44 protein-coding genes and 1 tRNA gene (2 of these 45 cut by a window edge) are annotated in these 57,671 nt (G+C 72.1%); 21 read left to right on the top strand and 24 right to left on the bottom strand.

What is annotated here, in order from left to right; all coding sequences use genetic code 11:
• From qcrB to ACZ6B8_RS11345, 3 genes are all read right to left on the bottom strand, one after another.
• Positions 1-411 carry the 5' end (the start) of a cytochrome bc1 complex cytochrome b subunit gene (gene qcrB / locus ACZ6B8_RS11355; RefSeq protein ID WP_471072782.1) on the bottom strand. Its footprint begins 1,245 nt before the window's first position, so 411 of the gene's 1,656 nt are visible here — the first part of the coding sequence; it begins with the start codon at positions 409-411; its stop codon lies beyond the left edge, outside the window.
• Positions 412-487: 76 nt separating this feature from the next.
• Positions 488-2,392: a helix-turn-helix domain-containing protein gene (locus ACZ6B8_RS11350; RefSeq protein ID WP_471607053.1), complete on the bottom strand. Its 1,905-nt coding sequence runs from the start codon at positions 2,390-2,392 to the stop codon at positions 488-490.
• 86 nt (positions 2,393-2,478) lie between these two features.
• On the bottom strand, positions 2,479-3,882 hold the full coding sequence (locus tag ACZ6B8_RS11345; RefSeq protein WP_471072788.1) for an MFS transporter: 1,404 nt from the start codon (positions 3,880-3,882) through the stop codon (positions 2,479-2,481).
• 262 nt (positions 3,883-4,144) lie between these two features.
• Here ACZ6B8_RS11345 and ACZ6B8_RS11340 point away from each other — a divergent pair, with 262 nt between their 5' ends.
• Positions 4,145-5,785: a GMC oxidoreductase gene (locus tag ACZ6B8_RS11340; RefSeq protein WP_471072791.1), complete on the top strand. Its 1,641-nt coding sequence runs from the start codon at positions 4,145-4,147 to the stop codon at positions 5,783-5,785.
• An 18-nt stretch (positions 5,786-5,803) separates the two neighbouring features.
• Here the strand turns inward: ACZ6B8_RS11340 and ACZ6B8_RS11335 are convergent, their stop codons facing one another.
• Positions 5,804-6,295 carry a carboxymuconolactone decarboxylase family protein gene (locus tag ACZ6B8_RS11335; protein ID WP_471072793.1) on the bottom strand — a complete coding sequence of 164 codons (492 nt, stop codon included), beginning with the start codon at positions 6,293-6,295 and terminating at the stop codon, positions 5,804-5,806.
• Between the two features lie 3 nt (positions 6,296-6,298).
• Positions 6,299-7,375: an NAD(P)H-dependent amine dehydrogenase family protein gene (locus ACZ6B8_RS11330; protein WP_471607052.1), complete on the bottom strand. Its 1,077-nt coding sequence runs from the start codon at positions 7,373-7,375 to the stop codon at positions 6,299-6,301.
• Between the two features lie 111 nt (positions 7,376-7,486).
• Between ACZ6B8_RS11330 and ACZ6B8_RS11325 the strand changes: the two genes are divergently transcribed.
• A complete protein-coding gene (locus ACZ6B8_RS11325; RefSeq protein ID WP_471607051.1) occupies positions 7,487-10,273 on the top strand; it encodes a helix-turn-helix transcriptional regulator in 2,787 nt (928 codons plus the stop codon).
• A gap of 570 nt (positions 10,274-10,843) precedes the next feature.
• Here ACZ6B8_RS11325 and ACZ6B8_RS11320 read toward each other — a convergent pair.
• Positions 10,844-11,611 (bottom strand): SDR family oxidoreductase, encoded by a 768-nt coding sequence (locus ACZ6B8_RS11320; protein ID WP_471607050.1) that lies wholly within the window; start codon positions 11,609-11,611, stop codon positions 10,844-10,846.
• A gap of 425 nt (positions 11,612-12,036) precedes the next feature.
• On the opposite strand from ACZ6B8_RS11320, the gene ACZ6B8_RS11315 reads away from it, so the two are divergent.
• From ACZ6B8_RS11315 to ACZ6B8_RS11290, 6 genes are all read left to right on the top strand, one after another.
• Complete coding sequence (locus tag ACZ6B8_RS11315; protein ID WP_471607049.1) at positions 12,037-12,777, top strand: Clp protease N-terminal domain-containing protein; 741 nt, start codon at positions 12,037-12,039, stop codon at positions 12,775-12,777.
• Positions 12,778-13,004: 227 nt separating this feature from the next.
• Positions 13,005-14,210 (top strand): radical SAM protein, encoded by a 1,206-nt coding sequence (locus ACZ6B8_RS11310; protein WP_471607048.1) that lies wholly within the window; start codon positions 13,005-13,007, stop codon positions 14,208-14,210.
• Positions 14,211-14,217: 7 nt separating this feature from the next.
• Complete coding sequence (locus ACZ6B8_RS11305) at positions 14,218-16,365, top strand: DegT/DnrJ/EryC1/StrS family aminotransferase (RefSeq protein ID WP_471607047.1); 2,148 nt, start codon at positions 14,218-14,220, stop codon at positions 16,363-16,365.
• The gene (locus ACZ6B8_RS11300; protein WP_471607046.1) at positions 16,362-17,534 is read left to right on the top strand and encodes a hypothetical protein; all 1,173 of its coding nucleotides are present in this window, start codon (positions 16,362-16,364) and stop codon (positions 17,532-17,534) included. The genes ACZ6B8_RS11305 and ACZ6B8_RS11300 overlap by 4 nt, the downstream gene beginning before the upstream one ends.
• A 7-nt stretch (positions 17,535-17,541) precedes the next feature.
• Positions 17,542-18,660 carry an acyl-CoA synthetase family protein gene (locus ACZ6B8_RS11295; RefSeq protein ID WP_471607045.1) on the top strand — a complete coding sequence of 373 codons (1,119 nt, stop codon included), beginning with the start codon at positions 17,542-17,544 and terminating at the stop codon, positions 18,658-18,660.
• Between the two features lie 110 nt (positions 18,661-18,770).
• Positions 18,771-19,631 carry a phytanoyl-CoA dioxygenase family protein gene (locus ACZ6B8_RS11290; RefSeq protein WP_471607044.1) on the top strand — a complete coding sequence of 287 codons (861 nt, stop codon included), beginning with the start codon at positions 18,771-18,773 and terminating at the stop codon, positions 19,629-19,631.
• 82 nt (positions 19,632-19,713) lie between these two features.
• Here the strand turns inward: ACZ6B8_RS11290 and ACZ6B8_RS11285 are convergent, their stop codons facing one another.
• A complete protein-coding gene (locus ACZ6B8_RS11285) occupies positions 19,714-20,706 on the bottom strand; it encodes a Gfo/Idh/MocA family protein (protein WP_471607043.1) in 993 nt (330 codons plus the stop codon).
• A gap of 46 nt (positions 20,707-20,752) precedes the next feature.
• Positions 20,753-21,754 (bottom strand): zinc-dependent alcohol dehydrogenase, encoded by a 1,002-nt coding sequence (locus tag ACZ6B8_RS11280; protein WP_471607042.1) that lies wholly within the window; start codon positions 21,752-21,754, stop codon positions 20,753-20,755.
• A 223-nt stretch (positions 21,755-21,977) separates the two neighbouring features.
• Here ACZ6B8_RS11280 and ACZ6B8_RS11275 point away from each other — a divergent pair, with 223 nt between their 5' ends.
• Positions 21,978-23,498, top strand: coding sequence for a glycoside hydrolase family 3 protein (locus ACZ6B8_RS11275; RefSeq protein WP_471072831.1), 1,521 nt, complete (start codon positions 21,978-21,980; stop codon positions 23,496-23,498).
• Between the two features lie 45 nt (positions 23,499-23,543).
• Here ACZ6B8_RS11275 and ACZ6B8_RS11270 read toward each other — a convergent pair whose 3' ends face one another.
• Complete coding sequence (locus ACZ6B8_RS11270) at positions 23,544-25,889, bottom strand: collagenase (RefSeq protein WP_471607041.1); 2,346 nt, start codon at positions 25,887-25,889, stop codon at positions 23,544-23,546.
• A gap of 259 nt (positions 25,890-26,148) precedes the next feature.
• On the bottom strand, positions 26,149-26,313 hold the full coding sequence (locus ACZ6B8_RS11265) for a hypothetical protein (protein ID WP_471607040.1): 165 nt from the start codon (positions 26,311-26,313) through the stop codon (positions 26,149-26,151).
• Positions 26,314-26,387: 74 nt separating this feature from the next.
• On the opposite strand from ACZ6B8_RS11265, the gene ACZ6B8_RS11260 reads away from it, so the two are divergent.
• The 6 genes from ACZ6B8_RS11260 to ACZ6B8_RS11235 all read left to right on the top strand — a co-directional run bounded on the left by ACZ6B8_RS11260 (position 26,388) and on the right by ACZ6B8_RS11235 (position 32,644).
• Entirely contained in the window at positions 26,388-27,605 is a 1,218-nt protein-coding gene (locus ACZ6B8_RS11260) for an NAD(P)/FAD-dependent oxidoreductase (RefSeq protein ID WP_471607039.1), read from the top strand.
• A gap of 61 nt (positions 27,606-27,666) precedes the next feature.
• Positions 27,667-27,981, top strand: a complete 315-nt coding sequence (locus tag ACZ6B8_RS11255) for a (2Fe-2S)-binding protein (RefSeq protein ID WP_471607192.1) — start codon at positions 27,667-27,669, stop codon at positions 27,979-27,981.
• The gene (locus tag ACZ6B8_RS11250; protein ID WP_471607038.1) at positions 27,962-29,806 is read left to right on the top strand and encodes an FAD/NAD(P)-dependent oxidoreductase; all 1,845 of its coding nucleotides are present in this window, start codon (positions 27,962-27,964) and stop codon (positions 29,804-29,806) included. The genes ACZ6B8_RS11255 and ACZ6B8_RS11250 overlap by 20 nt, the downstream gene beginning before the upstream one ends.
• Positions 29,803-30,711, top strand: a complete 909-nt coding sequence (locus ACZ6B8_RS11245; RefSeq protein WP_471607037.1) for a dihydrodipicolinate synthase family protein — start codon at positions 29,803-29,805, stop codon at positions 30,709-30,711. Before ACZ6B8_RS11250 ends, ACZ6B8_RS11245 begins: the two co-directional genes overlap by 4 nt.
• 75 nt (positions 30,712-30,786) lie before the next feature.
• Positions 30,787-31,791, top strand: coding sequence for a proline racemase family protein (locus tag ACZ6B8_RS11240; RefSeq protein WP_471607036.1), 1,005 nt, complete (start codon positions 30,787-30,789; stop codon positions 31,789-31,791).
• Positions 31,792-31,939: 148 nt separating this feature from the next.
• On the top strand, positions 31,940-32,644 hold the full coding sequence (locus ACZ6B8_RS11235) for a GntR family transcriptional regulator (protein ID WP_471072856.1): 705 nt from the start codon (positions 31,940-31,942) through the stop codon (positions 32,642-32,644).
• Positions 32,645-32,658: 14 nt separating this feature from the next.
• Here ACZ6B8_RS11235 and ACZ6B8_RS11230 read toward each other — a convergent pair.
• Positions 32,659-32,746 (bottom strand) — tRNA-Leu (locus ACZ6B8_RS11230).
• Positions 32,747-32,884: 138 nt separating this feature from the next.
• Between ACZ6B8_RS11230 and ACZ6B8_RS11225 the strand changes: the two genes are divergently transcribed.
• Positions 32,885-34,228, top strand: a complete 1,344-nt coding sequence (locus ACZ6B8_RS11225) for a DUF2254 domain-containing protein (RefSeq protein WP_471072859.1) — start codon at positions 32,885-32,887, stop codon at positions 34,226-34,228.
• Between the two features lie 67 nt (positions 34,229-34,295).
• Here ACZ6B8_RS11225 and ACZ6B8_RS11220 read toward each other — a convergent pair whose 3' ends face one another.
• The 3 genes from ACZ6B8_RS11220 to sucC form a co-directional block, all read right to left on the bottom strand.
• Positions 34,296-35,900 carry an aldehyde dehydrogenase family protein gene (locus ACZ6B8_RS11220; RefSeq protein ID WP_471607035.1) on the bottom strand — a complete coding sequence of 535 codons (1,605 nt, stop codon included), beginning with the start codon at positions 35,898-35,900 and terminating at the stop codon, positions 34,296-34,298.
• 68 nt (positions 35,901-35,968) lie between these two features.
• Positions 35,969-36,841: a succinate--CoA ligase subunit alpha gene (sucD, locus tag ACZ6B8_RS11215; RefSeq protein ID WP_471607034.1), complete on the bottom strand. Its 873-nt coding sequence runs from the start codon at positions 36,839-36,841 to the stop codon at positions 35,969-35,971.
• 11 nt (positions 36,842-36,852) lie between these two features.
• On the bottom strand, positions 36,853-37,983 hold the full coding sequence (gene sucC / locus ACZ6B8_RS11210) for an ADP-forming succinate--CoA ligase subunit beta (protein WP_471607033.1): 1,131 nt from the start codon (positions 37,981-37,983) through the stop codon (positions 36,853-36,855).
• Between the two features lie 214 nt (positions 37,984-38,197).
• Here sucC and ACZ6B8_RS11205 point away from each other — a divergent pair, with 214 nt between their 5' ends.
• From ACZ6B8_RS11205 to ACZ6B8_RS11185, 5 genes are all read left to right on the top strand, one after another.
• Positions 38,198-39,883: a thiamine pyrophosphate-binding protein gene (locus ACZ6B8_RS11205; RefSeq protein WP_471607032.1), complete on the top strand. Its 1,686-nt coding sequence runs from the start codon at positions 38,198-38,200 to the stop codon at positions 39,881-39,883.
• A gap of 14 nt (positions 39,884-39,897) precedes the next feature.
• Positions 39,898-41,127 (top strand): formyl-CoA transferase, encoded by a 1,230-nt coding sequence (frc, locus tag ACZ6B8_RS11200; protein WP_471607031.1) that lies wholly within the window; start codon positions 39,898-39,900, stop codon positions 41,125-41,127.
• Positions 41,128-43,284 (top strand): acetate--CoA ligase family protein, encoded by a 2,157-nt coding sequence (locus ACZ6B8_RS11195; RefSeq protein ID WP_471607030.1) that lies wholly within the window; start codon positions 41,128-41,130, stop codon positions 43,282-43,284.
• A 122-nt stretch (positions 43,285-43,406) separates the two neighbouring features.
• Positions 43,407-44,792, top strand: a complete 1,386-nt coding sequence (locus ACZ6B8_RS11190; RefSeq protein ID WP_471607029.1) for an OFA family MFS transporter — start codon at positions 43,407-43,409, stop codon at positions 44,790-44,792.
• Between the two features lies 1 nt (position 44,793).
• Entirely contained in the window at positions 44,794-46,188 is a 1,395-nt protein-coding gene (locus ACZ6B8_RS11185) for an OFA family MFS transporter (protein WP_471607028.1), read from the top strand.
• 74 nt (positions 46,189-46,262) lie between these two features.
• On the opposite strand, the gene ACZ6B8_RS11180 is transcribed toward ACZ6B8_RS11185, so the two are convergent.
• From ACZ6B8_RS11180 to ACZ6B8_RS11135, 10 genes are all read right to left on the bottom strand, one after another.
• The gene (locus ACZ6B8_RS11180; protein WP_471607027.1) at positions 46,263-47,318 is read right to left on the bottom strand and encodes a sugar phosphate isomerase/epimerase family protein; all 1,056 of its coding nucleotides are present in this window, start codon (positions 47,316-47,318) and stop codon (positions 46,263-46,265) included.
• A 166-nt stretch (positions 47,319-47,484) separates the two neighbouring features.
• Positions 47,485-48,861: a nucleotide pyrophosphatase/phosphodiesterase family protein gene (locus tag ACZ6B8_RS11175; protein ID WP_471607026.1), complete on the bottom strand. Its 1,377-nt coding sequence runs from the start codon at positions 48,859-48,861 to the stop codon at positions 47,485-47,487.
• Positions 48,858-50,030 (bottom strand): metabolite traffic protein EboE, encoded by a 1,173-nt coding sequence (gene eboE / locus ACZ6B8_RS11170; RefSeq protein ID WP_471607025.1) that lies wholly within the window; start codon positions 50,028-50,030, stop codon positions 48,858-48,860. Before eboE ends, ACZ6B8_RS11175 begins: the two co-directional genes overlap by 4 nt.
• Positions 50,031-50,033: 3 nt before the next feature.
• Complete coding sequence (locus ACZ6B8_RS11165; protein ID WP_471607024.1) at positions 50,034-50,885, bottom strand: TatD family hydrolase; 852 nt, start codon at positions 50,883-50,885, stop codon at positions 50,034-50,036.
• Positions 50,885-51,604 carry an EboA domain-containing protein gene (locus tag ACZ6B8_RS11160; RefSeq protein ID WP_471607023.1) on the bottom strand — a complete coding sequence of 240 codons (720 nt, stop codon included), beginning with the start codon at positions 51,602-51,604 and terminating at the stop codon, positions 50,885-50,887. The genes ACZ6B8_RS11165 and ACZ6B8_RS11160 overlap by 1 nt, the downstream gene beginning before the upstream one ends.
• Entirely contained in the window at positions 51,601-52,605 is a 1,005-nt protein-coding gene (locus tag ACZ6B8_RS11155; protein WP_471607022.1) for a sugar phosphate isomerase/epimerase family protein, read from the bottom strand. Before ACZ6B8_RS11155 ends, ACZ6B8_RS11160 begins: the two co-directional genes overlap by 4 nt.
• Positions 52,602-53,639 (bottom strand): SCO3242 family prenyltransferase, encoded by a 1,038-nt coding sequence (locus ACZ6B8_RS11150; RefSeq protein ID WP_471607021.1) that lies wholly within the window; start codon positions 53,637-53,639, stop codon positions 52,602-52,604. Before ACZ6B8_RS11150 ends, ACZ6B8_RS11155 begins: the two co-directional genes overlap by 4 nt.
• 349 nt (positions 53,640-53,988) lie before the next feature.
• Positions 53,989-55,149, bottom strand: coding sequence for an inositol-3-phosphate synthase (locus ACZ6B8_RS11145; protein WP_471607020.1), 1,161 nt, complete (start codon positions 55,147-55,149; stop codon positions 53,989-53,991).
• 112 nt (positions 55,150-55,261) lie between these two features.
• A complete protein-coding gene (locus tag ACZ6B8_RS11140; RefSeq protein WP_471607019.1) occupies positions 55,262-56,683 on the bottom strand; it encodes a ThuA domain-containing protein in 1,422 nt (473 codons plus the stop codon).
• Between the two features lie 5 nt (positions 56,684-56,688).
• Positions 56,689-57,671 carry the end of a PQQ-dependent sugar dehydrogenase gene (locus ACZ6B8_RS11135; RefSeq protein ID WP_471607018.1) on the bottom strand. It continues 1,501 nt past the right edge of the window, so only the last 983 of its 2,484 coding nucleotides appear in the window; its start codon lies beyond the right edge, outside the window — the gene reads right to left on this strand; the stop codon is at positions 56,689-56,691.

Raw genomic sequence — 57,671 nt, 5'->3', positions numbered from 1 at the left:
GTGCACGAGCATCCCGGCGACGAAGACGAGCGCGGCCCAGTGGTGGATCTGCCGGATCAGCAGTCCGCCGCGGACCTCCATGCTGATGTGCACCGTGGACTCGTAGGCCCGGGAGACCAGGAGGCCCTTGAGCGGTGTGTACGGCCCGTCGTAGGCGACCTCGGACATGCTCGGGTCGAAGAACAGGGTGAGATAGGTGCCGGTCAGGATCAGGATGATGAAGCTGTAGAGGCAGATCTCCCCGAACATGAACGACCAGTGGTCGGGGAAGATCTTCCGCATCTGGCTCTTGGCCAGGGAGTTGATGCCGAGGCGTCCGTCCGCCCAGTCGGCTATCCGCTCCCCCTTGCCGGGCCGTGCGCGACGTGCGGGTGGTGCGTCCGGTCCGGTGCGCTCGATGCTTCCGCTCATGCGACTCCCTTTCAGGCGGTTCCAGGGTAGGTCGCATGGGTGACGGATCCAACAGGGCCGCGTGTGACAACTTCACTCAGTCGGGCGGCGCCAACCGGTGGAGTCTCAGGGCGAGTTGGATCTCCAGGGTGCGGGCCGGCGTGTTCCAGTCGTCGCCGAGCAGCCGCGCCACCCGCTCGAGGCGCTGCACCACGGTGTTCACGTGGACGTGCAGCGCGGTCTTGGCCTTGGTGAGGCTGCGGTCCTGGCCGAAGTAGGCCTCCAGGGTGCGCAGCAGCTCCGTGCCGCGTTCCGCGTCGTAGTCCAGGAGGGGGCCGAGGGTGGCCTTGACGTAACCGCCCAGGTCGGCCTGCTCGCCGATGAGGAGCCCGACGAAACCGAGGTCCTGGAGGGCGGCGCCGTGCCCGGTGTGGCCGAGCGCGCGCAGCGCGGAGAGGCAGCGCAGCGCCTCGGCGTGCGCGGCGGGAAGACCGGCGGGCCCCGTGGCCGGGCCCGCGGCGCCGACGGTGACGGGGGCGCCGACGGCCTGGCCGAGCGCGGCGGCGAGGGTCCTGGCGGCCTCGCCCGGGGTGAGGGCGGGGGTCACGAGCACCACGTCGTCGTGGTGCAGTCCGGCCAGGCCGCTGTGGGTACGGGCGGCGCGGTGGGCCGCGGCGAGCAGCCGGGGGCGGGGCACGCTCTCTCCGTGCGCGACGAACACGGCGTGCGGGCGGTCCAGGCGGACGCCGAGGCGGCGGGCGCGGCCCGTGAGGCCGGCCGGGTCGCCGGAGGGCGCGAGCAGGTCGCCGAGGAGTTCGCCGCGTACCCGGTCCTCGGTCTCGGCCACGGAGCGGCGCAGCAGCAGCAGGAGTGCGGTGACGACGCTCGCCCGCTCGAACAACCGCCGGTCGGCGTCGGCGAGTTCGGCCCGGCCGGTCAGGGCGATGCTGCCGAGGAGTTCGGGTCCGGCGAGCACCGCGCAGACCCAGGTGCCGTCCTGCGGCACGGCGTGGCCGCTGGCCCGGGAGGCGGCGACTGCGGGGGCGGGCGGTGGCAGCGGGCCGGTGCCGGTGCGGGCGAGCTCGACGCCGTCCGCGTCGTGGATGAGGACGCCGCCGTCGAGGAGCGCGGCGATGCCGTCGGCCACGTCGCCCGCGCCGCCGCCGCGCAGCACGAGGTCGGTGAGCTGGTCGTGGGCCTGCTCGGCGCGGCGCATCGCCCGGCTGTGCGCGCGGATGGTCTCGTTGGCGGCGTTGAGGTCGACGAGCGCGGCGCGGGTCTCCTCCAGGAGGCGGGCGCCGTCGATGGCGATGGCGGCGTGGTCGGCGAGGGAGGAGAGCAGCACGATCTCCTCGGTCGCGAAGGCGCGGGCGGCGCGGTCGGCCGCGTACAGCACGCCGATGACGCGCGGACCGAGCCGCAGCGGTACGCCGAGGATCGCTCGCAGCCCTTCCTGGCGGACGGCGCTGTCGATGGTGTCGGTGTGGTGGAAGCGGGGGTCCTGCTGGTAGTCACCGGTGGCGTAGGGGCGGGCGGTCTGGGCGACGAGACCGCCGAGCCCCTCGCCCATGCCGAGCCGCAGTTGCTGGAAGGCGGCGGCCACGCTGCCGTCGGTCACCCGCATGTAGGTGTCGCCGGCCGCCTCGTCGTTGAGGGAGAGGTAGGTGACGTCCGTGCCGAGGAGCAGTTTGGCGCGGCGCACGATGGCGCGCAGCACGGCGTCCGCGTCGCGCAGTGCCGCGAGGTCGCCGGCGGTGTCGAACAGCGCGGTGAGTTCGGCCTCGCGGCGGCGGTGGGTGCCGAGGGTGCGGTGGATGCGCAGGGCGACGTCGGTGGCCTCGTCGAGGGCGGTGAGGTCGGCGGGGGCGGCGCCGGCCTCACGGGCCCGGGCTGCGGGGCGCGTGAACTCCTCGGCGGGCGCGCCCCCGTCGAGCAGGTCGAGCAGACCGCGCAGGGCCGCCCGGGTGTCGGCGGGGCCCGCGCCCTGGGTGGTGGGGGGCATGGTGCGATGGTCTCCCGGCGGGGTGGGTGCGGTCGATGGGCTGTCCGGGATCGGCCGCCCGGCCCCTCGGGTCCCGGGCCGCCCGATCACCCCTGCGGTCGGCCGCCGAGCCGCACAGGGCCCTTGGCGCCGGGGTCCGCCGCGGTGCGCGGCGTGGGCGTGCCCGCCCCGTCCGCCGTCAGGTCCCGTCCCCGCGTCTCCCGCGCGAAGTGCACGGTCACGGCCGTGACGAGGGCGGCGAGCGACATGTAGAGGGCGACGGGCAGTGCGGAGTCGTAGTCCTTCAGGAGCTCGACCGCGATGATCGGGGCGAGCGCCCCGCCGATGAGGGAGGCCAGCTGGGAGCCCATCGAGGCGCCCGAGTAGCGGACCCGCGTGTCGAACAGCTCGGAGATGAACGCCGCCTGCGGCCCGTACATCGCGCCGTGGAAGAGGAGCCCCACGGTGACCGCGAGCGCGATGACCGGGAAGGACCGGGAGTCGAGGAGCGCGAAGAAGGCGAACGCCCAGCCCGCCATGCCGATCGCGCCGATCAGCGTGACCGGCCGGCGCCCGACGCGGTCGGAGAGCGCGCCCCACAGCGGGATGGTGACGAAGTGGAACGCGGAGCCGATGAGCACCGCGTTGAGCGCGTCGCTCTTGGGCAGCTCCAGGTGGACGGTGACGTAGACGAGGACGAAGGCCGTGAGGACGTAGTAGGAGATGTTCTCGCCGAATCGGGTGCCGATGGCGGTGAGGACCTCGCGGCGGCTCGTGCGGAACACCTCGATCACGGGCGGTTTCACCTCGGCCCCCGCGGCCGCGGCCGCCTCGGCCTTTCGCTGTGCCGCGAGGAAGACCGGCGACTCGGTGACGGAGATGCGGATCCACAGGCCGATCATCACGAGCACCCCGGAGAGCAGGAAGGGCACGCGCCATCCCCAGGCGAGGAAGGCCTCGTCGGACTGGACGGCGGCGAGCAGCGCGAGCACGCCGGTGGCCAGCAGGTTGCCGCCGGGCGCGCCGGCCTGCGGCCAGGACGCCCAGAAGCCGCGGCTCTTGTCGCCGCCGTGTTCGGAGACGAGGAGCACCGCACCGCCCCATTCGCCGCCGAGGGCGAAGCCCTGCACCAGGCGGAGTGCGGTGAGCAGGACCGGGGCGGCCACGCCGACGCTCGCGTGGGTGGGCAGCAGGCCCATCGCGAAGGTGGCGCCGCCCATCATCAGGAGGCTGAGGACGAGGAGTTTCTTGCGGCCCATCCGGTCGCCGTAGTGCCCGAAGACGACGCCGCCGAGGGGGCGTGCCGCGAACCCCACCGCGTAGGTCAGGAAGGAGAGCAGCGTGCCGACCAGCGGGTCGCTGGACGGGAAGAAGAGGCTGTTGAAGACCAGCGCGGCCGCCGAGCCGTAGAGGAAGAAGTCGTACCACTCGACGGTGGTGCCGACGAGGCTCGCCGCCACGATGCGGATGATGCCGGAGCGGGTGGGCGGAGCGGTTCCTTGCGAGGCCATGTGCACCACTTCCTGGTGTTCTGCGGGGACGCCTGCCTACCGGCTCAAGGTAGGAAACCGCAGATCAGTGGCGTATATGGCGGAGCCCCATGGTTCGGCGCCCGGCCGTGTGCACCACCGACATGCCCGCCCGGCGGCCGGGTCGCGCGGCGCGGCATCCGGACGTGCCGTTCGGACAGAAATTACTCACAGGTATGGCGTGACTTCGCACACGGCCCGCAGTAGAACTCGTTTCGATTACGCCAAACGTGAGGAAGATCACATGAGTGCATCTACCCCGCGTGACATCGCATCTGATGGGGTGTCACGTCGAAGATTCATCGCAGGAACGAGTTCTATTCTCGGCGCGGTCGCGCTGGCCGGTCAGGCCGGCCCGGCCCGGGCGAGAACCGCCGCGGCCACGCCGATCGCCGACGGGGCCGACGTCCCGGTCCTGGTGATCGGCACCGGGTACGGCGGCTCGGTCGCGGCGCTGCGGCTCGCCGAGGCGGGCGTCGACGTGCACATGATCGAGATGGGCATGGCCTGGGACACCCCGGGGTCCGACGGCAAGATCTTCGCCAACACCACCACCCCGGACCTGCGTTCCTTCTGGCTGCGCACCAGGACCAAACAGCCCATCAGCAACTTCCTGGGCTTCCCGATCGACAAGGACGTCCCCAAGCACACCGGCATCCTGGACGCCGAGGAGTTCGGCGGCATCATCGTCTACCAGGGCCGCGGCGTCGGCGGCGGCTCGCTGGTCAACGGCGGCATGGCGGTCACCCCGAAGCGCGAGAACTTCGCCGCCGTCCTGCCCACGGTCGACGCGAACGAGATGTACGGCACGTACTATCCGCGCGCCAACGCGGGTCTGGGCGTGAACACCATCGACCCCAACTGGTTCGAGACGGCCGAGTGCTACCAGTACGCCCGCGTCGGCCGCAAGCACGCCCAGCGCTCCGGCTTCCAGTTCACCTTCGTGCCCGACGTGTACGACTGGGACTACATGAAGAAGGAGCAGGCGGGCACCGTCCCCAAGTCGGCGCTCGCGGGCGAGATCCTGTACGGCAACAACTACGGCAAGAAGTCCCTCCAGCAGACCTACCTCGCCCGCATCAGGGCGACCGGCCGGGTCACCATCACGCCCCTGCACCGGGTCACCTCGGTCACCCCGGCGGCCGGCGGCGGCTACACCGTCACCATGGAGCAGCTCGACACCAGCGGTGACACCACGGCCACCAAGTCCGTCACCGCCGGCCGGGTGTTCTTCGCCGCGGGCAGCGTCGGCACCAGCAAGCTCCTGGTCAAGCTGAAGGCCACCGGCGCCCTGCCCCGCCTCAACGGCGAGGTGGGCAAGGGCTGGGGCGACAACGGCAACGTCATGTGCGGCCGCGCCAACCACCTGTGGGACCCCACCGGCAAGCTCCAGTCGTCCATCCCCACGGCCGGCATCGACAACTGGGCCGCGGGCGGCGCCTTCGCCGAGGTCGCGCCGCTGCCCACCGGCATCGAGACGTACGCCTCGTTCTACCTGTCGATCACCAAGAACCCGCACCGCGCCGAGTTCACCTGGAACGCCGCGGCCAACCGGGCCGAGCTGAACTGGCAGACCGCCTGGAAGCAACCGGGGATCGACGCCGCCAAGACCATCTTCGACAAGATCAACGCGAAGGAGGGGACGATCTACCGGACCGACCTCTTCGGCACCTACAAGATCTGGGGCGACCACCTCACCTACCACCCGCTCGGCGGCGCGGTCCTCGGCAAGGCGACCGACAACTACGGCCGGCTGCAAGGCTATCCGGGGCTCTACGTCATCGACGGCGCCCTGATCCCCGGCAACACCAGCGTCAATCCGTTCGTCACCATCACGGCGCTCGCCGAACGGAACATCGAGAAGATCATCGCGACGGATCTGTAGCGTCGCCGCCGTCGGGCATCAGGGCTTGGGCAGCACGCACACCGTGTCGAGCCCCAGTACGTGGTTGAGCCGCCCGAAGGCCAGCCACGATCCGATGCTCATGCTCAGCTCCACGATCTCGGCCTGGCTGTAGTGCGCGGTCATCCGCGCCCAGAACGCGTCGTCGAGGTTGTGGTGGTCCAGGGCGTACCGCTCTGCGTACTCCGCGGCCAGTCTCGTCCGGTCGTCGAAGGCGTCGGTGGTACGCCACTGGGTGACCGCGTCGGGGAAGGTGTCCTCGACCTTCTCGCCGTCCCGCTCGGTGCGCCAGTCCAGGCAGAAGACACAGCCGTTGATCTGTGCGACGCGCAGCCGGGCCGCCTCGAACTCGCGCAGGCCCAGGGTGGTGTGGGCGTAGACCGCGAGCGAGAAGTTCGACGCGGCCTCCCCGATCCCGGGCACCATGTCGCCCCACACGTACGGGATGGGCTCCTGGCCCTCGGGGATGTCGATGCGCAGGGCGTCGGTCATGGGTCACTTCCTTCCCAGTCGGCCCGCCGCCGGGCGCAGCGGGACGTCGAGCGCGTCGTACAGGCCGGGTTCGGCGTCCACCAGCCAGTCCACGGCGTTCACCAGGCGGCCCACCGCGGTGGCGTTGCCTCCCGCGGAGCGGTTCTCGTCCTCGTCGCTCGCCTCGACGGTGACCTCGATGCGCGGGCGTCCCTCGACGATCACGCGGTGGGCGCCGTCGCCGCCGTCGGGCGGGTAGGGCCAGTGCGGGGCGCAGGAGGGGTGGATGCGGGTGATGTGTTCGATGACGATGCGGGGTTCGCCGCCGACGATGCCCTGTACCTCGAAGCGGACCGCCCCCTGGGTGCCCGCGGCGAACTCGCCCATCGTGCGGGTGCGCACCGCGGCGTCCAGCGGGTGGCGCACCAACGTCTCGCGGATGTCGTCGAGTTCGACGCCCAGCGCCCGCGCCATCAGCCGTATCTGCCCGCCCCACACCATGGTGGGGATGGAGGGCGCGAGCATGAGCGGCTCGTACTCCATGGGGTGTCCCATGCCGATCAGGTCACGGACGGAGTCCTCCTGGTCGTACGTGGAGTAGTCGAAGATCTCCTGGCAGCGGATCGCGTCGACGGTGGAGCCGAGCCCGCTGATCAGCAGCGGCAGCACGTCGTTGCCCCAGCCGGGGTCCACCCCGGAGACGAACAGCGAACCGCCGCCCTCCGCGACGGCCGCCAGCACCGGATCCCGGAACTCCGGTGGCGCGCCGCGCCGGTCGTAGAGCGGGTAGAGCGCGGGCGTGACGACGACGGCGCCGGACCGCACCGCGCGCACCACGTCGTCGAGCGCCTCGTCGGGGCGCAGGTCGCCGGAGGCGGCGTACACTACGGCGCCCGGCCGGGCGGCGAGGACGGCCTCGACGTCATCGGTCGCCGGCACCCCCAACACCGCGTCCACACCGGCCAGTTCACCGGCGTCGCGGCTGACCTTGGCCGGGTCGTGCACGAGGACGGCCGCGAGCGTCAGACCGGGATGGGCCTCGACGGCGCGCACGGCCGCACGGCCGACGTTGCCGGTGCCCCAGACCACCGTGGGAATCATGCGCGGAGGGTAGCGAGGGGCGTCGACGGTTGACAGAGGCGCGGCACCGGAAGAAGAGAAACGTCGCTTTCCACATCTTCCGAAGTCACGGACCGCCGGTACGCTTGACGCATGCTCCTGGGGCGTTCCGCGGAATGCGCTCGTCTTCTCGCTCTCATCGACAAGGCACGCGGGGGCGAGAGCTCCGCTCTGCTCATTCGCGGGGAGGCCGGGATCGGCAAGACCAGCCTGGTCGGCCATGTCGCCGAGCACTCCCACGACCTGCTGCGGATCGGCACACGCGGCGTCGAGGTCGAGTCCGACCTGCCCTATGTGGGCCTCGCCGATCTGCTCCGGCCCGTCCTGCACTTCCTCGACCGCATCCCGGAGCGGCAGGCCGCCGCGCTCACCGGCGCGCTGGCGCTCGGACCGGTCTCCCAGGACCGTTTCGCGGTGGCCGCGGGCACCCTCAGTCTGTTCGGCGCGCTCGCCGAGGACGGCCCGGTCCTGGTCACCGTCGACGACGCGCAGTGGCTCGACCCGTACTCCCTGGACGCGCTCGCCTTCGCGACCCGCAGGCTGGGGCGTGAGGGTGTGGTCGTGCTGTTCACCGCGCGCGACGAGGAAGAGGAGACCGCCTCGCGGCTCGCCTCGATCGAGACGTTCACGCTCACCGGCCTCGACCCCGCGTCCGCGCACCGGCTCATCACCGAGAAGGGCACCGCCGAGCTCACCGAACGCGAGGCGGCCCGGCTGCTTGCGGAGGCGCGCGGCAACCCCCTCGCGCTGATCGAACTGCCCGCGCTGCTCGCCGGAAGCGGCACCGGCGACGAGGAGGACGCCGGGGCGCCGCTGCCCATCGGCGAGATGCTGGCCCACACGTTCGGCAGCGCCGTGGCCAGACTGCCCGCCGAGGCGCAGGACGCGATGCTGCTGCTCGCCGTCCTCGGGACCCGGCCGCTGGCGGGCACCGAGGCGGCGCTGCGGGCGCACGGGCTCAGTTACGAGTCGCTGGAGGCGGCGGAGGCGGCGGGCCTGGTCGTCGAGGAGCGCGACGGATACGCCTTCCGGCACCCGCTCGTGCGCTCCGCCGTGTACCACAGCGCCACGCCCGTCCGCAGGCGGCGGGCCCACCACGCCATCGCCCGCTCCCTCCAGGGCGCGACCGCCCCGGCCCTGGAGCAGTACGCCTGGCATCTGGCCGCATCGGGCGCCGAGCCGGACGAGCATGTCGCCTCGCTCCTGGAGAACGCCGCGGCCGGCGCCCCGGAGACCCTCGCCTACCCGCTGGCCTCTCGGTTGTACGAGCGGGCCGCGCGCTTCACCCCGCAGGGCCAGCGCAAGGCGGAGCGGCTGCTGTGCGCGGCCCGCGCCGCACAGGCCGCGGGGTCCCTGAACGAGGCGGCCGCGATCCTGGACCGCGCCCTTGAGCACGCCGAACACCTCGTCACCCAGCTCGACATCCGCCAGCTCCGCTGCTACCTCGACGTGCAGCGCGGCAGGCCGACGCGCTCGCGCGACCTGCTCAGGTCCGCCGTCGACGAGGCGGAGAAGGTGGACCCGGCGCTCGCCGCGGTCATGCTCGGCGGCATCGCGCTCACCGAGCTCGCGGTCGGCGACCTCACCGCGGCCCACCGCACCTCGGCGGCCGCGATGGCGCTCGCCGACTCCGCGCACCAGCCGCTGGTACCGGTGCGGCTGCTGCACACCCTGATGCTGCTGCTCGGCGGCGACGCCGAGAAGGGCCGCGCCCTGCTGCGCGAACTCGCGGGGCCGCTCGCCTCGCCCGACCCGACGTTCCCCTACCCGGTGGCCGGGGTGGGCGGCCTGTGCCACCTCGCCGCGGAGGAACTCGACGAGGCGCACGACCTGTTGGACCGCGCCGCGTACACGGCGCGCGGCGCCAGCGCGGTCGGGCTCCTCTCCCATCTGCTCGGAACGCTGTCGGTCGTGGAGTTCTGGCGGGGCCGCTGGACGCCGTCGCTCGCCCACGCCGACGAGGCGGTGCGGCTCGCGGAGGCCTCCGGGCAGCTGATCGAGGTGTCGCGCGGGCTCGGCGCCCTGGTCAGGACCGAGGCCGCCCTCAACCGCGAGGAGGACTGCCGGCGGCACGCGGCGCAGGCCATGGAGTGGGCCGCCTCCACCGAGCTGCAACTGGACGCGGCCCGCGCGCTCGGCGGGCTCGGGCTCCTGGAGCTGGGCCTCGGCCGCTTCGAGGAGGCGGTGCACCACCTGGAGGAGGTGCGCGCGTTCTCGCAGCGGCACGGTCGGGGCGACGGCCTGTACCTCACATGGGCGGCGGACCTGGCGGACGCGTACGTCCATCTGCACCGGACCGCCGAGGCACGCGAGGTCCTCACCGTCCTGGAGTACGAGGCGGGCCGCGGCCACCGTCCCGTCACGGCGGGGGCGGCCGCCCGGTGCCGCGGACTGCTGGAGCCGGGGGACCCGGCGGCCGCGTCGCGGCACATGAAGCGCTCCCTCGCGCTGCTGTCCGAGCGCCCGGTGCCCTTCGAGCGCGGGCGGACGGAGTTCGCGTGGGGCGAGCAGCTGCGCCGACAGGGCAGGCGCAGCGAGGCCCGGCGCCTCCTTGAGCGGGCCCTCGCCACCTTCCAGCGGCTCGGTGCGACGGGCTGGGCGGCGCGGGTGGCCGCCGAACTGCACGCCGCGGGCGGCACCGAAGTGCGGCCGGAGCGCGCGCCGTTGGAGCGGCTCACACCGCAGGAGCTACAGGTGGCGCTGGTGGTCGGCCGGGGCCTGACCAACCACGAGGTGGCGGAGCGGCTCTTCCTCAGCGTGAAGACGGTCGAGTTCCATCTGAGCAACATCTACCGCAAGTTGGACGGGGTGCACCGCAGGGCGCAGCTCGTCCGGCTGCTCGCCCACGCGGCGGAAGCCCCCGAAGTCTCCGGGGTGTGAGGCGGCCGCCCGACCGGGCCCCCGCGGATCCGGTGTCCTCGGCAGGGCCGGGCGGGGCGGTCCGAGCCCTCCGGACCGTCGGGGCCGGACCGCCCGTGGTCCGGGTCCACCGCACGCCGTCGTCCGGCACGTCTTCGCCGAACGGGCGGCAAGGGCGCGCGCCCGGACCCGGATGCGGTCCCGCACCCGAGCGGGGGTGCCGTGGCACCCCCGTCCCCCACCCCTCGTGCGGTCGCTCCCCCGATCCCGGCGGACCCTCCGGACGTACACCCCCGTAGTACGTCCGGACACCGGTGTTGCTCCCCCGAGCCCGGTGTGGCGGGTCCGCCGCGCCTCTGCGACCGTGGGTATACCTTCGCGCCGTTCACGCGTGGGGGCGACCGTGAAAACCCTGGAGTACGGGTACGGGGGGCGGGGTGGCCGCCCGAGTGCGGAGGGGCGGACGGGGCGGACGGGGCGCACCGCCTCGAACGTGCGGTCGGCGGCCCGTTTCTCCGTCCGTTCGGCCAGGGTGCCCGGCCCCCGAACCCAGGGTTTTCCTCGGGGAGTTCGGGGCCGACCCCATTCGGCTCAACTCGCCCCCCAGCCGCCGTCCACGGGGATCGAGGCGCCGGTGATGTACCCGGTGTGCGGGCCGCAGAGCCAGCGAACGGCGGCGGCGACCTCGGCGGGTTCGATGAGCCGCTTGATCGCCGAGCGGTCCAGGAGCACGTCCGTGACGACGTCCTGCGGGGCGATGCCGTGCACGGCGGCCTGATCCGCGATCTGCCCCTCGACCAATGGGGTACGGACATAGCCGGGGTTGACGCAGTTGCTGGTCACACCGTGCGCGGCGCCCTCCAGGGCGGCGACCTTGCTGAGCCCCTCCAGGCCGTGCTTGGCGGCGACGTACGCGGACTTGAAGGGGCTCGCCCGCAGCCCGTGCATGCTGGAGATGTGCACGGCGCGGCCCCAGCCCTGCCCGTACATGTACGGCAGGCAGTGGCGGAGCAGGAGGAAGGGCGCGGTGACCATCAGGCGCTGGATCAGCTCGAAGCGGTCGGGGTCGAACTCCTCGATGGGGGCCACGTGTTGGGTTCCCGCGCTGTTGACCAGGACGTCGATGCCGACGGGCAGGCCGGGTATCGCACCCGCGTCGGTGAGGTCCACGGCGTGCGGGACGCCCTCGACGGTGTCGGCCACCGCTTTGGCCGACTCCGCGTCGACGTCGACGACATGCACCAGCGCACCGGCGTCCGCGAGCGCCTCGGCGCAGGCCCGCCCGATCCCGCTGCCGCCGCCGGTCACGAGGGCGGTGCGCCCGGTGAGGTCCACGCCGTCGGTGGTTTCGCTCGTCATACCTGGCACGGTAGACAACGGGCACGGGTCCTTCCCATGGTTTTGGGCACCATAGGGTGGCTGGGCGAGGTGTGGGCGGGTGCTGGGGTGGGGTGGCTCACGGGAGCAGCCGGCGTTGATCGCGTCGAAGTCACGTCGGCCGACGACCCGTCCGCGTACGTGCGTTGATCTGCGGGGACGACCTCCCCAGGATGAGCCTGCCTTGCCACCTCGAACCGGCACGGGCGACGTGATCCGCGGCGCCGACCTCACGAAGAAGTTCCGGGCGGACCTTCCCTGACCCGGAGGCACCGGGCGGCCGCCCTCATATCCGGCCCGACCCGCATATCCGGCTGGATCCACACATCCGGATCGGGCCGGATCCGCTCGGAACCAGTGTCAACCGAAGGTTGACAGTCATCGAACTGTCAACCTACGGTTGCGCCATGACGACTCCCGACCGCACGACGGCCCAGCCGCCGATCCGTCTCGACGACCTCATCGACGCCATCAAGACGGCCCACAGCGACGCCTTGGAGCAGCTCACCGACGCGGTGATCGCGGCCGATCACCTCGGCGACGTCGCCGACCACCTCATCGGCCACTTCGTCGACCAGGCACGCCGCTCCGGCGCCTCCTGGACCGACATCGGCAAGAGCATGGGCGTCACGCGCCAGGCGGCGCAGAAGCGGTTCGTCCCCAAGAAACCGGGCGAGCCATCCGACCTCGACCCGAGCCAGGGCTTCGGCCGCTTCACCCCGCGCGCCAGGAACGTCGTGATGGCCGCGCACAACGAGGCCAAGGCCGCCCACCACGACCAGGTGAGCGCCGGGCACCTGGTCCTCGGCCTGCTCAGTGAACCCGACGCGCTGGCGGCGCAGGCCGTCGTCGCCGCGGGCGTCGCCCTGGAGGACGTCCGTCGGGCGGCCCTCGCCGGGCTGCCCGACGCGGCCGCCGACGTGCCCGAGCTCGTCCCGTACGACGCGGGGGCGCGCAAGGTGCTCGAACTGACCTTCCGCGAAGCCCTGCGACTCGGCCACAACTACATCGGCACGGAACACCTACTGCTCGCCCTCGTCGAATTCGAGGACGGCGCGGGGCCGCTCACCGGCCTCGGCCTGGAGAAGGACGGCCTCACGAGCTGGGTCACCGACGCCATCGGCAAGCTGACCCCGCCGAAGGACTGACCACCCTCCACCCCCGCCCCGGCCGGGCACCCCGGTCCGCACACGGGGCCCGCACCCCGGGGCGCCCGCGATTACCACGTACGACCCCCTTCGCAACAGACCGGCAGCCCTGATTCCGCCATAAACCACCGTGTTGTCTAGACCCGTTGACAGCGTTTCCGGCGCTCCCTAGTGTCCCCATCACCGCGAGAAAACGTCACCGCACATCGATCATGCGTGGGGGGTTCGTGAACAGCACACCTGGTGCCCGCGACATCGATATGGCAGCCCCCCAGAATCGCGAAGGACTGCCAATCGTCAGTCTCGATCAGGCCCATTCGCCGCAGAAGGTCCTCGCCCACAGGGAATTGCTGCGGCGGTTCGTGGCGGACGAGGAGATCAAACCGGTCCACATGCGGATCGGCATCATGGGCGCATGCAATATGCGCTGCAATTTCTGCAACTTCCACTCCCCCAACGAAGAGCAGTTCTACGACCTGTTCTCGTTCAAGGACTCCATCGCCACCGACAAGGCGGTCACGCTGCTCCGCGAGTTCGCCGCGAACGACGGGCGTGCCGTGACCTTCTGCGGCAGCGGCGAGTGCACGATCCACCCGGGTTACGCGGAGATCTGCCACGCGGGGCACGCGGCCGGGCTGCGCATCGGGCTCATCACCAACGGCTCGCGCCTCGGCCGCCCCAAGGTCGCCGACTGCGTCGCCGCGACCCACACCTGGGTCCGCATCGGCCTGAACGCCGGCACGGAAGCCACCTTCGACGACATCACGCGCGACCGCGAGCAGACGTTCTCGAAGTTCATCGGCTCGGTCGGCAAGCTCAGGGAGAAGGCCGTCGACCCCGATTTCCGCATCGGGTTCAATTACGTCATCACCCTGCAGAACTACCGGGAAATCATGGCGGCGGCCCGCATCGCCCATGAGTCCGGGGCGCATTACGTGCGATTCGAGCCCGAGTTCTACAGCGCGCTCGGCCACGAGACCATCGAGTCCGTGATGCCGGAGATCTCCGAATCCCTCACCCGCGCCGCGGAACTCTCCACGGACGCCTTCGAGGTTTCGGTGCCAAAACTCGACCGGGGCCCGATGGACCAGGTCGAAGAGGTCGAGGGCGACTTCGAGCGCTGCCACTACAGCCGATTCGTCACCGCCGTCGGCGCCGACGGAAATCTCTACCCGTGCCCGCAGGTGCACCTCAACAGCCGCTATCTGATCGGCAATGTCCTCGAGCAGGGATACGCGGAGGTCCTGGAGGGCGGCCCGCGCGCCGAGTGGGAGGCGTCCAACCCGCGCCGGACCGACCTGTGCAAGTCCTGCTTCTACCGCCCGCAGAACGAGCTCCTGGAACTCCTCAAGCGCGGCCAGATCAAACTCGACGAGGCCCTGGACGCATACGCGCTGGAAGTGCCGAGCACCCTGCACGGCGACTTCGTCTGAGCCGCGCATGCAGCTACGTCACCTTGACCGGCTCCTGTCCGCCGAGCCGGCCCTGCGGTACGCGAAGAGTGCCGGCCCCGCCGACGGCGGGCACGCGGACCGGGCCCGCCGGATCCGTGCCGTCGTCGAGCGGCTGGCCCGCGTCGCACAGGCCCCGCTCTCCGTCACCGGGTCGACCGCCTCGGTCCGCGACGGCCTGCACCACGAACGGCTCCAGTTCCACTCCCCCGTACGCGGCGCCTTCCACGGCACCCTGCTCGCACCGGCCGACGCCCTGGCCCACGAGGCGCCGGCCGGTCCGGGCGTGCTCGTCCTCGGCGGCAAGAACGCGCGCCTGGACCAGCTGACCGGGGACGTGCCGCCGGACCACCCCGACCGCAACGTCGCCGAACAGCTGGCCAGAGCCGGCTGCGTCACGCTCTCCTTCGACCACGGCATCGGCGGCGCCCTGGACGCCGGCCGCAGAGCCGGCCGGGACGAAGGGACCCTGCTCGCCCACGCCTTCGCGCTCAGCGGCCGATCGCTGCTCGGCGCGCTCACCGGCGACGCCATCGGCGCGCTGGAGGTCCTCGCCGCACACCGGCTCGTCGACCCGCAGCGCGTCGGCCTCTTCGGCCACAGCCTCGGCGCGGCGGTCGCCCTGCACACCGCGCTGCTCACCGAACGCCGGGGCATCCCGCTCTGCGCGGCCAGTCACCTCGGCAGCTACCCGGCCCTGTACGGGCGGCTGTTGACCGGCCACGAGGGTGCGGTGCTCCCCGGCATCCTGGAGTACGCCGACCTGCCCGACCTGTACGGCACCCTCGCCCCGGCGCCCCTCCAGCTCCAGTACGGCACGGCCGACGCCTATCTGGAACCGGCCGACGCGCGCGCGGCGGCCGACGCGGTCCGGGAGACGTACGCAGCGGCGGGCGCCGACGCCGAGATCCACGAGCTCCCGATGGGCCACGGCACCCACGTCGGCCACGCGGCGGACTTCTTCGCCCGCACACTCGCCAAGGATCACCGGCCCGCCGCAGCCGACGTACCCGCCCAGCGCATCCACTTCGCCGCCGACGACCGCCGCGCCGTACTCGACCGCGTCGACGCCGCGCTCGCCTCCGGGATCCTCACCCAGGGCCCGCAGGTGGCCCGCTTCGAGGAGCTCGCCCGCCCCTGGACCGGCGCGGACACCGCGGCGGTCGCCTCCGGCTCCGCGGCCCTGGAGATCGCGCTGCGCGTCATCGGGGTGGCGGGCCGCACCGTGCTCGTACCGGTCAACACGTTCTTCGCCACGGCGGCCGCCGCTGTGCGCGCCGGGGCGTCCGTCCGCTTCGTCGACATCGAACTCGACGGCCTCGGCATGGATCCGGGCGCCCTGCGGGCCGCCCTGGCCCGCCACCCCGACACCGCAGCCGTGCTGCCCGTGCACATCGGCGGCATCGTCTCGCCCGCGCTCGACGCGCTGCTCGCGGACTGCCACCAGCACGGCGTCCCCGTGGTGGAGGACGCCGCCCACGCCCTCGGCGCCACCCTCCACGGGCGCCCGGCCGGAAGCCTCGGCCGGTTCGGCGCCTTCTCCTTCTTCCCCACGAAGGTCGCCGTCAGCGGTGAGGGCGGGCTGCTGAGCGCCGCGTCGGCGGACGACCTGGAGCAGGTACGGCGCTGGCGCGACCACGGCAAGAGCGCCCAGGGCTCCACGCTGCACGACCGGCCCGGCTCCAACTGGCGGCTCAGCGAACTGCACGCCGCCGTCGGCACGGTGGACCTGGAGCGCTTCTCCGCCACGCTCGCGGCACGCCGCGCGCTGGCCGCCCGCTACGACGCGCTGCTCGCCGACATCCCCGGCATCCGCCCGTACCCCGTGCCCACCGGGTCGGACAGCAACTACTACAAGTACCTGGTCCACCTGGCCCCCGACGCACCGCTCGACCGCCCGCTCCTGAAGAGGCGACTGTGCGAACGGCACGGCGTGGGCCTCGCCGGTGAGGTCTACGACCATCTGCTCTGCGACCACCCGTATTTCGCGCCGCGGCGTGAACAGGACGCCGCGGACGGGCCGTTCGCCCGGGCCCGCTGGTTCGCGCGCCACCACATCGCCCTGCCGCTGTACCCGTCCCTGACCGAGGCCGAGCAGATACGGGTGGCCGCCGCGCTCCGCAGCGAGCTGCCGTGACCACCGTGCTCCACGCCTTCCGCAGGGGCGCGTGGCGGACGTCGGCGGACCGCGCCCCGCTGCCCGGCACACCGGACCGGGAACTCTCCCTGGTGCCCGAGATCGTCGCCGACGCCGACCGGCGCTGGTGGCGGAGCGTCCTCCCCGACCTGCCGCCGCTCGCCGACCGCCGTGAACTCCTGCTCGCCGCACTGGAGTTGTTCGACCGCGGCACGCTCACCGTCGGAGGGATCGGTGAGCAGAGCGCCGACGCCTTCCGCTCGGCGCTGTGGGAGAGCGCCGGGCTGCCGGGCCCGCTGGTCGACCGGTGGTGCGCAATGCTCCGGTCCGGACTCCTCGCACGGGGCGAGGCGCCCGCGCCCGACGAGAGTCTCGCCCTGGTCGCGCTGCCGGGCAACACGTTCACCTGCCTGGAGTCGGTCTGCGACCAGGCGGAGCGCTCGGCGGGCGTGTGGGTGCGTCCGAGCCGGCGCGAGCCGCTCTCCGCCGCCCGGCTCGTCGCCGCCCTGCTCGCGGCCGGCTGGCCCCCGGCCCGCATCGGCTTCTGTCCCGGCGCGCAGCAGTCCCTGAAGGGCCTGGTACGGCTCACGGACCGGCAGACCGTGTACGGCGGCGCGGGGCTCGTCGCCGCGGTGCGCGACTCCCCCGGTCTCACGCTGCACGGTCCCGGCCGGGGCTGCGCCCTCGTGCCGGAGGACATGCCGACGGACGAGGCGGTGTCCTGGCTGCTGCCGCTGGTGGCGGCGGACGCGGGCCGGTTCTGCAGCAACGTACGGACCGTCATCTGCGCGGCGCCCGCTCGGGCGGAACCCCTCGCGCGGGCCCTCGCCGCCGCTCTCGACGCGCTGTCACCGGCCGGGCAGTGGCCGCTGACGGCGTTCCGCGAACCGGGGGCGGGCGAGCGGGCGGACCGTGCCGTCCGCGACCGGCTCCGCCCCGGCGACCGCGTCCTCACCGGCCGCCGACCCGGCACCCCGGCCACCGACACCTCCTGGGCCAGGCCTCAACTGGTCTTATTGGCGGCCCACTTGCAGGACGCGACACCCCTCCCCCACCCTCTGATCGGACACGAGGTCCCCTACCCCTTCGCCACCGTCCTGAGCGCGTCCCGCGAGGCCGAGCGGGCCATCACCGCCGAGTCCCTGTTCGTGTACCGCCCAGCGAAGTGAGGCCCGCATGACCGTCACCTTCGGCACGCTGCCCGAGGCGCTGCGCGAACGCGTCCCGGAGCTGGGCGTCGACCTCGACACCTGGACGCGCCGCATGATGCGCTGGCACTTCGACGCGGAGACCGGCAGCCCCTTCTGGGTCGGCCGCCGGGACAAGCTCGGCTTCGATCCGGTCGCGGACATCGGCGGCTTCGCCGACCTGGCGCTGTTCGGACTCTTCGACAAGGCCGAGCTGCGCGCCGCGAGCGCCCGCGACCTGCGTCCGCGCGGCTACGGCGACCGGCCCTTCCGGGTCTTCGAGACGGGCGGCAGCACGGGCGCGCCGTGCCGGATCGTCAACGTCACGCGGCTCGCGTACGACGTGGAGATCTACCGCACCGTACTGGAGGCGCGCGGGGTGGCCGGCGGCGACGTGCTCGCGATGACGCCGAGCGGCCCGCACGCGTACGGGCACTTCGTCGAGGGTCTCGCGGACAGCTGGCGCGGCGCCGTGCATGCCATCGACTTCGATCCGCGCTGGGTGAAGACCGCGCTGCGCTCGGGCGGCGACGCGGACACCTACACCGCGCACCTGATCGACCAGACGCTCGCACTGCTGGCCGCGGAGCGCCCCTCGCTGCTCTTCACCACGTCCCGGCTGCTCGTGGAGCTCGCCATGCGGCTGCCGCGCCCCCTGCACACGTACGGCATCCGCGCCGTGTGCACCGGCGGCACCTCGTGCACCGCCGCCGAGGCCGAGTTCCTGCGCGAGGAACATCTGCCGGGCGTGCAGTGGATCGACACCTACGGCAACACCCTGGTCGGCCACGCCCTCCAGGCCGACGCCGTACCGGGAGCGCCGGCCCTGCCGGGCGGGACCGGCCACTCCTACCATCTGCCGCCGCCCTTCGCGGTGTTGACCGTCGTCGACCCGGCGGACCCGTGGCGCGAGGTCGAGGTGGGACAGCGGGGCCGGGTGCGGACCACGACCCTCCTGGAGGACCTGTTCCTGCCTCATCTCCTGGAGCGGGACAGCGCGGTCAGGACCGGCCCGCACCCCTGGTTCCCCTGGGACGGCGTCGCCGCGGTGCGCCCCTTCCTGGCGGACTCGGCGGGCGCCGAGGAGGCGGTGGAAGGCGTCTACTGACCGAAGACACGAGACACGAGACACGAGGCACGAGGCACGGAGCCACGGAAAGACGAAGGAACGGATCGAAGGAACGGTTCGAAGGAATCAGGGATCGAGGGACACGCACCGTGAACCTGTCGTCGAACGGCGTACCCATACCCTTCACGCCGGAGCTCTTCGGCCCGCTGCGCTCCAGCGCGGACCTCCTGGCGCGGGCGGACCCCGGCGCGCTGCGGGAACGGCTGCACGCGGACGGCTGTCTGTATCTGCCGGGACTGCTCGACCGCGCGGAGGTGCTGAGGCTGCGCGGCCGGTACTTCTCGCTCTTTCCGCCGGGGCTGCTGGCGCCGGGGACCGGTCCCGAGGACGGGGTGTTCTCGGGACGCGTGCCCGCGGGCGTACCGGAGCACGGCGTGGCGGGCCACCCGGCCCACGCGTTCGTCCGCTCGGCCGCCTTCCACGACTTCGTGAGCAACCCGGTCCTCGCCGAGCTCGCCGCCCACCTCCTGGACGGCAAGGCAGAGATGCTGCCGCGCCGCATCCTGCGCCATTTCCACCGGGGGACCCGGCGCGCCTCCCGCGCCCATGTCGACTTCGACTACATGGACCGGGGTTCGCCGCGCGTCGTCACGTGCTGGATCCCGGTCGGCGACTGTCCGCCGCGGACCGGTGCGCTGGTGTACCTGGAGGGCTCCCACCGGCTGCCGCCCGAGGAGTACGCGTCGCTGCGCGACATCACCGACCGGCCCGACGACCGCCGGCAGATCTGCCACGACCTGGAGCTGACCGCGCGGACGCTCGGGCGGCGCTGGCTGTACACCGACTTCGCCGCGGGCGACGTGATGGTGCATCTGCCGCGGATCATCCACGCGTCCCTGGACACGACGACGGACGCGATGCGGCTGTCCGTCGATGCGCGCTTCGTCCACGCGGACGACACACCGGACCCGCGCTGGCTGCGGCCGTGGTCGGCGGACGACGGGGCCTGAACTCCCGTATTGATGACTCCCGTACAGATGAAGGGAGTACCGCCGCGTACGGGCGGTTCCACGACGCATCCGTACGCGCGGTTCAACCCCAGGGGCGGACCGCCCGGCCGCCCGCCGCGTCCGAGCGCTCCGCCGCCACCAGTACGTCGTCGACGAGCCGGGCCTCCGCGACCGGGCACACCGGAGCCGTGCCGGTCGCGACCGCGGCCGCGAAATCGGCGAGCAGATCCTGGTGCGGATTGGCCGCGGGCGGCAGCAGCAGCGCCGGGGACGGCCCCACCACCCCCTCGATGCGGCCGGAGTCGAGGGGGTCGAGGGTCAGGGTGCGGCCACCGCCGGTGAACCGCATCCGGTCCACGGGCGGCCCGTCGCCCCACTCCACGCGGCAGTGCGCGCGTACGCCGCTCCGCCAGCGCAGGACCAGGTCGGCCTGCCGCTCCGCGCCCCGGGGGAAACGCGCGCCGAGCCGGGCCGTGATCGTCCGCGGCCGTCCGAACAGGTGGAGCAGCAGGTCGATGCGGTGGCTCCCGGCGTCCGCGAGGACGCCGCCGCCGGACACGGCCGGGTCGGTGCGCCAGCGCATCGGGTCGTCGGGCCCCGGCGCGAAGGCGCACCGGAAGCGCACCTCCACCCGGTCCGGCGCCCATCCGCCGAGCTCCTCGCGCAGCCGCCGCACGGCAGGCGCGAGCCTGCGGTAATAGGCGACCCCCGCGCACGGGGCCGCCGCACCGAGCGCCTTGCCGCTGCCGGGCGCCACGCCGGCCACGAGCGGCCCGCCGGCTCCGATGTTCCCGGCGAGCGGCTTCTCGATCAGTACGGGAATCTCCGCGGCCAACACCGCCCGGGCGAAGGGCACATGGTGCACGACGGGGGTGGCGATGTACACCGCGTCGACGTCGGACAGCAGCAGCTCGGGGTCGTCGCCGGACCGCGCGACGGCGTAGCGCTCGGCGGTCCGGGCCGCCCGGTGCGGATCGCGGCCCCAGAGGGCCACCGGTTCCTCGCCCAGCGCGTGCAGGGCGGGCAGGACGCGGCGGGTCACGATGTCGCCGTAGCCGGCGATGCCCCATCTCACGCGGCCACCCTCTCGGTCCGGGTCCGGCCCCCCACATCGATGCGCGTCAGGGGACGATCGCCACCTTCAGCGTCTCGGGCGGCGGACCGTCGTAGGGGGCCTGTTCGGCGTCCGGATAGAGGGAGCGGCTCGCAGAGAGGTGCTCCATGGCCTTGGGGAGCTCGTCGAGGGGATAGGTGTGGGTGTGGAGGTCGGGCAGGCGCAGGGCGTCGGTCCGTCGGTGGGCGAGGCGTTCGGCGACGGCGAGCGCCTCCGCCCGCGCGGTGTCCAGGGGCTCCGCGGAGCTGTGCACGCGCAGGCCCTTGCGCTCCCATGTGACCAGGTCGACGGTGACGTGCGTGTCGACGTGGTGGGTGCCGAGCAGGACGACGAGGCCGTTCTGCCGTACGAGCGCCACGCAGGCGTTGAGGGTCGTGGGGGTGCCGACGGCGTCGACGGCCACGTCGAAGTCGGCTCCGACGACGGCCAGTTGCCCGGGGCTGCCGTCCACCCGGCGGACCGCGTCGGCACCCGCGGCGGCGGACCGCTCCAGGCGCCAGTCGTCGAGGTCGACGGCGACGACTTCGGCGGCGCCGCGCGCCACCGCGACCCGCAGCGCCAACTGCCCCACGGGCCCCTGGCCGACGATCGCGACGCGGTCGCCGAGCCGCACGCCCCGGGTGGCGTGCACGGCCAGCGGCAGGAGCTGCAGGATCGCTCCCTGCTCGAACGGCACGGAGTCGGGCAGCGCGCCCACGGATATCTCCCGGGCGAGCGCGAAGTCCGCGTACCCGGTGGTGAGCGGCGTCCTCACGAACACCCGCTGCCCGGGCACGACACGGCGCACACCGGCGCCGGTGGCCTCCACGACCCCGGCGACCTCATGGCCGAAACAGCCCTGGGAGCAGTGGTCGCGGAGTCCGTAGTAGTGGAAGTAGGCCAGGTCGCTGCGGTTGCAGACCGTGCAGGCCCGCACCCGCACGAGAACCTCCAGCGGTCCTGGTTCGGGCACCGCGACATCCGTGACCAGCCGGATGTCGCGCCTGCCGACGAGTTCGTACCTGCGCATGACCCTTCTCCCCTCAGCGGATGCCACCGGCGGAAGTTCCAAGGATTCCCCAACTCCGGCCCCGCCATGGTGGTTTCGACCGCCTCGACCGGTTCCGCCTCCTTGACAGCCCTGTTCGGTACGAGCCAATATCCACTATCCGATTGGCCTGGACCAATGAGCAGAAGTCCCGCCTCTCGCCCCGTTCACCGCCTGTCCCACCCGCAACTTCGGAGGTCGCGCCATGGCATCGAGCAGTGACCCGACTCTGGAGCACCTCGCCCACTCCGTGCTGCAGCCCGGCTTCGAGGGCACCACGGCCCCCGACTGGCTGCGCCGGGCGATCGCCGAGGGCCTCGGGTCCGTCGTGCTGTTCGCGCGGAACATCGAGACCCCCGAGCAGGTCGCCCGGCTCACCGCCGAGCTGCGCGCGGAGAACCCCGACCTGATCGTCGCCATCGACGAGGAGGCGGGCGACGTGACGCGCCTGGAGGCGTGGACCGGCTCGTCCCGGCCGGGCAACCTCGCCCTCGGCGCGGTCGACGACATCGACCTGACCGAGCGGGTCGCGCACGACATCGGCCGTGATCTGCACGCCGCGGGCGTCTCCCTCAACTTCGCGCCCAGCGCCGACGTCAACTCCAACCCCCTCAACCCGGTCATCGGCGTACGGTCCTTCGGCTCCCGCACCGACGTCGTGTCCCGCCACACCGCCGCCTGGATCCGCGGGCTGCAGGCCGCCGGCGTCGCCGCCTGCGCCAAGCACTTCCCCGGGCACGGCGACACGGTCGTCGACTCGCACTACGGGCTGCCGCAGGTGCAGGGCTCCGCGGAGGAGATCGCGCTCACCGCGCTGCCGCCGTTCATCGCGGCGATGGAGGCGGGCGTCCGCGCGGTGATGACCGCGCACCTGCTCGCCCCCGCCTACGACCCGGACCTGCCGGCGACCCTCAGCCACCGCATCCTGGTGGAACTGCTGCGCGGAGAACTGCACTTCGACGGACTCCTCGTCACCGACGGCATCGAGATGGGCGCGGTCACCGACCGCTACGGCATCGACGGGGCGACGGTGAAGGCCGTCACCGGTGGCGTCGACGCGGTCTGCGTGGGCGGTGAGAGCGCCGACGAGGCCACCTTCGACCTGCTCTCGACGGCCCTGGTGAAGGCGGTCATCGACGGCACGCTCCCCGAGGCGCGGCTCGTCGAGGCGAGCAGGCGCGTCCATGAGTTCGCGGCCTGGTCCGGCGAGCGCTCCCGGGCCGTGGCGCGCGACGCGGGGCCCTCCGACATCGGCCTGGTCGCGGCCCGGCGCGCGGTGCGGGTGCGCCATCGCGCGGGCACGGCGGACGCGGCCCTCCCGCTCGCCGGCACCCCGCACGTCGTCGAGCTCTCCCCCATGATGAACCTCGCCGTCGACGGACACACCCCCTGGGGCGTCGCGGCGCCCCTGCGCCGTCTGCGCCCGGGCACCACGTCCGTGCGCCTCACCGAGTCCGAACTCGCCCACACGGACGACCCGCTGGCCCGTGAGGCGCTGATCCCGGCGACGGGCCGCGCCCTGGTCGTCGTGGTCCGCGACGCAGCCCGGCACCGCTGGATGACCGACACCCTGAACCGGATCCTGCGCAACCGCCCCGACGCCCTCGTCGTGGAGATGGGCGTCCCCGCGGGCGACACACTCGGTGCCACCCACCTCGTCACGCACGGCGCGACCCGGGTGTCGGGCATCGCGGCGGCGGAACTGCTCGCGGGCGCGGCGAGCTGACGACGAGGTGGGCGAACAGGAGGGTGCGCGGAAGAGGGCGCACCCTCAGCCCTTCAGTGGGCCCTCGCAGCTGAAGTCCGCGCTGCCCGCGCGCCCGTCGGACCAGATCTCCACCTCACCGAACGAGCAGTTCATGTCGGCCAGGTTGTTGTCCCCCGAAGCGGCCCGGTCCAGCAGGTAGTAGTCCACGGTCTCCGCCATGTCCTCGAAGACCGCGTCGGCGTCGCCGGACGCGCTCAGGTTCGCGGTGATGCGGCCCGTGCAGGCGTAACGCGGGCGCTCCGCGGCCCCGTTGGCGCGGCAGACGGGTGTGATGCCGGTGGTCGCGGTGAGGGAGGCGCGGACCTGCTCCGCGGTGCTGTCGCGGAGCTGCGTGACCGGCACGTACCTGGTGTCGGGCACGAAGAGGTCGTCGACGTGCGCGATCTGCCGGTCGAGGAAGGCGTCGTAGCGGCTCTGCAGTCCGCCGTCCCTGCCCAGCCGGTCGCGCCAGGCGTCGAAGCCGGCCGGGTCGTCGGCGCGCAGGTGGCGGTACATCTCCTGGAGCAGCGCGGGGCGTTCGGTCCACAGGAACTCGAAGAACGTGCCGGCGTAGTCGTAGAAGCGGAAGCCGTCGCCGTCGTAGGTGGCGTGCAGGAGCTGGTCCACGGTCATCCGCGGGCCACCGTTCGCCGTGTCGTCGATGATGCCCTGGACCAGTGATCTGCGGACCTTGATGCCGTCGTCGCGGGTGGCGCCGTCGAAGAACTCGGCGGTGCCCTCGTCCATCGCGGTGGTCCGGTCGCCCGCGTACCACGGGCCCTCGCCGAAGAAGCCGGGCACCGCCCAGCGGCCGTTGAGGTAGTGCGTGTACTCGTGCCGGAAGAGCTCCTCCAACGTCAGCGTGGAGTCCTGCGGAACACGCCGCTGGTACGTGTAGAAGGTCGCGCCCCGCTCGATGTAGACGCCGCCGTTGTCGGTGCCCATCCCGGTGAGCAGCGGGTGGTAGTTCTCGTAGTCGGCGCGCGAGGCGTAGAGGATGGTCGTCAGACCGGTGTTGGGGTCGCCGGCGAGCGGCTCCTCGGTCCCGACGACGCGGTGGAACTGCGCCTTGACCTGCTTGCTCGCGTAGTACAGCTGGTCGACGGCGTCCCGGCCGAGCGCCGTACGGACCTTCATGCCGCTCTTGTCGTACGTGTAGATGTACGGGAAGAGCCGCCGCTCGATGTCCGCCTTGCACACCTGATACGGCGCGCAGGCGCCGAACTCGTTGAGCCAGGTGGCGACCTTGGCCCACGGGGCGCTGCCCTCACCGAAGTTGCGGGCGGTGGTGGCCACCAGGCCGCCGAGCCCGGCGACGATCTCGTCGGTGAGTCCGTCGATCTGGCCGAGCCTGCCGTACTCGCTGAGCGCGTCCCGGACCACCCAGGCGTTGCCGGTGTCCTTGAGGTGGGTGTAGCCGCCGAAGGCCTTGAACGCGGCGCGGTAGGAGGAGTCGGCCCGCACCGCCGCGTGGAAGGCGTCGTCGTGATTGCCGGGGTACACGCCGAGGTAGTTCAGGGAGAGCGCGGCGAGCGCGGAGCCGCCCCAGGCCGCGTCCTTCGCCGTGTTCGGGTGGGCGCCGTCCATGGTGGCCAGAACCCGTTTGATCAGCGGGAGTTGGTGCTGGCGCAGGCCCGGCGCGCTCGCCGCGTAGAGCGCCTCGCGCAGCGATTCGGCGTTGGTCCTGGTCGCGTCGAAGGTGCGGGCGGCCGAGCCGAAGGTGTCGACGGCGCGGCGCATGGCGGCCACGGTCGGTGCGTCGGTGACGTCGATCTCGTCGTGCGAGAAGTCCTGGTAGGCGACGGCGTGGAGATAGGTGAGCAGCTCCAGGAGGTGACCGCCGTTCTTGCCGTCGTGGGCGGGGGCGAGCCGGGTGACGCGGTCGGAGACGGCCTGGACGTGGGCGTCCGACATGACCGGGGCGAGACGCGCGTCCCACGTCCAGATCAGGGTCCTCAGACAGTCGTCGGCGGTGACGGCCGGGTCGGCGAGGAAGTCGGCGAAGCGCTCGGGCGAGAGCCCGGTGACGCCGTCGAGGGTGCAGGGCGCGACCGCGGGGCGGGCGGTGTGCCGCTCCTTCGCCTGCGACTTCGGCTTCGGCGTGCGGGCGCCCGGGGTGCGGCCGTCCCGCAGCCCGTCGGGCGCCGGGAGCCTGGCATCGCCCGGCCGGGGAGCCTTCGCCCTGCGGTCGACGACGTCCAGGGGGTTGGGCGCGGCGGGCGCGGGGGCCGTCGTGGCGGTGCGGGGCGCAGCCTCTTGGGCGGAGGGGGCGGCCGCGTATCCGTACGGGGCAGCGGTGAGGTAGATCGTCGCCGTTATCGCTCCGGCGAGCACGGATCTGCGCAGGGTGCGTGGTCGTGGCTGGGACACCGATGGCTCCTGAGAGGTGTGGGGTGGAGGTCATACATCGGGGACGTGCCTGAGATGTCGTGCGTCGGGTGTTCAACTCACCTTCATGCAGTGGCAGTTGCGGGAGCTCCGCTGAACCATGTGATGCGTAACGTAGTAATGTGAAATTGCACTGACAACCCCTCAGACACCGGGAACCCGTGCCGGATCCCGGCTTCCCGCGGCCCCGGACTCGCGAAGCGCCGCGCTCCCGCATCCCTGGCCTGCGGGAGCCCCCGCCTCAGCGCGAGGGCGTCGCCGCCACTCCCGGCTCGCGCAGTGTCCGCAACAGGAACCAGCCGAGGGCCGGCAGTGCGATCAGCGGCGTGAGCGCCACCCGCAGGGAGACCGCGTCGGCGACCGCCCCGGTCAGGGGGCTCGCCAGCCCGCCGCCCCCTCCGGTCAACTCCCTCTGGCGCCTTTGACCTTGGAGCTGCGCGACCCCTTGGCAGCATCAGTGCCATGTGAAATATTACTGCCGTGCTCACGGGACACTCGTCCGGATCGCCGGACCTCATCGTCGTGGGGGCGGGAGTGGTCGGCGCCGCCTGCGCCTACTACACCGTCCGCGCCGGCCTCCACGTCACCGTCATCGACCGCGGGCCCGTGGCCGGCGGCACCACCGGAGCGGGCGAGGGCAACCTCCTCGTCTCCGACAAGGAGCCGGGCCCCGAACTCGAACTCGCCCTGCTCTCGGCCCGGTTGTGGCGCGAGCTCGCCGCCGAACTCCCCGTGCGCATCGAGTACGAGGCGAAGGGCGGCGTCGTCGTCGCCCCGACCGAGCCGGCTCTCGCCGCGCTCCGCGACTTCGCCTCGGGCCAGACCCGCACGGGCGTCGAGGCCGTCGAGGTGCCGGCGGACCGGCTCCCCGACCTCGAACCCCACCTGGCCCCGGGGCTGTCGGGCGGCTTCCACTACCCCCAGGACGCACAGGTGCAGCCCGCCCTGGCCGCGGCCCATCTGTTACGGGCGGCCGCCGGCACCGGGCGTCTGACCCTGCGGCTCGGTGAGGAGGTCACCGCGGTTCTCACCGGGTCACGGGGCGAGGTGCGGGGGGTGCGGACGCGCCGGGGCGAGGTGCGGGCGCCGCACGTGCTCAACGCGGCCGGCACCTGGGGCGGCCGGCTCGCCCGACTGGCGGGCGTGGAACTGCCGGTCCTCCCCCGCCGCGGCTTCGTCCTCGTCACCGAACCCCTGCCGCGCGTGGTGCGCCACAAGGTGTACTCCGCCGACTACGTGGCCGACGTCGCGAGCGACTCCGCGGCGCTGCAGACCTCCGCCGTGGTCGAGGGCACCCCTGCGGGACCCGTACTGATCGGGGCGAGCCGGGAGCGCGTGGGCTTCGACCGCACCCTGTCGGTGGAGGCCCTGCGGCGCCTCGCGGCCCAGGCCGTCGGGCTGTTCCCCGCCCTCGCCACGGTACGGGCGATCCGCACCTACGCGGGGTTCCGCCCCTACCTTCCGGACCACCTCCCGGCGATCGGCCCCGACCCGCGGGTGCCCGGCCTGCTGCACGCGTGCGGTCACGAGGGCGCCGGCATCGGCCTCGCCCCGGCGACGGGCGCGCTGGTCGCGGCGATGCTGACGGGACGTGAACCTCCGCTCCCACCAGGCCCGTTCAGGCCGGAGCGCTTCGCGCCGCCGCGCGACTCCGGCGTGCGGCGCGCACCCCGCACCACGTCCACCCACGACGTCTGACCTGAGAGGAGCCGCCTTCGTGGCGCGTGACAAGCCCGACGACCACACCCCGGACCGTCGTGTGGGGGTCACCCCCGCCGACCTCGTGCGGGCCACTTCCGCGGGCACCTTCCCGATCACCTTCGACGGGCGCCGCATCGACGCGCGGCCGGGGCAGTCCATCGCCGCGGTGCTGTGGTCCGCGGGGATCCTGGCCTGGCGGACCACCCGGGTCGGCGGCCGGCCGCGCGGCGCGTTCTGCGGGATCGGGCAGTGCTACGACTGCCTCGCGACGGTCAACGGAGCGCCCAACAGGCGGGCCTGCCTGGTCACCGCGCGCCCCGGTGACGCGGTCACGAGCCAGGAGGGACACGGCCATGCCGGGTTCGACGCCTGAGCCCGCGGCCGCGCGGCAGTCCAGGACTCGCCCCTCCTGCCGCGAACGGTACGACGTGGCGGTGCTCGGCGCCGGTCCCGCCGGTCTCGCCGGCGCCGCGAGTGCCGCGGAACTCGGCCTGTCCGTAGCCCTGTTGGACTCGGCGGCGCAGCCCGGCGGCCAGTACTACCGCCACGCGCCACCCGCCGCACGCGCCACCCGTCCCGAGGCCCTCCACCACGACTGGCAGGTCTTCGCCGACCTGCGCGACCGCCTGGCGGCGAGCGGCCTCACCCGGCTCTCCGGGCACGACGCATGGACGATCACGCGGGCGGCCGAGGACGACTGGACCGTGCACGCCCTCACCGGCGAGGACGACCCCAACAGCCGTAACGGCGAGGACGGTCCCAACAGCCGTACAGGACAGGGGCGGCGCCCCGTCACCGTGCGGGCCCGCGCGATTCTCCTGGCCACCGGCTCGTACGAACGCCACCTCCCCTTCCCCGGCTGGACCCTGCCCGGCGTGGTGGGCGCGGGCGGCGCCCAGGCCATGCTCAAGTCCGGCCTCGTCCTGCCCGGAAGGCGGGTGGTCGTCGCGGGCAGCGGGCCTCTGCTGCTCGCCGTGGCCGCCTCCCTGACCTCGGCGGGGGCCGAGGTACCCGAACTGATCGAGGCTTCCGGCTATCTCGGTTACGCTCGCAGGCCGGACGTAATCGCCGCCCAGCCAGAGAAGTTGACGGAGGCTGTCCGACACGGCGCGGCCCTGATCCGGCACGGGGTACGGCTGCGCACCCGCCACGCGGTGACCGAGGCGCACGGCACGGACCGGGTGGAGGCGGTGACGGTGACGCGCCTCGACCGCGACTGGCGGCCGGTGCCGGGCACGGGCCGCCACGTCGCCTGTGACGCGCTTGCCGTCGGCCACGGGTTGATCCCGCAGATCGACCTGGCGACGAGCCTCGGCTGCGCCACCCGGAGCACCGCCGACGGAACCCACGCGCTGGAGCTCAGCCCGTTGCAGGAGACGTCGCTGCGCGGGATGTGGGCGGCGGGCGAGACGTCGGGGGTCGGGGGAGCCCAACTGGCCATCGCTGAAGGCACGTTGGCGGGCCTTGCCATCGCCGCCCGGCTGACCGGACGGCAGCCCGCGACGGCCTCGCGCCCCCGTGCCCGGAGTGACCTGCGCGCCTTACGTGCGCTGCGCCGGAGCCGCGACCGCATGCGTGCCTTCGCCGACGTCATGGCCGCGGCGCACGCCCCGGGGCCCGGCTGGCCGGGGTGGCTCTCCGACGACACGGACGTCTGCCGCTGCGAGGAGGTCTCCGCGGGCCGCGTGCGCGAGGCCGTCCGGGAGTACGGCGCCCGTGACGCCCGCACCGTGAAGCTTCTGACCCGCGCGGGCATGGGCTGGTGCCAGGGGCGGATGTGCGGATCGGCCGTGACGTGCCTGGCCGCGTCCGCGACGCCGTCGTCCCCGCGGGTGGACGCCTCCCCCTCGGCGCCGTGGGCGAGTGCCCTCACCTCGGCGCCGGACTCCGGCCCCCCACGGCCCGCCGAAGCCCACAACGCACCCGTACCGGCCCCGGACCGCCGCCCCCTGGCCACACCGGTCCCGCTGGCCACCCTCGCCGGCCTGCCCGAGGACCCGGGCGCCTCACCCCCGCCCCAGGAAGCCCTGCCGCACGGAGCGCCGTACGGAGCGCGGCATGAAGAGCCGCACGAGGCGCAGTACGTAGAGCGGTACGACGCGCAGCCCGGAGAGCCGCACGGCACCGGCGCGTCGCCCCCGGGCGATTCACCCACCCCCGCCTCCCCGCCCCACCCGACAGAAGGGCAGCCGTCATGACCTCCGCCACCTGGACCCCCGACCGCCCCTGGCGCGGCATCATGGTCGCCACCGCGCTCCCCCTGCGCACGGACCTCTCCGTCGATTACGACGCGTACGCCGCGCACGTCCGCCACCTCATCGCCAACGGCTGTGACGGCGTCGTCCCCAACGGCTCCCTCGGCGAGTACCAGACGCTCACCGACGACGAGCGCGCCCGCGTCGTCCGTACCGCCGTCGAGGCCGCCGGCGACGGAGCCCGCGTCATGCCCGGCGTCTCCGCCTACGGCAGCGCCGAGTCGCGCCGCTGGGCCGAGCACGCCGCCGAGGCGGGCTGCGGCTCGGTCCTCCTCCTGCCGCCCAACACCTACCGCGCCGACGCGCGCTCCGTACGCGACCACTACGCCGAGGCCGCCAAGGCGGGCCTCCCCGTCGTCGCCTACAACAACCCCCTGGACACCAGGGTCGACCTGACCCCGGACCTGCTGGCCGACCTGCACGGGGACGGCACCGTCGTCGCCGTGAAGGAGTTCAGCGGTGACGTCCGCAGGGCGTACGAGATCGCCGAACTCGCGCCGGAACTGGACCTGTTGATCGGCGCGGACGATGTGCTGCTCGAACTCGCCGTCGCGGGCGCGGTCGGCTGGATCGCCGGCTACCCGAACGCGTTCCCCGCCACCTGCGCCGAGCTCTACGCCGCCGCCTGCGCCCGTGACCTGGACACGGCGCTCCCGCTCTACCGCTCGCTCCACCCGCTGCTGCGCCAGGACTCCAGGACGGAGTTCGTGCAGTCCATCAAGCTCTCGATGGACATCGTGGGCCGGACCGGCGGCCCGACTCGCCCTCCGCGCTCACCGCTGTCCGGCGCCACGGAGGCACTGGTCCGTGCGGCCACCGAGAAGGCGATGGCCGCCGGCCACCACTGAGCCCCACGCCCCCATCAGCCGACCCGGCGAACCCCACGCCCCCATCGCCCGGCACCAGCGAAACGGAAGGGATCCATGCGCACCCGCCACGTCTTCCACGCCGTCGACTCGCACACCGAGGGCATGCCCACGCGCGTGATCACCGGCGGAGTCGGGGTGATCCCCGGCGCCACCATGGCCGACCGCAGACTCCACTTCATCGAGCACCTGGACCACCTGCGCACCCTGCTGATGTACGAGCCGCGCGGCCACTCCGCGATGAGCGGCGCGATCCTGCAGCCCCCGACCCGTCCCGACGCCGACTACGGAGTGCTCTACATAGAGGTGTCCGGCCTGCTGCCCATGTGCGGGCACGGCACCCTGGGCGTGGCCACCGTCCTCGTCGAGACGGGCATGGTGCCGGTGACCGAGCCGGTGACCACGGTGCGCCTGGACACCCCCGCCGGCCTGGTCCGCGTCGACGTGCGGGTGACCGACGGCGCGGCCACCTCGGCGACCCTCACCAACGTCCCCGCCTTCTGCGTCGCCCTGGACCGCAAGATCGAGGTGCCGGGCCACGGCACGGTCACGTACGACATGGCGTACGGCGGCAACTTCTACGCTTTCGTGCAACTCGACTCGCTGGGGCTGCCGTTCGACCGGGACCGCAAGGACGACCTGCTCGCCGCGGGCCTCGCCGTCATGGAGGCGATCAACGGCTCGCCGGACCGGCCGGCCCACCCCGAACAGCCGGACATCACCGGGGTCAAGCACGTGTACCTGGCCGCTCCGGGCTCGGACGCCCACCGCTCGCGGCACGCAATGGCGATCCACCCGGGCTGGTTCGACCGCTCACCGTGCGGCACGGGCACCTCGGCGCGGATGGCGCAGCTGCACGCCCGCGGCGAACTCCCGCTGGAGCGCGACTTCGTCAACGAGTCCTTCATCGGCACCGAGTTCACCGGCCGGCTGGTGGCCCGCACACAGGTGGCGGGCCTGGAGGCGGTCATCCCCCGCATCACCGGCCGCGCCTGGATCACGGGCACGGCCCAGTACTTCCTCGACCCCGCCGACCCGTTCCCCGCGGGCTTCCTCCTCTGACCCCCACGCCCTGACCCTCATGGCACCCCGGTCGCGCACAGACCGGCCATGGTCCGGAACGAGCTGGCCCGGGCCCGGTCCCCAACTGGCAACGTGACATTGTACTTTGGTGATCCGCGCGGGCGCGGGGATCACCGGAGGGGACACCATGGGGCACCTGAAACAGAAGAACCTCATCACCACCAGGGAGCGACTGCGCGACCAGGTCGGCCACGCCCTGCGGGCCGCCCTGATCTCCGGCGAGCTGCGCCCCGGCGAGATCTACTCCGCGCCCGGCCTCGCCGAGGACTTCGGCATCTCCGCCACACCGGTCCGCGAGGCGATGCTCGACCTGGCACGGGAGGGCCTGGTCGAGCCCGTCCGCAACAAGGGCTTCCGGGTCACCGAGGTCGACGAGCGGGATCTCGACCAGTACACGGAGATCCGCAGCCTGATCGAGGTCCCCATGATCGGCCGGATCACCCGCACCGCGGCCCGCGCGGACCTGGAGGTCCTGCGCCCCGTGGCCGAGGAGATCGTGCGGGCCGCCCGCGATCACGACCTCATCGGTTACCTTGAGGCCGACCGCCGCTTCCACCTGTCCCTCCTCGCCCTCTCGGGCAACGACCGCCTGGTCGAGACGGTCGGCGATCTCCGCAAGCGTTCCCGCCTCTACGGCCTCACGACCCTGGACGAGCGCGACCAGCTGACCCCGTCGGCGGAGGAGCACATCGAACTCCTCGACCTGATGCTGGCCGGCGACGCGAAGGGTGCGGAGCGCTGCATGGCCCGGCATCTGGGGCACGTGCGTTCCCTCTGGGCCGAGAGCGACACCGCGACCCCGACCCCGGAAACGCAAAAGAACCCCAGGTGACCTGGGGTTCCCGCTGGTGTCCGAGGGGGGACTTGAACCCCCACGCCCGATAAAGGGCACTAGCACCTCAAGCTAGCGCGTCTGCCATTCCGCCACCCGGACAAGGTGTCTGCCGCGCGGGGTGTTCCCCGCGGCGACATGGACAACAATACCAAGGTTTCGGAGTGCCTTTCACCTGCGTATCCGCCCGTCGATCACCGGTTCCGCGGCAGCCCGGAGCGGCCGCTCTAGAGTCTGACCATGAGTGACGGGTTGATTACCGAGGCGGCTGAGGCGCTCGGCGGGATGACGGTGCGGCGGCCCCGGATGCTGTCGCCGCTGCGCGAGCACCTGCGGGACACCATGTGGTTCGCGCCGACGGCCGGGCTCGTGGGAGCCATGCTCCTGTGGTGGGCCGCGGCGGAGCTGGACACGCAGATCGTCTCGTCCCTGCGCGACGCCGGCGACCAGGACGCGATCAAGGACCTGATGGGCATCGCCGACGACGCCAAGGCGGTGATCAGCACCATCGGCAGCGCGATGATGACCTTCATCGGTGTCGTCTTCAGCATCTCGCTCGTGGCCGTGCAGATGGCGAGCGGGCAGTTCAGCCCGCGAGTGGTGCGGCTCTACGTCCGGTCCCGGATCACCAAGATCACGCTCACCGTCTTCATGGCCACCTTCCTCTTCTCCCTGATGACGCTCACATCGTTCGACAGCGAGCAGGACCCCCGGCTCCTGACGAGCGTGCCGCTGATCGAGTCGGTGCTGGCGATGCTGATGGTGCTGCTGAGCCTGCTGCTGTTCGTGGCGTACGTGAACGGGACGGTACGGATGATGCGGATCGGCTTCGTGATCGACCGGATCGCACGCGAGTCGTTCCGGGTCGCCGTGAAGCAGCCCACGGAGCTCCCGGTGGACACGGCACGGCTCGGCCCGGAGACCGCCCGGGTCACCCACCAGGGCGGGTCCGGCGTGCTGCGGGACGTGAACATCGCGCGTGCCGTGCGGGCGGCCCGGCGCCAGGGCGTCGTGCTGCGGCTGATCCCGCGGATCGGCGACTTCATGGTGCCGGGAACCCCCGTGTTCACGGTGCACGGCGGGGCGGCGCCCGCGCGCCGTTCGCTGGCGTACACGGTGTCCGTGGGGGTCGAGCGCACCTTCCACCAGGACCTCGGATTCGGGTTGCGGCAACTGTCCGACATCGCGTTGCGGGCGCTGTCCCCCGCGGTGAACGATCCGACGACCGCGGTGCAGGCCCTGGACCGCATCGTGCAGTTCCTGGCGTCGATCGTCCCGTATCCGCTGGGCGCCCTCGGCCACCGCGACCGGCGCGGGGCGCTGCGGCTCGTGCAGTCCGTACCGGACTGGACCGCTCTGGTCGATCTGGGGTTCGCCGAGATCAGGGGCTGCGCGGTCGGCAACCCCCAGGTGACCCGGCGCATGCTGGCCGGCCTCGACGACCTGCTGTCACTGGCCCCCGAGGAGCGCCGCGAGCCGCTCCTGCGGCACCGGGAGCTCCTCGTGCAGGCCGTGGAGCGCTCGGTGCCGGAGGCGGCGGACCGCGCCTTCGCCCTGCTACCGGACCGACAGGGCATCGGCTGACCCGGCCCCATCCCTCATACCCGCAGGGGTCGCCTCTCGCGGGCCGCCCCTCGCGGGTACCCCCGTGTCACACCATGCGGTGGTGGCTCGGGAAGTTGCCCGGCGGGCGCTCCCCGGCGGGCCCGCGGGTGACGGCTCGCACCAGCAGCTCCCCGCCCACGAACGCGCCGCGCCAGGACCCGCCGAACCCGCCGAAGAGCTCGTCGCGGTCGCCGCGGGAGCGTGGCGCGCCCCGGCCGGTCTTGAAGGCCCGGATCTGCGGCGCGAGGCGCTCGTACGTCGCGGGGTCGTCGGTGGAGAGCGTGGCGACGAGCGCGCCATTCGACGCGTTCATGGCGGCGAGCAACTCCGCCTCGGTGTCGACGAGGACGATCGTGTCGACGGGCCCGAACGGTTCCGCGTGGTGCAGGGGTGAGGAGGGCGGCGGGTTGAGGAGGGTGACGGGGTGCAGATACGCGCTCGTGTCCTGGCCCGGCAGGAAGCGACCGGCCTCCGGCGTGCCGCGGTGGAGGGGGACGGCGCCCCGGTCGACGGCCTCGGTGATCTGGTCGTCGAGCTCCTTGGCCTTGGCCGCGTTGATGAGCGGCCCGAAGTCGAGGTCGGGGAACGGGTCTTCGGGCTGCCCGACGGCGAGCGGGTGCCCCACGCGTACGGTCCGGACCGCCGGCAGGTAGGCAGCGAGGAACTCGTCGAACAGGGCGCGCTGGACGACGAAGCGCGGGTACGCCGTGCAGCGCTGCTTGCCGTAGTCGAAGAGCTTGGGGATGTGCGCGGCCAGCGCGTCCCAGTCGCTGTAGTTCCAGATGCCCCAGGTGTTCAGTCCTTCCTGTTCGAGGATGTGTGGCTTGCCGAGGTCGGCGACCGCCGTGGCCACGGCGGCGCCGGTGTCCCGGCCGCCGACGAAGGAGACGCAGCCGATCTCGGGCGCCCGCACGAGCGACGCGGACAGCTCGCCCCCGCTGCCGCTGACGAGGGTGACGGGCAGCCCCTCGCGGGCGGCGAGCGCACAGGCCAGGGTGAGGCAGGCGACGCCGCCGTCGGTCGGGGTCTTGGCGATGACCGCGTTCCCTGCCAGTGTCTGGACCAGCATGGTGTGAACGAGCACGCTCATCGGGTAGTTCCAGCTCGCGATGTTGGAAACGGGACCGTCCAGCGGAACCCTGCCGTCGACCATCGGTTCGATGGCGTCGACGTACCAGCGCACGCCGTCGACGGCCCGGTCGACGTCGGCCTGTGCCAGACGCCAGGGCTTGCCGATCTCCCAGACCAGGAGCAGCGCGAGCAGTTCGCGGTGGCGGGTGAGCGAGTCGAGCGTCGCGGCGACGCGGGCGCTCCGCTCGGCAAGGGGGATGTGCTGCCAGGCGCGGTGCTGGTCGAGCGCGGCGCGCACGGCCTGCCGGGCGGTGGGGGCGTCGAGCCGGGGCGGTCCCGTGACGGGCCTGCCGTCGACGGGGCTCGCCGCGGGCAGGGTCCGGCCGTCGGCCTGCCAGGTGCCGTTCCACAGGTTGAGGACGTGGTCGTCGCGGAAGGCCTCGGGGGCGACGGCGAGGCAGCGCTGCCAGGCGTCGGTCCAGTCGGTGCCGGCCTTGAGGGCGGGGGTGTCGCGGACGTGTTCTTCGCGTTCACGTTCTTCGCGGTCGAGGGCGTCGCGGGAGGTGCTCGGGGCTGTCATCTGGTTGTCTCCGCTCACGGTGCACGGTCGGGGCGGGGAGGAACATCAGGAGGGCGCGGCCGGGGCCGTCAGAGAAGGTCGAGCACCAACTGGGCGGTCTCGGTGGGCGTGTTGCCCACCCGTACGCCCGCCGCCTCCAGCGCCGCCTTCTTCGCCTGTGCGGTGCCCGAGGTGCCGGAGACGATCGCGCCGGCGTGGCCCATCGTCTTGCCCTCGGGCGCCGTGAAGCCGGCGATGTAGGCCACGACGGGTTTGCTGACGGACGCCTCGATGTAAGCGGCGGCGCGTTCCTCGGCGTCGCCGCCGATCTCGCCGATCAGGACGATCAGTTCGGTGTCGGGGTCGGTCTCGAAGGCGGCCAGGCAGTCGATGTGGGTGGTGCCGACGACGGGGTCTCCCCCGATGCCCACACAGGTCGAGAAGCCGACGTCGCGGAGCTCGTACATGAGCTGGTAGGTGAGTGTGCCGGACTTCGAGACCAGGCCGACGGGGCCCGGTTCGGTGATGTCGGCGGGGATGATGCCCGCGTTGGACTGCCCGGGAGTGACCAGACCGGGGCAGTTGGGTCCGATGACGCGGGTGCCGCGCTCCTTCGCGTACGAGAGGAAGGCGACGGAGTCGTGGACGGGGACGCCCTCGGTGATGACGACGGCGAGCGCGATGCCGGCGTCCGCGGCGTCCAGGACGGCGGCCTTGGTGAAGGCGGGCGGCACGAAGACGACGGTGGTGTCGGCGCCCGTGGCGGCCATGCCGTCGGCCACGGTGCCGAAGACGGGCACGGTCCGGTCGTCGAAGTCGACGGTGCGGCCCGCCTTGCGGGGGTTGACGCCGCCGACGATGTCCGTGCCCGCGGTGAGCATGCGGCGGGTGTGCCGCATCCCGACGGCACCCGTCATGCCCTGGACGAGGACCTTGCTCTCCTTGGTGAGGTGGATCGCCATGTCCCGGCTCCTTAGCGCGCGTTGGCGAGGTCGGCGGCTCGGCGGGCCGCGCCGTCCATGGTGGTGGCCTGCTGGACCAGCGGGTGGGCGCGGCCGTCGAGGATGGCACGGCCGCGGGCGGCGTTGTTGCCGTCGAGCCTGACCACCAGGGGTTTGGTCAACGTGACGGTCTCCAGGGCGCTGACGATGCCGTCGGCCACCGCGTCGCAGGCCGTGATGCCGCCGAAGACGTTCACGAAGACGGACCTGACCGAGGGGTCGGAGAGGATGACGGTGAGGCCGTCGGCCATGACCTCGGCCGAGGCGCCGCCTCCGATGTCGAGGAAGTTGGCGGGACGCGCGCCGCAGCCGGCGACCACGTCCAGGGTCGACATGACGAGTCCCGCGCCGTTGCCGATGACGCCGACCTCGCCGTCCAGCTTCACGTAGTTGAGGCCCTTGGCCGCGGCCGCCGCCTCGAGGTCCCGTTCGTGGGTCTCCTCGGCCGCGCCCCAGCGCTCCTGCCGGAAGCGGGCGTTGTCGTCGAGGGTGACTTTCCCGTCGAGGGCGAGGATCTCGCCCCGTGCGGTGCGCACGAGCGGGTTGACCTCGACGAGCAGTGCGTCCTCCCGGGTCAGCACGTGCCAGAGCCCGACCAGGGTGTCGGCCGTCTCGGCGGGGAGGCCGGCGGCGGCCGCGATGTCGAGCGCTTCGGCCCGGGTCACCCCCTTCTCCGGAGCGATGGGGATGCGTACCACCGCATCGGGGCGGCTCGCCGCGACCTCCTCGATGTCCGTGCCGCCCTCGGCGGACGCGATCGCGAGGAAGCGCCCGGCCGTGCGGTCCAATGCGTAGGAGACGTGGAACTCGGCGTCGATGGCCACGGGGTGGGCCACGAGCACCGCGCGCGTGGTGTGGCCCTTGATGTCCATGCCGAGGATCTGGCGGGCCGTGATCTCGGCCGCGGCGGGGTCGGCGGCGAGCTTCACGCCACCCGCCTTGCCGCGTCCGCCTGTCTTGACCTGGGCCTTGATGACGACACGGCCACCCAGTCGCTCCGCGCACACGCGGGCTTCCTCGGCCGTGCGGGCGACCTCGGCGCGGGGCACCAAGATGCCGTGCTCCTCGAAGAGTTGCCTTGCCTGGTGCTCGAAAAGATCCATTTCGGCTCCTGACCGCTGTGTCTGATCGGGTGTGCCGTTCGAGGTGAGATCCCCGGGCCCCCGAAAAGTGCCGCACGCCCCCTGGACACCACTCACCGGATGCGGGATAACAAGCTTCATACAGTATTCGTCGACTGTATGCAATCTACCGCGCGAGTGCCCCCAGAGCGTGCGAGCGCACTCCGACTCCCCTACGAAGGGACAGGACTTCGCCATGCCCGACGACAACAGCCAACAGGACATATCCGGTGGACATCTGGTCGCCAAGGCGCTCAAAGCGGAGGGCGTCGAGGTCATCTACACCCTCTGCGGCGGCCACATCATCGACATCTATGACGGCTGCGTCGACGAGGGCATCGACGTCGTCGACGTACGCCACGAACAGGTCGCCGCCCACGCCGCCGACGGCTACGCACGCGTCACCGGCAAGCCGGGCTGCGCGGTGGTGACGGCAGGACCCGGCACGACGGACGCCGTCACCGGGGTCGCCAACGCCTTCCGTGCGGAGTCCCCCATGCTGCTGATCGGCGGGCAAGGGGCCCACAGCCAGCACAAGATGGGGTCCCTCCAGGACCTGCCGCACGTCGACATGATGACGCCGATCACCAAATTCGCGGCGACCGTGCCGGACACCGCGCGCGCCGCCGACATGGTGTCCATGGCGTTCCGCGAGTGCTACCACGGCGCCCCGGGCCCGTCCTTCCTGGAGATACCCCGCGACGTGCTCGACGCCAAGGTGCCCGCCGCCACGGCGCGCATTCCCAAGGCCGGGCACTACCGGGCCTCGACGCGGTCGGCCGGAGACCCCGAGGCGATCGAGAAGCTCGCCGACCTCCTCGTGCACGCCGAGAAGCCCGCCATCCTGCTCGGCAGCCAAGTGTGGACGACCCGGGGCACCGAGGCTGCCATCGACCTCGTACGCACCCTCAACGTGCCCGCCTACATGAACGGCGCGGGCCGCGGCACCCTGCCGCCCGGCGACCCGCACCACTTCCAGCTCTCCCGGCGCTACGCGTTCTCCAACGCCGACCTCATCGTCATCGTGGGCACCCCCTTCGACTTCCGCATGGGGTACGGGAAGCGGCTCTCGCCGCAGGCCACCGTCGTCCAGATCGACCTCGACTACCGCACCGTGGGCAAGAACCGCGACATCGACCTCGGCATCGTCGGGGACGCCGGACTCATCCTGAAGTCGGTCACCGAGGCCGCTTCAGGCCGGCTCAACGGCGGGGCGTCCCGTCGCAAGGAGTGGCTCGACGAGTTGCGCGCCGCCGAGCAGACAGCGGTGGAGAAGCGCCTGCCGCAGCTCAGGTCCGACGCGTCCCCGATCCACCCGTACCGCCTGGTGAGCGAGATCAACGACTTCCTCACCGAGGACTCCGTCTACATCGGCGACGGCGGCGACATCGTCACCTTCTCGGGCCAGGTCGTCCAGCCCAAGTCGCCCGGCCACTGGATGGACCCGGGACCGCTCGGCACGCTCGGCGTCGGCATCCCCTTCGTCCTCGCCGCCAAGCAGGCCCGGCCCGACAAGGAGGTGGTGGCCCTCTTCGGAGACGGCGCCTTCAGCCTCACCGGCTGGGACTTCGAGACCCTCGTCCGCTACGACCTCCCCTTCGTCGGGATCGTCGGCAACAACTCGTCGATGAACCAGATCCGATACGGCCAGAAGGCCAAGTACGGGCAGGAGCGCGAACGCGTCGGCAACACCCTGGGGGACGTCCCCTACGACAAGTTCGCCCAGCTGCTCGGCGGCCACGGCGAAGAGGTCCGCGACCCCGCCGGCATCGGCCCCGCGCTGCGCCGCGCCCGCGAGTCCGGCAAACCCTCGCTGATCAACGTCTGGGTCGACCCGGACGCGTACGCCCCCGGAACCATGAACCAGACCATGTACAAGTGAGGAGCCCGACGGCCATGACCAAGGCTCTTGAAGGCATTCGCGTCCTCGATATGACGCACGTCCAGTCCGGCCCCTCGGCCACCCAGCTGCTCGCCTGGCTCGGCGCGGACGTGGTGAAGCTGGAGGCGCCCACCGGAGACATCACCCGCAAGCAACTGCGCGACCTCCCCGACGTCGACTCGCTGTACTTCACGATGCTCAACTGCAACAAGCGGAGCATCACCCTCAACACGAAGACCGAGCGCGGCAAGGAGCTCCTCACGGAGCTGATCCGGCGATCCGACGTGATGGTGGAGAACTTCGGGCCGGGCGCCGTGGACCGCATGGGCTTCACCTGGGACCGCGTCCGGGAGATCAACCCACGCATCGTCTACGCCTCGATCAAGGGCTTCGGAGACGGCCCCTACACCAACTTCAAGGCCTACGAAGTGGTGGCCCAGGCCATGGGCGGCTCCATGTCGACCACCGGTTTCGAGGACGGCCCCCCGCTCGCCACGGGCGCCCAGATCGGCGACTCCGGAACGGGTATCCATGCCGTCGCCGGCATCCTGGCGGCCCTCTTCCAGCGGGAGAGCACCGGCCGGGGCCAGCGCGTCAACGTGGCGATGCAGCACGCCGTGCTGAACCTGTGCCGAGTCAAACTCCGGGACCAGCAGCGGCTCGCCCACGGGCCGCTGGCGGAGTACCCCAACGAGGACTTCGGGGACGAGGTCCCCCGCTCCGGGAACGCGTCCGGCGGTGGACAGCCCGGGTGGGCCGTCAAGTGCGCGCCCGGCGGGCCGAACGACTACGTGTACGTCATCGTGCAGCCCGTCGGCTGGCGGCCGATCACCGAGCTCATCGGCCGCCCGGAGCTGGCCGACGACCCCGACTGGGCGACTCCGCAGGCGCGGCTGCCCAAGCTGGGCAAGATGTTCCAGCTGATCGAGGAGTGGTCCTCGACGCTGCCCAAGTGGGACGTCCTCGAGCGGCTCAACGCCCACAACATCCCCTGCGGTCCGATCCTCTCCACCAGGGAGATCATCGAGGACGCCTCCCTGGTCGCCAACGAGATGGTCGTCGAGGTCCCGCACCCCGAGCGCGGCAGCTTCACCACGGTCGGATCCCCGCTGAAGCTCTCGGACTCACCGGTGGAGATGGTCAGTGCGCCGCTGCTCGGCGAGCACAACGAAGAGGTGTTCATCGGCGAGCTCGGCCTCGGCGACCAGGAACTGCGCCTGCTCAAGTTGGACGGGGTGATCTGAGTGAGTGCAGCGGACCGCCGGCGGACGGTGCGCGCGCTCCTGGACGCGGTGCGCGCCCAGGGCCGTACGTCGCTGACCGCCCCCGAGGGCAAGGTCGTCGCGGACGCCTACGGCATCGCCGTGCCCGGTGAGGCGCTGGCCACCGACGTCGACGAGGCCGTGGCGCACGCCGCCCGCCTCGGCGGACCCGTCGTCCTGAAGATCGTGTCGCCGGACATCCTGCACAAGACCGACGCGGGCGGCGTGGTGGTCGGTGTGGAGGGCGCCGCCGACGTCAGGGCCGCCTTCCACCGGATCGTGGAGAACGCCCGCGTGTACGCCCCTCAGGCCCGTGTCGAGGGCGTCCAGGTGCAGGAGCTGCTGCCGGGCGGCTCCTCGGCGCAGGAGGTCATCGTGGGGGCGGTCACCGACCCCACGTTCGGGAAGGTCGTCGCCTTCGGTCTCGGCGGGGTGCTCGTGGAGGTCCTCAAGGACGTCACGTTCCGGCTGGCGCCCGTGGACGTGGACGAGGCGGCCTCCATGCTCGACTCCATCAGGGCGGCGGAGATCCTGCGCGGGGTGCGCGGCGCGCGGCCGGTGGACCGGCGGGCCCTCGCCGAGCAGATCCGTCTGGTCTCCGAACTGGTCACCGACTTCCCGGAGATCGCCGAGGTGGACCTCAACCCCGTCGTCGCCACACCGCACGGCGCGACCGCGGCGGACATCCGGATCCTCCTCTCCGAAGGAGCTCCCCCACCGCGGCGCACCTACACGCGCGCGGAGATGCTCGCCTCGATGCGCCGGCTCATGCAGCCCCGCTCGGTGGCCGTGATCGGCGCCTCGAACGAGCCGGGGAAGATCGGCAACTCGGTGATGCGCAACCTCGTCGACGGCGGCTTCTCCGGAGAGATCCACCCGGTGAACCCCAAGGCCGATGACATCGTCGGGCGCAAGGCGTACAAGAGTGTCACGGACGTCCCCGGCGAGGTGGATGTGGCGGTCTTCGCGATCCCCGCCAAGTTCGTGGCGGCGGCCCTGGAGGAGGTGGGCCGCAAGGGCATACCGAACGCGGCGCTGATCCCCTCCGGGTTCGCGGAGACCGGCGAACACGCCCTCCAGGACGAGATCGTGGCGATCGGCGAGCGGTACGGGGTACGGATCCTCGGGCCCAACATCTACGGCTACTACTCGACCTGGCAGAACCTGTGCGCCACGTTCTGCACGCCGTACGACGTGCAGGGGCCCGTCGCCCTGACCAGCCAGTCGGGCGGCATCGGCATGGCCATCCTCGGCTTCGCCCGCACGACCAGGACGGGCGTGTCGGCGATCGTCGGGCTCGGCAACAAGTCGGACCTGGACGAGGACGACCTCCTGACCTGGTTCGGCGAGGACCCCCACACCCAGTGCATCGCCATGCACCTGGAGGACCTCAAGGACGGGCGGGCCTTCGTGGCGGCCGCGCGGGCGACGGTTCCCAAGAAGCCGGTCGTCGTCCTGAAGGCCGGGCGCACCGCGGCGGGCGCGAAGGCCGCCGGCTCGCACACGGGGGCGCTCGCGGGCGACGACGCCGTGTACGACGACATCCTGCGCCAGGCGGGCGTGATCCGGGCTCCCGGTCTCAACGAAATGCTGGAGTACGCGCGCGCGTTGCCGGTGCTGCCCACTCCTGAGGGCGACAACATCGTCATCATCACGGGCGCCGGTGGCTCGGGAGTGCTGCTCTCCGACGCCGTGACCGACAACGGTCTGCGGCTGATGGACATCCCCGACGATCTCGACGCGTCCTTCAGGGCGTTCATTCCGCCCTTCGGGGCCGCGGGCAACCCGGTGGACATCACCGGTGGCGAACCGCCCGCCACGTACGAGGCGACCATCAGGCTCGGCCTGGAGGACCCCCGTGTCCACGCGCTCGTCCTCGGCTACTGGCACACCATCGTCACGCCTCCCATGGTCTTCGCCGAACTCACGGCCCGCGTGGTCGCCGAGTTCCGCGCGCGCGGCGTGGCGAAGCCCGTGGTGGCCTCCCTGGCGGGCGATGTCGAGGTGGAGGAGGCCTGCCAGTACCTCTTCGAGCGCGGCGTCGTGGCGTACCCGTACACGACCGAGAAGCCGGTCGCCGTGCTCGGCGCGAAGTACCGCTGGGCCCGGGCGGCCGGGCTGTTGGGGGGCGGTCGATGAGGTGACGGTTCGGGGTCGGCCGGCGGTGCGCGCCGGGCGGCCCCGGGGCCCGCGCGCACACGGAAGGGATGGGACAGGGGGCGCTGGCCAGGGTCTTTCCGACGCAAGGGGTGCTGTGCGACATGACGACAACTGACATACCCACGCCCGTCCCCTACCGGGAGGTGCGGGACGCGGGCGGCCGGGTGTACCGGGTCGGCGAAACCGACATCGACATCCTGGGCCGCAAGCGCAAGTGGATGGTCATCCTGCCGTGGGTGGGCATGATGGGCATCAGCTCCGCCGAATACGCTTTCGCCTCCGCCGAGGACACCCTGCACACCGCGCACCACTGGAGCAGCCTGCACATCTTCTGGATGCTGGGCGTCTGGGTGTTCTTCCAGGCAGCGGTCGCCTTCCCGGCGGGCAGGCTCCGGGAGACCGGCAGACTGCCGGCGCGCCACGCGATGCTGCTCGGCGCGCTCGGCACGCTCCTGGGCTATCTGTCCCTGGCCTTCGCGCCGCACGTGGTCGTGGCCTACCTCGGTTTCGGCATGTTCAGCGGCATGGGCGCCGGCATGGTCTACGCGACCTGCGTGAACATGGTCGGCAAGTGGTATCCCGAACGGAAGGGCGGCAAGACCGGTTTCGTCAACGGTGGTTTCGCCTATGGCTCGGTGCCGTTCGTCTTCCTCTTCACCGGCTACATGGACCTGACGAACTTCCGCTGGGTGCTGGTGTCCGCCGGGCTGCTGCTCGCGTCGACGGTCGCCGCGGCGGGCCACTTCTTCCACGACCCGCCGAAGAACTGGTGGCCCGCCGACGTCGACCCGCTGCGCCCGCCGGACGACCCGCGGGCCCGCCGCGCCATGCGGATGAATCCGCCCGCCGTGCGCCAGTCCCCCCCCAAGGAGGCGTGGCAGACCGGCCGCGTGGCGCTGATGTGGTTCTGCCTGCTGTGCACCTCGGGCGTGAACATCTTCGGCATCGCCTTCCAGGTGGACATCGGTGAAGAGGCCGGTTTCGCCGGCGGGATCGTCGCCACGGCGATGTCCCTGAAGGCCGTCGTCAACGGCACCGGTCGCGGCGTGATCGGCTGGCTGTCCGACCGCTACGGACGCAAACGCTGCCTGATCTTCGTCTGCGTCGTCCTGGGTCTCGCGCAGTACGGCATCCTCTGGTCCGCCGGCATCGAGAACCTTCCGCTGTTCCTGATCTCCTCCAGCATCTCCGGCTTCGGCGGCGCCATCTTCCCGATGTTCGCCGCCCTGACGGCGGACTACTTCGGCGAGAACAACAACGCCTCCAACTACGGCCTGGTCTACAGCTCCAAGCTCGTGTCCGGGCTCCTCGGCTCCGGCATGGGCTCGATCGTGGTCAGCCGCTGGGGCCACACCGGCGCGTTCACCCTGGCCGGTTCGATCTCCCTGTTCGCCGGGTTCATCGCGCTCTTCCTGTCGCAACCCGGCAGGCCCAGGTCCAAGGACATCAACCCCAATCCGCAGCCCCTCGGTGAGGAGATGGCTTGACATGACGGCGGAGCACATCGCCGGTCCCCGCGCATCGGCCGACCGCGACGCACCGGACACAGAGCTTCCCTACAGAGAACTCACGGACGCGCGTGGCCGCGTCTACCGCATCGGCGAGAGCGACCGGGAGATCCTCGGCAGACCTCGCTGGACGATGGTGGCCCTGCCCTGGGTGGCCATGCTCGCCATCAGCGTCTTCGAGTACGCCTACGGAGCGGCGGAGGACACCCTGTCCGCAGCGCACCACTGGACGTCGTCGAACACGTTCTGGGTGCTCAGTGTCTGGATCTTCTTCCAGGCCGGGATCTCCTTCCCCGCGGGCAAGCTGCGGGAGAAGGGCATCCTGACGAGCAGGGCGGCGATGCTGACGGGCTCGGTCCTGTCGCTGCTCGGCTTCGTGAGCCTCAGCCACGCGCCGAACGTGGCGGTGGCGATGCTCGGCTTCGGCCTGCTCGGCGGCGTCGGATCGGGACTGATCTACTCGACGTGCGTGAACATGGTCGGCAAGTGGTATCCCGAGCGGCGCGGCGGCAAGACCGGATTCGTCAACGGCGGGTTCGCCTACGGAGCGGTGCCGTTCATCTTCCTGTTCTCGTACGGCTTCGACACGTCCAACTACCGCACCGTGCTCGACCTCGTCGGCTTCTACGTACTGGCCGTCACCCTGGTGGCGGGCCTGTTCTTCAAGGATCCGCCGAAGAACTGGTGGCCGGCCTCGGTCGACCCGCTGCGGCTCGACGGTGACCCGCGCACGGCCGCGGCGCTGGCCAAGAACCCGCCCGCGGCCCGGCAGTTCACCCCTGGCGAGGCACTGCGGACCGGGGTGATCCCGCTGATGTGGCTCGGCATGCTGTGCTGCGCGGGAGTATCGATCTTCGGGATCTCCTTCCAGGTGCCGTTCGCCAAGGAGATGGGGTTCGGCCCGCTCATCGCGGCGTCGTCGATGGGCGTCATGTCGGTGATCAACGGCACCGGGCGGGGCGTGGTGGGCTGGCTCTCGGACCGTATGGGCAGGCAGCGGACCCTCACATACGTGTGTCTGACGCTCGCGGTGGCGCAGTTCGGGGTGTTGTGGGCGGGCGAGATCCGCAACCAGCCACTCTTCCTCGTCTTCGCCTTCCTGTCCGGCTTCGCGGGCGGCGCCTTCTACCCGCTGTTCGCGGCGCTGGTGCCGGACTACTTCGGAGAGAACAACAACGCCTCCAACTACGGCCTGGTGTACAGCGCGAAGCTGGTGTCCGGACTGTTCGGCGGCGGCATGGGCGCCATGGTCGTGGACTCCTGGGGTTACGTCGGCGCCTACATGACGGCCGGAGTGGTGTCGCTGGTCGCGGCGGGCCTCTCCCTTCTGCTGCGCCGGCCGGGGGCGCCACGCGCGCGTGCCGCCCTGGCCTAGCGGACGTTCGGATCATCTGCGGACGGGGCCCACCCACCGGTCGGCGGAAGGGCCCCGTCCGTGCTGTCGTGCGGTCAGTCGCCGCAGCGGGCGGACCGCAGCGAGTGCAGATGCTCGCTGGACTTGCGGGCGAACGCGTAGGACTCGGACGGGTTGTCGTGCTCGGTCTGCCAGTGGTGGTAGCGCCGGCCCTGGTGGGTACGGGCGGTCACCTTGGACAGGAACTTCTTGTAGTCGATGTCGCCGTCGCCGACATCCGTCATGCGGTAGCCGTCGTGCGCGGTCTCGTCGCGGATGCCGTCCTTGACGTGGAACAGCGGGTAGCGGTGCGGCTGCTTGAGCACGTAGTCGAGCGGTTCGAAGGGGGCGGGGGTACCGTCGGCCCGCTTGCCGAAGCGGAACTGGGCGCTGAACGCCCAGTAGATGTCCATCTCCAGGTATACGGAGTCGGGGTCGGTCTCGGCGAGCAGCACGTCGTAGAGCCGGACCTTAGGCTTGTCGGTGGCGAAGGAGAACTCTTCGGCGTGGTTGTGCTGGTAGAACTTCATGCCCCGCTTGCGCGCCGCTTCACCGTAGGTGTTGAAGTCCTCCGCCGCCCGCTTCCAGGCGTCGACGGTGTTGCCGTAGCGGAAGGGGCCCGAGGCGGTGCCGATGTGCTTGAGGCCGAGAGCCTCCGCGTCGTCGAGGACCTTGGTGAGGTTCTGCGCGAAGGTGTAGGCGCCTGGATTGTTGTCGTCGTAGTAGCCGACGTGCGAGCCGATGGGGTGCAGTCCGTGGTCGCGGGCGAGCGCCTTCAGCTGGGCGAGGGTGATGGGTCCCGCCGAGCCCTGGGTGTATCCGGCGAACTCGATCTCGTCGTATCCGTACTTCTCCAACTCGGCGAACACCGGGGCGAATCCGACGGTGGAGACCTTGTCGCGGAGGCTGTAGAGCTGTATGCCGAGGCGGCCGGGTGGCAGCACGGGGTGGCCGTGTCCGTGCTTCCTGCCCGTGGCGGGTGCGGCCGTGGCGATGGGGGCGGCGGCGCCCACGAGGGCCGCGGCGGTGGCCCCGGCCGCCACGCCGAGCATGCCGCGCCTGCTGAGTCTGCGGGCGATCTCGGGATCGGTGGAAGAGGGCTTTTGGCTCATGCGGTTCTCCTCGGCTGGATCGAATCAGGGGCGCATCAAGGGGCGCATCAGGGGGGGTTCGAAAAACGGATCAGGGATCGCTCAGGGGCGGACCCTGATGGCAGGGCCCGATCCCTCTGGTTCAGTGGAGATCAAGCGGATTCGACGGCGCGGGCCGCGGCCGGCATCAGGTCAGGCCCGCGAGGTCGAGCAGGAGCGATTTCACATCGGTGGCCGCGACGCGGTCACGGACGGCACGGGGGGTGGAGCACAGAATGAGCGGACTTTCGTCCTCACTCGTGGGGAGGCGGCCATGGCTGCCGCGAATAGGTGACGGGTCCAGCGGCACGACCGCCATGCGATAGCGCATGCCGAGCTTCTTCCGAGCCAGCGCGCCCGCGGCCTTGACGCGGACGTAGGGGTCCTGGGGGTCCATGAAGAGCTCGACGGGGTCGTAGCCGGGTTTGCGGTGGATCTCGACGAGCTGCGCGAAGTCGGGCGCGCGGTCATCGTCGAGCCAGTAGTAGTACGTGAACCAGGCGTCCGGCTCCGCGACGGCGACGAGCTCACCGGCGCGCGGGTGATCCAGGTGGTGGTCCTTCTTGCCCTCGTCGTCGAGGAGTTGCTCGATGCCGGGGACGTCCTCAAGGGCGGCGCGGGTGGCCGCGAGGTCCTCCGGGCGGCGGACGTAGACGTGGGCGATCTGGTGGTCGGCGACGGCGAAGGCGCGCGACGCCATCGGATCGAGGTACTCCATCCCGTCCTGGGTGTGTACCTCCAGCAGACCGGCGCGGCGCAGCACCCGGTTGATGTCGACGGGCCGGTTCACCCGGGTGATGCCGTACTCGGAGAGGGCGACGACGGTCCGTCCCTCCGCCTTCGCGTCGGCGAGCAGGGGGGCGACGGTCGCGTCCAGCTCGGCGGCCGCGCGGAAGGAGCGCGAGTCGTCGGGGCCGAAGCGCTGCAGGTCGTAGTCGAGATGAGGGAGGTAGCACAGGGCGAGGTCGGGGCGGCGGGTGTCGATGACGTGGCGGGTGGCGTCGACGATCCAGCGGCTGGACACGATGTCGGCGCCGGGGCCCCAGAAGTGGAAGAGGGGGAAGGAGCCGAGTTTCTCGGTGAGTTCGTCGTGGAGTTCGGGGGGCCGGGTGTAGCAGTCGGGCTCTTTGCGGCCGTCGGCGTAGTAGACGGGGCGGGGGGTGATGGTGAAGTCGGTGTCGGCGCCCATGGCGTACCACCAACAGATGTTGGCGACGGTGTAGCCGGGGTGGGCGCGGCGGGCCGCGTCCCACAGTTTGTCGCCGGAGACGAGGCCGTTGTGCTGGCGCCACAGGAGGACGTCACCGAGCTCGCGGAAGTACCAGCCATTGCCGACGATGCCGTGCTCGGCGGGGGTGGTGCCGGTGAGGAAGGTGGACTGTGCGGCACAGGTCACGGCGGGCAGAACGGTGCCGAGCGGCGCACGGGACCCGACCTGGCCGAGTGCTTTGAGGTGCGGCATGTGGTCGAGGAGGCGCGGGGTGAGACCGACGACGTCGAGGACCAGCAAGGGGGTGGGAGTCATGGCAGTTCCTTGAGACCGAGGTCGGTGAGGAGGTCGCGGGCGAGGGCGAGTTCGGCGGCGATGCCCTCGGCGAGCTGGGTTCGGCCGCGCGGGCGCAGTGCGGGCGGCAGGGCCTGCCAGGTGTAGGTCTCGACCTCGAGGTGGTGGGTGCGGGGCTCTGATCCACCGACGAGTCCGCTCAGGACATCCTTCAGCACGGGGAGGGTGGAGGTGAGGGGCGCGGCGGGGGCGGCGTGCAGCGGGACATGGAAGTGGGCCCGCCAGGGCGCCGTGTCCGGCAGGACGTCGGCGGTGAGGGCTTCGCCGAGGTCGTCGGTGCCCTGGAGGTGGCCGGCACCGGTCAGGGTGCGGGTCTGGTGGAGGAAGCGGGGTTCATCGAAGGCCGCGAGGGCTTCGCGTACCTCGGGGAGGTGGGGGTGTTCGGCGTGGAGTGCGGCGGACAGCTGCGATTTGACGACGGGGATGCCCGCGGCGGCGAGAGCATCGAGGGCGGTCGCCGGGTCTTCGAAGGAGGTGGCGAGGTGGCAGGTGTCCACACAGACGCCGATACGGTCGTGGCCGACGGCGGCGAGGGGTGCGATGGCGTCGGCGGTCGTCTCGACAGTGCAGCCGGGCTCCGGTTCGAGTCCGATGCGGATGGAGCGGCCGGTGAGTTCGGTGAGGGCGTCCAGGCGCTGGGCGAGCACGGTGAGGGCCGAGCGGGTGGCCTCCGCGCGGGTGGCGTCGAACGGGGTGCGCCAGGCGAGCGGCAGGGTGGAGATGGTGCCTTCGCTGACGTCGTCGGGGAGCAGGGCGGCGAGGAGCCGGGCCAGGTCGGTGGTGTGGCTCAGACGCTCCGGGTCGGTCCAGTCCGGCTTGTAGACGCGGTACTTGACCTGTTCGGAGCCGAAGCCCTCATAGGGGAAGCCGTTGAGGGTGACGACCTCGAGGCCACGCCGGTCGAGTTCGGTGCGCAGGCCGCGCAGCGCGGCGGGGTCGGTGACGAGGGCGTGGGCGGCGTCCTTGGCGAGCCAGAGCCCGATGCCGAGCCGGTCCCTGCCGAGCCGCTTGCGCACGGGCTCGCAGTGGTCGCGGAGCTGGGCGAGGACGCCGTCGAGGGTCTCGGCCGGGTGGACGTTGGTGCAGTACGCGAGGTGGACGGTCGACCCGTCGGGGTGGCGGAAGCGCATGGTTCACGACCCTCCGCGCAGGATGGAGTTGCCCTCATGGGTGGCGGTGTCCGGTTCCCGCACGTCGAGTTGGAGCCGGCCGCTGAGCCCGTAGAAGGCGACGGGGTTGCGCCACAGCACGAGGTCGACGTCGTCCTCGTCGTACCCGGCCGCGAGCATGGCGTCGGCGACCTTGCGGGTCTTGAGGGGGTCGCTCTTCCCCCAGTCCGCTGCGGAGTTGACGAGCACCCGGTCGGGCCCGACGTCGCGCAGGATGGCGATCATGCGGTCCTCGTCCATCTTGGTGTCGGGATAGACGGAGAAGCCCAGCCAGCAGCCGCTGTCCTTGGCCTCCTTGACGGTGGTCTCGTTGAGGTGGTCGATCAGGACGCGGTCCAGGGGCAGGGCGGATTCCCGGATGACGTCGATGGTGCGGCGCAGACCCGCGAGCTTGTCGCGGTGCGGGGTGTGCACGAGCGCCGGAAGCTGGTGGTCGGCGGCGAGCTGCAGCTGGGTGGCGAGCGCGGTGTCCTCGGCAGGCGTCATGGAGTCGTAGCCGATCTCTCCTACGGCGACGACGTTGTCCTTGACCAGATAGCGGGGCAGTTCGTCCAGGACGGGCGTGCAGCGGGGGTCGTTCGCCTCTTTGGGGTTGAGGGCGATCGTGCAGTGGTGGGCGATGCCGTACTGGGCGGCACGGAACGGTTCCCAGCCGAGGAGGGAGTCGAAGTAGTCGAAGAAGGAGGCGGGCGAGGTGCGGGGCTGGCCGAGCCAGAACGCGGGTTCCACGACCGCGCGGACCCCCGCGGCATACATCGCCTGATAGTCGTCGGTGGTGCGGGAGGTCATGTGGATGTGGGGGTCGAAGATGCGCATCAGGACTTCTGCTCCTCGCCGGTCGGAGGGCCCGCGGGGGCCGGTGGAACCGCCGGGGCCGGGGACGGTCCGGGGGCGGTGAGGGACAGCACTCGGTGCAGGTCGCCCGGGACGGTGCGGCCCGCGGCGATCCGCTCGCTCGCGTAGTCGCCGAGCATCCGGGCGAGTTCGGCGTCGCCGTGGGCCCGCGCCGCCAGATCGGCGACAACGTCCACGGGGACACCGGTGAACAGGCACTTGAGGACGGCGTGCCGCCAGTCGTGTGGGGCGAGGTGCCGCGCGGCGTACGGGCCGACGGCCGCGGCGACGAGCCGGGTGTCGTTGGTGCGCAGGGCGTCCTCGACGAGGGGGACGGCCTCGGGACCGGGCACCAGGTGCGGCAGGGCCTGCAGCACGGCACACCGCTCGGCTGCGGTGCCCTGGGCGTAGATCCGGGTGAGAGTGGCCGGCGTGGCCTCAGCCGCGTGCAGGAGCAGGATGCGGGCGGCGTCGGCGTGGTCGGCTCCACAGCGGCGACCGGCCTCGGCGAACCGCACCTCCCAGAGGGGAAGGGGCCCTTTCCCCTCCCCTGACGGCCGCCCACGTTGGGTGCCGGCCCGGGTGGCGGCGTCGGAGGCTGCCTCGGCGGTGGCCTGATCCAGCCAGGCCCGGGCGGCTCCGCCGAGTTCGGCTTCGAGCCGGGCGCGGAGGGCGGCAACACCGGGGGCGTCGTCGGTCATGGGGTACCTCCTACGGTGGGAGGAGCTGACGGCACGGCGGCGGTCGCGGCGGCTCGGGTAAGGAAGTCGAGGGAGCGGGCGGCGAGGTCAGGGCCCGCGTGGGAATGGCGGGGCAGTTCGACGACGGTCAGCCCCTGGTAGCCGACGGCGGCCAGCGCTTCGAGGACGGGCGGGAAGTCGATCTCGCCGTCTCCGAAGGGCAGGTGTTCGTGGACGCCGCGGCGCATGTCCTCGATCTGGACGTGGCGCAGCCAGGGGGCGGCGGCGCGTACGCAATCCGCGGGCGGGAGTGGTTCCAGGCACTGGCAGTGGCCGATGTCGAGGGTGAGGCCGAGCAGGTCGGGGTCAGGGTCACCGAGCTCGTGGCGCAGCCGGTGGAAGTCGGCGAGGCAGGAGAGGAGGTGACCCGGCTCGGGCTCCACGGCCAAGGGGACACCGGCGCCCGAGGCGGCGTCGAGCACAGGGCCGAGTGCGTCGGCGAGGCGTTGCCAGGCGGTGTCGTCCGTGGTGTCCGGAGGCGTGATGCCACTGAAGCAGTGCACGGCGTGGGCGCCGAGGTCGGCAGCGACCTGGACCGCGCGGATCAGCAGTCGGACGCGGTCGGTGCGGCGTTCGGGGTCGGGGTCGAGGAGGGAGGGGCCGTGTTTGCGGCGGGGGTCGAGGATATAGCGGGCGCCTGTTTCGACGGTGGCGGTCAGACCGAGATGCTCCAGCCTCCGGGCCACCGCGCGGGTGCGGGCGGCGAGGTCGGGGGCGAGCGGGTCGAGGTGCATGTGGTCGAGGGTGAGGCCGACGCCGGCGTATCCGAGGTCGGCGAGCAGGCCGAGGGCGTCGTCGAGGCGGAGGTCGGTCAGGCCGTTGGTGCCGTAGCCGAAGCGGAGCGGGGAGGTGGGGTGGGGGGCGTGCGTGGAGGTGCCGAGGTCGGTGCCCGGGGGCGCTCCGGCACCGAGGTCGTGGATCGGGTGCTCGTCGTCCCCGGACCGCTGGGTGGTCCCGATCATGTGACGCTCACCTTTCGTGCGAACTTGCGGGCGGCGGGGGCGAGGGCTGCGGTCAGCAGAGCGGTGCCGACGCCGCCCGCGCGGGCGGTGAGCGCGGCCTGCAGCGGGATCATGGCGCGGATGCCACCGCCAACAGCACGTTGGGTGAGGGGAGGTGAAGGGTTGAGGACGGCGTGGAAGAGGGGCTTGGCGGCGGTCCCGAAGTAGGCGAGAGCGAGCGCGCCGCGGAGGGACTGTTGGGCGGGACGGAGAGCGGCGCTGCTTGACGGGACGGTGCCAGTCACGGGGCCGCCCTGGCCGAACCGGTCGCCCCGGCCGACCTGGCCACCCCGTCGGAGGGACTGGCCGGCGGCGGCATGAAGGGCGGCACTGCCTGGCCGAACAATGCCGGTCACCGGGCCGCCCTGGCCAAACCGGTTACCCAGCAACCGCGTCAGGGCAGCCGTCACCGCGAGCGCGGCCAAGGGTGCGGTCGAGGAGCCGCCCTGCGCCTCGCGGCGGGAGACCACGGTGACGGCGAGGGTGTGGGCAGCCAAGGCCGCGGCGGAGGGGACGGCGCGTTCAGCGGTGCGGCCTGGGAAGGGGCCCGCCGTGGCGGTCGCGCCGAGGAGCAGGTCGAGGCCGCGTGCGGCGGCCATGGCTGCCGGTCCCGCGGGCGTGTGTTTCAAGCCGAGGTCGTAGGCCCACACCGTGCCGGCCAGGGCGCCCGCCGTCACCAGGGACGGGCGGCCCGCGCGTGCGGCAAAAGCGAGACCGGCGGCTGTGAGGGCGGTGGCCGCGGCGAGGGCTGCGGGTGGGGCGATGCGGCCGGAAGGCAAGGGACGTTCGGGGCGTTCGACGGCGTCGTCCGCGCGGTCGGCCCAGTCGTTGAGGGCCATGCCGGCCTCGTACAAGCAGAGGGACGAGCCTACGGCGAGGAGGGTGCGGGGATTGGGGCGCAGGCCGGTGGTCGCCGCGCCGGCGAGCGCTTCGCCGGGGACCGTGAACAGGGCAGGGAGCCGCAGGAGTTCGGCCCAGGCGCGCGGCGCGTTCATGCGGCCTCCCCCGCCATCGCGATACCGCCGGACTTCGCCGACCACACTGACCTCGCCGGCCACGTGGGTGTCACGTGCCTCACCAGCCGCACGGGGCTCCCCGACCTCCCCGACCTCCCCGACCTCCCCGACCTCCCCGACCTCACGGACTGGACCGAGGTGGAGACCCTCACACCCCTCCCGGCCCCCTCAGTCCCGACCCCTCCAGCCTCTTCAGCCCCTTCAGCCCCTCCCCAACCATGACCACTGGTCCCCCGACCACAACCGGACCGACGACCACGACCCGACCCCCGACCACATCCGGCCCCACAGCCACAGCTACAGCCACTACGGCAACCACACCTCACCCTCATCGCCCCTCCCCCAACCCCGCCGCGAACTCCACCAACTCCGCGAACTGCTCGCCCAGCGCGGCGGGTGCACCCGGGTCCGGGTCCTTGAAGTAGAAGGCGAGGGCGGGCAGCGCGCCGGTGAGGCCGCGTTCGTGGGCGCGTGCCGTGAGGCGGGCGAGGTCGAGGATCAGGGGGGCCGCGAGGGCCGAGTCGCAGCCCTGCCAGGTGGTCTGGAGGACCATGCGCGTGCCGAGGAAGCCGTCGAAGGCGATGTGGTCCCAGGCCGTCTTCCAGTCACCGAGGGAGGGCACGTCGTCGATGTGGACCTCGCCCTCGGGGGCGGCGCCGAGCGTGTCGGCGAGGACGCGTTCCTTGCCGGCGTTCTTCGCGGCGGCCGCCGCCGGGTCGGCCAGGGCCGCGCCGTCACCGCCGCCGAGCAGATTGGTGCCCGACCAGGCGCGGACGGCGAGGGCGCGCTGGGCGAACATCGGGCCGAGCACCGAGCGCAGCAGGGTCTGGCCGGTCTTCCCGTCCCGGCCGGCGTGGGGCAGGCCGGAGGTGCGTGCCGTGTCGGCGAGGCGTGGGTGGTGCAGTCCCGTCGAGGGGGTGAAATTGACGTAGGGGCAGCCGGCTCGCAGCGCCGCCGCCGCGTAGAGGGAGCTCGCGGGGAGCCGGTCGTCGTCGGGGGCGGGGAGCGGTTCGGTGGAGGCGACGTTCACGACCACCGCGCGGGCCAGGCCCCGGCGTCGTACGAAGTCGCGCAGGTCGGCGGCGAAGGCGTCGATGAGTTCGTCGTCGCTCCGGGTGTCGCCGGGTTGGGGCCCGCCGGGGCGTATCTCGGCGTCGGCTGCGGCGAGTTCGGCGCGTACGGCCGCGGGGATGCCGTGCGGCAGGACGCCGCCCGCGGCGAGGTCTTCGGCGCGTTTGGGCAGGGGGCAGCTGGTGGTGTCGTGGCCGCCGAAGACGAGGGTCGACAACGTTGGCAGGCCGCGGTCGAGGAACGGCTGTGTCTCGGTGACCATGCCGGTGGGTGCGTGGAGGCCGGCCGCGACCGCCGCGCAGCCCGCGACGGCGGTGGTCGCGACCGAGCCGCGTGCCCCGATCAGCCAGACGCCGACGGGCGAGGTCCCGTGGGGGGAAGTTGAGGGCGCAGATGTTGAGGTCGCGGATGTGGACACGGCTGCCTCCTGCCAGGAACGGGAGAGCTCGGGGCACGACGCGGGAGCTCGGGATACGTGAGGGAGGTGCGAGACGGCGGGCGGAGGTCCGGCGTCCTCCGCCCGCCGCCGTCTAGCGACCCGCGTCCGAACCGGTCGGGGCGGGTGATTCGGGTGACACGGGTGATCCGGGTGGGACGGGTGATCCGGTCGCGCGGGCCGGCAGTTCCTTCAGCCGGATGTCGCGGAAGGACACCTCGTCGCCGTCGCCGTGGTTCTGGATGCCGATGTGTCCTTGGCGCAGGCTGCGTGCCGGGTCGGTGTTGGTGTAGTCGTTGATCTGGACGCCGTTGAGGTAGACGCGAAGGCGTTCGCCCTCGACGCGGAGCTCGTAGGTGTTCCACTGCCCCGGCGGGTTCAGTGCCTTGTCCCGCTTCTTCAGGTCGGCGGACTGGAAGCCGTAGACGGATCCGGTGGTCTTTTCGGGGACGTCGGTGGCGTCGATCTGGATCTCGTAGCCGTTGTTCACGGCGGACCAGGGGTCGTCGGAGGGCGGGAAGCCCACGAAGATCCCCGAGTTGTCGTCCCCGGCCATCCTCCAGTCGACTTTGAGCGAGTACGAGCCGAGTTCGCGCCGGTCGTACCAGAGCATGCCCATGCCGCCGGTGGTGGTGAGCGTTCCGTCGTCCTCGTCGAGCGCGAAGGAGCCGGGGCCCGCCTGTTTCCAGTCCTCCAGGGAGGCCGCCGTGCCGTCGAAGAGGGGCGTGTAGCCCTGTTCGGGGCGGCAGTCGGCCTGGACCGCGCCGACGGCCCAGCGGATGCCGCCCAACAGGTGTTGGCGGAAGGCGGGTTCGGCGAACGATTCCTTGGGGTGGCCGCCGCCGGTGTAGAAGGAGCGGCCGCCCTCGAGGTTCTGGCACCAGGCGATGGGGTGGTCGCCCGACATGGTGCCGCCGGTGTAGGACGACTCGTCGAGGGTGGCGAGGACACGGGCCCGGTCGCGGGGATTGGAGCGGTAGTTGTACCACTCGTCGGTGCGGTCCCAGCTGCCGGTGCCGAGGTGGGCGGTGGCGGGGTGGGCGTGGTCCTCGGCGTGCACCTTCGCGGGCTGGACGGCGGGGTGCGACTGGAAGTAGGCGCCTGCGAGCCGCCCGTAGAAGGGCCAGTCGTACTCGGTGTCGGCCGCGGCGTGGATGCCGACGTAGGCGCCGCCGCCGCGGATGTACTTCTCGAACGCCGTCTGCTGCCCGGCGTCCAGGACGTCACCCGTGGTGGAGAGCCAGATCACGGCGTCGTACCGGGCGAGGTTCTTGGCGGTGAAGGCCGCCGCGTCCTCGGTGGCGTCGACGGCGAAGCCGTTCTGCGCGCCCAGTTCCTTGACGGTGGCGATGCCCGTGGGGATGGAGTCGTGGCGGAACCCCGCGGTCTTGGAGAAGACGAGGACGCGCTCGCCTGCCCGGTCCGGCTTCGGCTTGGCGGCCGCCGGACCCGATGCGCAGCCGATGAGCAGGGCGGCCGCGGCCGTCGCGGTGATGATGCGTACTCGTCCGCGCAACGCGGTCACCCCTTCCGGCCGGTGGCGGCCTTGGTGGTGAACGTGAAGTCGTCCACGTCGTAGAGCGCGCCGGTGCCCGTGCCCTTGAAGACCAGGTAGAGCGTGGTGGTCGTGGCGGGCGGCTTGCTGATGGTGGTGCTGACGTCCTTGTACGTCTCCCAACCGCCGGTCGGCTCGACCTTCACGGAGCCGAGAAGCCGGCCCGTCACCGAACCGCTGCGTACTTCCAGGGTGCCACCGGAGCCGGCCGAGGCGACCCGGGCGTCCATCTTGGTGACGTTGCCGAGGATGTACGGCTTGAAGGAGACCCAGTCCCCGTTGTGGATGTCTCCGACGGTCTTGCCGCCGTGGGCCGGGGCGTGGTTGATCACGGAGACGCCCTTGGAGTCGCCGTAGTGCTCGCCCTGGCGGTGCTTGGGCTGGACGATGTTCTGGTCGTGGGTGGTCAGCGCGGGCTGGCCGTTCGCGCCCTTGTCGGTGTACTCGGCGTCGAAGACCCCGAAGATGTTGGCGTTGGGGTCGTGCTCGCCGTCGGCGGAGGTCTGGAGGGTGCCTTCGCAGCCGTTGGCGGAGGTGACGGGGTGGCCGTGGCTGTCGTGGCCGAGGATGTGGGTGACCTTGACCTTGGTGCAGTCGATGGTCCTGTCCTCGGGATCGGTCACCTTCACCTTGAAGGGCACCTTGTCGCCGAAGGTGAACAGCTGCCCGTCACCGGGGAGTTCCAGGGTCACCTTGGGAGCGGTGTTGCCGACCGTGACGTGCGCGCTGGCCGAGCCGGTACGGCCGGTGGAGTCCTTGACGGTCACGGTGGCCGTGTAGACGCCGTTCTTCTTGTACGTGTACGTGGGGTTCTGCTGGGTCGACTTGCCGCCGTCGCCGAAGTCCCAGGCGTAGGTGAGGGTTCCGCCGTCCGCGTCGGTGGCCTTGGCGGTGAACTTGGTCCTGAGCGGTGCCTGGCCGCTGGTGACCGAGGTGCTCGCCTCGACGA

It is taken from the genome of Streptomyces sp. NPDC041122 (assembly GCF_055592445.1).
This window is presented reverse-complemented; position numbering and strand designations above follow the sequence as displayed.

What these genes read in the sequence shown, in the direction of transcription:
- ACZ6B8_RS11350 (WP_471607053.1), bottom strand. Translation starts at nt 2,392, where the DNA reads ATGCCCCCCACCACCCAGGGCGCGGGCCCCGCCGACACCCGGGCGGCC.
- ACZ6B8_RS11205 (WP_471607032.1), top strand. Translation starts at nt 38,198, where the DNA reads ATGCCCGACGACAACAGCCAACAGGACATATCCGGTGGACATCTGGTC.
- sucD (WP_471607034.1), bottom strand. Translation starts at nt 36,841, where the DNA reads ATGGCGATCCACCTCACCAAGGAGAGCAAGGTCCTCGTCCAGGGCATG.
- ACZ6B8_RS11185 (WP_471607028.1), top strand. Translation starts at nt 44,794, where the DNA reads ATGACGGCGGAGCACATCGCCGGTCCCCGCGCATCGGCCGACCGCGAC.
- ACZ6B8_RS11330 (WP_471607052.1), bottom strand. Translation starts at nt 7,375, where the DNA reads ATGATTCCCACGGTGGTCTGGGGCACCGGCAACGTCGGCCGTGCGGCC.
- ACZ6B8_RS11165 (WP_471607024.1), bottom strand. Translation starts at nt 50,885, where the DNA reads ATGCGCATCTTCGACCCCCACATCCACATGACCTCCCGCACCACCGAC.
- ACZ6B8_RS11235 (WP_471072856.1), top strand. Translation starts at nt 31,940, where the DNA reads ATGGGGCACCTGAAACAGAAGAACCTCATCACCACCAGGGAGCGACTG.
- ACZ6B8_RS11175 (WP_471607026.1), bottom strand. Translation starts at nt 48,861, where the DNA reads ATGACTCCCACCCCCTTGCTGGTCCTCGACGTCGTCGGTCTCACCCCG.
- frc (WP_471607031.1), top strand. Translation starts at nt 39,898, where the DNA reads ATGACCAAGGCTCTTGAAGGCATTCGCGTCCTCGATATGACGCACGTC.
- ACZ6B8_RS11295 (WP_471607045.1), top strand. Translation starts at nt 17,542, where the DNA reads ATGACCGTCACCTTCGGCACGCTGCCCGAGGCGCTGCGCGAACGCGTC.
- ACZ6B8_RS11320 (WP_471607050.1), bottom strand. Translation starts at nt 11,611, where the DNA reads ATGACGAGCGAAACCACCGACGGCGTGGACCTCACCGGGCGCACCGCC.
- ACZ6B8_RS11305 (WP_471607047.1), top strand. Translation starts at nt 14,218, where the DNA reads ATGCAGCTACGTCACCTTGACCGGCTCCTGTCCGCCGAGCCGGCCCTG.
- ACZ6B8_RS11245 (WP_471607037.1), top strand. Translation starts at nt 29,803, where the DNA reads ATGACCTCCGCCACCTGGACCCCCGACCGCCCCTGGCGCGGCATCATG.
- ACZ6B8_RS11160 (WP_471607023.1), bottom strand. Translation starts at nt 51,604, where the DNA reads ATGACCGACGACGCCCCCGGTGTTGCCGCCCTCCGCGCCCGGCTCGAA.
- ACZ6B8_RS11315 (WP_471607049.1), top strand. Translation starts at nt 12,037, where the DNA reads ATGACGACTCCCGACCGCACGACGGCCCAGCCGCCGATCCGTCTCGAC.
- ACZ6B8_RS11275 (WP_471072831.1), top strand. Translation starts at nt 21,978, where the DNA reads ATGGCATCGAGCAGTGACCCGACTCTGGAGCACCTCGCCCACTCCGTG.
- ACZ6B8_RS11190 (WP_471607029.1), top strand. Translation starts at nt 43,407, where the DNA reads ATGACGACAACTGACATACCCACGCCCGTCCCCTACCGGGAGGTGCGG.
- ACZ6B8_RS11325 (WP_471607051.1), top strand. Translation starts at nt 7,487, where the DNA reads ATGCTCCTGGGGCGTTCCGCGGAATGCGCTCGTCTTCTCGCTCTCATC.
- ACZ6B8_RS11150 (WP_471607021.1), bottom strand. Translation starts at nt 53,639, where the DNA reads ATGAACGCGCCGCGCGCCTGGGCCGAACTCCTGCGGCTCCCTGCCCTG.
- eboE (WP_471607025.1), bottom strand. Translation starts at nt 50,030, where the DNA reads ATGCGCTTCCGCCACCCCGACGGGTCGACCGTCCACCTCGCGTACTGC.
- ACZ6B8_RS11250 (WP_471607038.1), top strand. Translation starts at nt 27,962, where the DNA reads ATGCCGGGTTCGACGCCTGAGCCCGCGGCCGCGCGGCAGTCCAGGACT.
- ACZ6B8_RS11180 (WP_471607027.1), bottom strand. Translation starts at nt 47,318, where the DNA reads ATGAGCCAAAAGCCCTCTTCCACCGATCCCGAGATCGCCCGCAGACTC.
- ACZ6B8_RS11220 (WP_471607035.1), bottom strand. Translation starts at nt 35,900, where the DNA reads ATGACAGCCCCGAGCACCTCCCGCGACGCCCTCGACCGCGAAGAACGT.
- ACZ6B8_RS11155 (WP_471607022.1), bottom strand. Translation starts at nt 52,605, where the DNA reads ATGATCGGGACCACCCAGCGGTCCGGGGACGACGAGCACCCGATCCAC.
- ACZ6B8_RS11335 (WP_471072793.1), bottom strand. Translation starts at nt 6,295, where the DNA reads ATGACCGACGCCCTGCGCATCGACATCCCCGAGGGCCAGGAGCCCATC.
- sucC (WP_471607033.1), bottom strand. Translation starts at nt 37,983, where the DNA reads ATGGATCTTTTCGAGCACCAGGCAAGGCAACTCTTCGAGGAGCACGGC.
- ACZ6B8_RS11280 (WP_471607042.1), bottom strand. Translation starts at nt 21,754, where the DNA reads ATGCGCAGGTACGAACTCGTCGGCAGGCGCGACATCCGGCTGGTCACG.
- ACZ6B8_RS11345 (WP_471072788.1), bottom strand. Translation starts at nt 3,882, where the DNA reads ATGGCCTCGCAAGGAACCGCTCCGCCCACCCGCTCCGGCATCATCCGC.
- ACZ6B8_RS11225 (WP_471072859.1), top strand. Translation starts at nt 32,885, where the DNA reads ATGAGTGACGGGTTGATTACCGAGGCGGCTGAGGCGCTCGGCGGGATG.
- ACZ6B8_RS11240 (WP_471607036.1), top strand. Translation starts at nt 30,787, where the DNA reads ATGCGCACCCGCCACGTCTTCCACGCCGTCGACTCGCACACCGAGGGC.
- ACZ6B8_RS11340 (WP_471072791.1), top strand. Translation starts at nt 4,145, where the DNA reads ATGAGTGCATCTACCCCGCGTGACATCGCATCTGATGGGGTGTCACGT.